Genomic DNA, 47,699 nt, shown 5'->3' with positions numbered 1-47,699 from the left:
CGGGGCCAGATCTCATACCCTTAGAGAACAGAAAGCAGCGCCCGGTTGCCCTGGCCCTTGCTCGCTCGTCTCTGAGGAAGTCCCGGAGGCAAGCCGTTCGTCGCGGCGCCCCGTCGGTGAGCGGTCGTTTAAGGGTAGCCGGCTCGCCTGTCAACCACTGTACCGATCGAAGGGAAGCGCCGACCCGGTCCGCGGCGATCAGCAGGTTTGGGGGCGGGGGATTGTCAGCGGCGTGACCGTGGCGCACGGCGCTACGATGAGGTATCCGACAGCGGGTGCAGATCCCTGACCATCTTCTGTGCCCGGGAGATGTTCACCTTGGTGTAAACCTCCGTGGTGCCGAGATCGGCGTGGCCCAGAAGCTCGCCGATCACCCGCAGATCCGCGCCGTTCTGCAGGAGGTGAGTCGCGAAGGCGTGTCGCAGCTTGTGCGGCGACCAGCGCGAGGCATTCGGAATCCCGGCCGCCGCTGCTGTCTCCTTGATTTCCTTCAGTGCGGCATCGATCGTCAGATGCTGCTCGCCGTTCGAGACCCTGTGGAACAGCCAGACGTCTGACCGCGATCCGTACCGGCCCGCCAGTTCCCGCCACAGCCCGATGGCCTCGACCGCCCGGTCGTGCAACGGCACCAGCCGGTCCTTGCCGCCCTTGCCCCGGACATGAATCATCCGGGTTCCGGGGCGCACCGCATCGGCTGGCCGCGTCACCGCCTCGGACACCCGCATCCCGCTCGCGTAGAGCGTTTCGAGCAGAGCTGCCCGCCGCGCGTAACCGGCCTGTCGGTAAAGCCCGACCGACCCATCCCGCGCCAGGCCGTGGGCGGTCTCGATCAGGCGGTCGACGGCCTCGATGCCCGGCGTGAACGGCAGGCGCTCGGGGCGCTTCATCGGCTGGAGCTCGGCGGCCGGATTGCCGGTCCCGAGGCCTTCCGCGACCATGAAGCGGTGAATGCCGTTGGCGACCGAGCGGCGCCGGCTGATCGTGGAATGCGAGAGGTCGCGCTGGTCGAGGTGGGCGAGATAGGCCACCATGTCCTGTCGCGTCACGTCGGCGAGCCGTCGCTCGCCCAGCCACCCGAGGTAGCACGCAATGTCGCGCCGGTAGGTCTTCAGCGACGATGCGGCGGTGCCGCGCTCGGCGGCCAGGGCCTCGAGCCAGAGTTCGATGATCTCGGCGTTGGTCATCTCCGAAGCATGCCGGGGTCCGGTTAACAGACCATTCTCTGAGAAACACCAGTTATGCGAACGAAGTGCCGGTGGCGCGACTCCGGTCGGTGCCGGTCCCACCGTGTGCCCCATCGGAACGGCCCGTCCATCCCCTCCGCACAATCCCCGCGGGGCCGTGTCGCGCGCGTCGTCGGACGACACGACGACCGACTCGTCGTCCCGGAGCGGCAGGACACGGCGTATGGCTAGTCTCCTGAGCGCGGGCAGACGAGCCGGTCCGTCCATGGCGGTCCGGTGTCCCGCGGCTTGACGCGTCGCGTCCTGGTCCGTATCTGGTATGACCAAGGTATGAAAAACGTGAACGGGATGGACATCGCTCGCCCCAACGAGGGTCAAACCGGCTTCGAGCTGGTCTTCGCGTTCCTGCGCGAGCGGTTGCTGGCCGGATCTCTGCGCCCGGGCGACCGCCTGCTTCCCGAGCGCGAGCTCGCCGCGCTGCTAGGCGTCAGCCGCCCCATCGTCCGCGAAGCCCTGCGCGCGCTGAACGCCCTCGGCATCGTGGAGATCCGCGAGCGGTCCGGGACCGTGGTCCGCACGCCCGACGTCACCGTTCTCAACGACTTCTTCGCATTCGCCCTCGCCCAGCAGGACGGGCTCGGGGATGACGTGATGCAGGCGCGCATCGCCGTCGAATGCCAATCGATCCGGCTCGCCTGCGCGAATGCCTCGGTCGCCGACCTCGAGCGCTTGCAGCGCGCCCTCCAGCGCATCGTCGAGACGATCGACGACCACGAGGCGGGCGGCGCGGCGGATTACGCCTTCCACCGGGCGATCGTCACCGCGGGAGGCTCGCGCACGCTCGGCGTCCTGCACGACGCCATGGCGCATGTCCTGATGCGTTCGCACATCGCGCGCCGCGAACTCGTGCAGGTCGTCGCGCCGATGAGGGCCTACCTCATCGAGGACCACCGCCGGATCTTCGACGCCATCGCGGCCCGCGATCCGGCCCGGGCCGACGCGGTTCTGCGCGAGCACTTCGCGATCGGCGACGACTTTCGCCGGCAGGCGGCTCTGGCCGTCTCCACGCCCGCCCGCGCGACAGGGAGATGACGACGTGACGGATACCCAGCACGCAGCCTGCATCGGCTTCATCGGCCTCGGCACGATGGGGCGCGAGATGGCGCGCAACCTCCTCAGGGCCGGCCACCCCGTGCGGGCTTACGACGTGCGTGCGGAGGCCGTGGCGGAGCTTTCCGCGGAAGGCGCCGTCGCGGCGACGAGCCCGGCCGATGCGGCGCGGGGCGCGGAGATCGCCATCACGATGCTGCCCGACACGCCGCATGTCGAGGCGGTGGTCTACGGCGAGCACGGCCTCCTCGAAAGCCCCCCGGCCGGCCGCGTCGTCGTCGACATGAGCACGATCTCCCCGGTCGCCGTCCGGCGCATGGCGGCGGATCTCGCGAAGGCGGGCATCGCCTTCCTCGACGCCCCGGTCTCGGGCGGTCCCGTCGGGGCGAAGAACGCCGCGCTCTCGATCATGGTCGGCGGCTCCGCCGAGGCCTTCGCCAAGGCCCGCCCGGTCTTTCGCGCGATGGGGACCACGATCACCCATGTCGGCGCCCCCGGGGCGGGACAGGCGGTCAAGCTGTGCAACCAGCTCGTCTGCGGCATCAACATCCAGGCGATCTGCGAGGCGCTGGCGCTGGCCCGCGCCTCCGGCGTCGACCTCGAGCAGTTGCGGCACGTGCTGCTCGGCGGCTCCGCCGCCTCCTGGATGCTCGACCGCCTCGGGCCGCAGATGATCGAGGGCGACGCCTCGGCCGGCTTTCGCATCGATCTGATGCTGAAGGACCTGCGCCTCGTCCTCGAACAGGCCGGCGCGCTCGACGTGCCTCTGCCGGGGACCGCCCTCGTCACGAGCCAGTACATCGAGGCCCGCGCGCACGGCGAGGGGGCGAACGGGAACCAGGCCCTGTTTCGCGTCTACGACCGCATGACCGGCCGGATCGCGGGCTGAGAGACGGAGCCGCCGGCCGTGGCCCTCACCCTCGATTTCAGTGCCGTCCTGGAGCGCTGGCCCAGCTTCCTCGATGGCGCGCTGCTCACTCTCGAGCTCGCCGGCATCGCGACGGTCGTGGGCGGTGCGCTGGGGGGCGTCGCGGCGATCGGGCGGCGCAGCCGCCATGCCGCCCTCCGGCGGCTCTGCGAGGTCTACGTCGAGGCGATCCGCAACACGCCGCTCCTCGTCCAAATCTTCCTCGTCTATTTCGGACTCGCCAGCCTCGGCTTCAAGTTCTCGGCCGTGACGGTGGCGGCGCTCGCCCTCACCATCAACGTCGGCGCCTACACCACCGAGATCGTGCGCGCAGGCCTCGACGCCATTCCCCGCGGCCAGATCGAAGCGGCCGAGGGTCTCGCCCTGTCCCGGGCGCAGATCTACCGCCACGTCGTCCTGCTGCCGGCGATCGAACGGGTCTATCCGGCGCTCACGAGCCAGTTCGTGCTCCTGATGCTCGCCTCGTCCGTCACCTCGCAGATCTCCGCCGAGGAGCTGACCGCGGTCGCCAACTACATCCAGTCCGACACCTACCGGGCCTTCGAGACCTACATCGTGGTCGCGCTGGTCTATGTCGCCCTCTCCTTCCTGATGCGGGCCGGCTTCTGGACCTTGGGCCTCGTCCTGTTCCCGCGCCGGCGGCGCCTCGGCACACCCTTGTGAGGCGCTCGCGATGAACGGCTCGCTCAACGCCAACCACCTGCTCTTCCTCGGCCAGGGCGCGCTCTGGACGGTGGGGCTCTCGCTCATCGCCCTTATCGGTGGCGGCGCCGTCGGCTTCCTCGTCGCGCTGTGCCGCGTCTCGGGTGTCCGCGCAGTACGTGTCGCGAGCAGCGCCTACGTCCAGCTCATCCAGGGCACGCCGCTCCTCGTCATCATGTTCCTGACCTTCTTCGGCCTGCCGCCGCTAGGCTTCAGCGTCTCGCCGCTGGCGGCGGCCGGGGCCTCGCTCACGATCTATGTCGGCGCCTATCTGGGCGAGATCTGGCGTGGGGCGATCCAGTCCGTGCCGCGGCCGCAATGGGAGGCGGCCGAGGGCCTTGCCCTCTCGCGCACCCAGCGCATGGCGAAGGTCATCCTGCCCCAGGCGGTCCGGATCGCGACGCCGCCGACGGTCGGCTTCATGGTGCAGATCGTGAAGAACACCTCGCTCGCCTCCGTCGTCGGCTTCGTCGAGCTGGCGCGCGCCGGGCAGATCATCAACAACTCGCTGTTCGAGCCCTTCCTGATCTACGCGATCGTCGCGGTCGTGTACTTCGCCCTGTGCTTCCCGCTGTCGCGCCTGAGCCAGCGCCTCGAGCGGCGGGGCGCGCGCGGGCGCACCACCCTCATGCCGGCCTGACGGAGACGCTGCGCCATGCTCAACCAAGCGACCGGCACGCCCCCCGATCCCGTCGTCACGCTGCGCGACGTCCACAAGAGCTTCGGCCCGCTCAAGGTGCTCGAAGGCGTCTCCTTCGAGGTGCCGCGCGGGACTGTGACGGCGATCATCGGCCGCTCGGGGTCGGGCAAGTCGACGGCGTTGCGCTGCATCGACCGCTTCGAGACGATCGACCGGGGCGAGATCCGCGTCTGCGGCCACCGCGTCGATGCGCCCGGGCTCGACCTGCGGCGCCTGCGCCAGGACGTCGGCATCGTCTTCCAGAGCTACAACCTGTTTCCGCACCTCACCATCGAGCAGAACATCACCCTCGCGCCGACCGCGGTGAAGGGAATGCCGCGGGCGGAAGCCCGCGCGCTCGCCGCCGAGGTGCTGGCGCAGGTCGGGCTCGGCGACAAGCTCCAGGCCTATCCCGAGCAGTTGTCCGGCGGGCAGCAGCAGCGGGCCGCGATCGCCCGCTCCCTCGCCATGCGGCCGAAGGTGATGCTGTTCGACGAGGTGACCTCTGCCCTCGACCCGGAGCTGACCGGCGAGGTCTTGAAGGTCATCGAGGTGCTCGCCGCGTCGGGCATGACGATGGTCATGGTCACGCACGAGATGGGCTTCGCCCGCGGCATCGCCGACGAGGTGGTGTTCATGCATCGCGGCCGGGTCCACGAGCGGGGCCCGGCCGCGATGCTCGAAGCCCCGACCACGCCGGAGCTCAGGCAGTTCGTGGGCTCCGGACTCTGAGCATCATTTGCCGAACGGTCACCGGCTCGGCGACGAAAATGATGCCAAGCGAGAATCCAGGCAGGGCTGCGCCATGCAGCGCTGCTCGGAATCAAGAACTACAACGCAACAGGGAGACGATCATGGGACGCCCGCTTCTCGCCGCGCTCGTCGCGGCCGCCGCGCTGGCCGGTGCACACGGCACCGCACGCGCCGACCTCCTCGACGACGTCATGAAGGCGAAGAAGATCCGAGTCGCCACCGATCTCGCGATCCCGCCCTCGGGCATGATCGACGGGAACCTGAAGCCCATCGGCTCGGACGTCGAGACGGCCCAGCTCCTCGCCAAGGATCTCGGCCTCGAGCTCGACTTCGTCCAGACGACCGGGGCGACCCGCATCCCGAACGTCCAGACGAACAAGGCCGACCTCATCGTCTCGACGCTTTCCGTCACGCCGGAGCGCGCGAAGGTGATCGACTTCACCAAGCCCTACGCGGCGCTACAGTCGGTCGTCGGCTGCCTGACGTCGATGCAGGCGAAGGACTGGCCCGACCTGAAGGGCAAGACGATCGCGGTGTCGCGCGGCACGACGCAGGACACCACGCTCACGAACATGCGCGACCGCGACCTCAGAATCGCGCGCTACGACGACGACGCGACGATGGTCACCGCGGCGGTGTCGGGACAGGCCGACTGCGTCGCGACCTCGGCCACGATCGTGAGCCAGATCGGCGCGAAGAACCCCGCCCGGGCCTTCGAGCCGAAGGTGCCGATCACGACCTTCGACCTCGCGATGGGCGTGCGCAAGGGCGAGCCCCGGTTCGTCGAGAGGCTCAACGCCTGGATTTCCGACAATCTCCGGAACGGCAAGCTCAACGCGATCTACAAGAAGTACCACGGTTCCGAGCTGCCGCCCGAGATGCGCGGCTCGTGACGCCGCGGGCTGTAACCGCCAACCGGGCCGCGGCTGCTGCGCCGCGGCCCACCATCAAAGGAGTGACGTGACATGCGGCTCGTGATCGGATCGGACCATGCCGGCTGGATGCTCAAGGGAGCCGTGGTCGACCACGTGCGCGCCCTCGGGCACGAGGTCATCGACGTCGGCTCGTTCGACGAGAAGCCCGTCGACTTCCCCGACATCGCCCGCGAGGTCGCCCGGAAGGTGACCTCGGGCGAGGCGGATCGCGGCCTGATGGTCTGCGGCACCGGCGTCGGAGCCTCGATCGCGGCGAACAAGATGAAGGGCATCCGCGCCGCCGTGTGCCACGACATCCATTCGGCGCACCAATGCGTCGAGCACGACGACGTCAACGTCATGTGCATCGGCGCCCAGATCGTCGGGCCCTGGCTCGCGAAGGACCTGATCGCATCCTACCTCCAGGCTGAATTCTCCACCGACGCGGATTTCCGCCGCCGGGTCGAGAAGTTGCACGCCATGGACGCGGAAGGCTGAGGAGGGAGGGTCGATGATCCTCGTCTTCGGCTCGATCAACGTCGACCTCGTCGCCGAGGTCGCGGCGATCCCGCGTCCCGGCGAGACGGTCCTGGCGCCGGGCTACGCCACGCTGTTCGGCGGCAAGGGCGCGAACCAGGCCGTCGCCGCCGCCCGCGTCTCGGCACCGGGATCCGTGGCGTTGGTCGGCCGCGTCGGCGACGACGCCTTCGGCCGCCTCTCCCGGGACAATCTCGCGCAGAACGGCGTCGACGTCGCCGGGGTGGCGGCCGGGCCGGAGCCGACGGGCTGCGCCTTCATCACCGTGGACGCGCAGGGCGAGAACGCCATCACCGTGGCGAGCGGCGCCAACGGGGCGCTGAGCGCGGCGGCCCTCCCGGAGATCCCCGCTTCGGCGACGCTGATCCTCCAGATGGAGGTGCCGCTCGCCGCGTCCCGCGAGGTCGCGCAACGGGCGCGGTTGTCGGGCGGGCGCGTGATCTGGAATCTCGCACCGGTGCCGGCGTCGCTCGCCCCCGACGACCTGCGCGCGATGCTGGCGGTGACGGACGTCCTCGTCGTCAACGAGCACGAGGCCCGCGCCGCGGCCGCATGCCTCGGGCAGGCGGAGGCGAGCAGCGAGGCTGCGGCCGGACTCCTGGCCGAGGCGGGCGGCGTGGTCTGCGTCCTCACGGCCGGTGCCCGCGGAGCCGTCGCGGTCCATCCGGGCGGCGCCAGAACGGTCGCCGCGGCCAAGGCGATCCAGCCCGTCGACACCACCGGGGCAGGCGATACCTTCGTGGGCATTCTCGCCGCCGCCCTCGACGAGGGGCGCCCCTGGACCTCGGCACTGGCCCGGGCCTGCCGGGGAGCCTCCCTCGCCTGCCTCACGCCGGGGGCGCAGACGGGCATGCCGACGGCGGACATGCTGATGTCCGACACCGTCGAGGCCTCCGGGCTGACTTGACCACCGGCCGGGGAGATCGTGGCTTTCCAGACGGGTGAAGCTTGCAGGGATCCTGGGCGGGATCAGGGAATGGACTGATGGCTGTCGAGGACGGCCGGACGCTGGTGGACCAACGAGACCGACGCGTCCCACACCGCCGGGACGGCCGAGGGTGACGCTCGCGCACATCAATGCCGCGCGTCGACGATGATCCGGATGCGCAGGGGCAAGTCGCGTGAGCGTAGCCGGACGACGCGCAGCCAGGCTGGACCCGCGCCGAGGGAGGACACGTCACGTGGTCGATGTGCTCGACGGCCCCTGGCCTCACTTCACGCCTCGGTCGGCGGAGCCGTCCGGCGCGCCGCGTTCCCTGTCGCGCAGTCTCGCGCTCGGAGAGCCGCCCGGGGGTCAGCCCGCGGGATCGCTACAGACCGATACAAGGATGCGGGGTGCCGCACACAGGCGGGACATGCGGGACTGGTGAAAGGGGGAGCCCGGAACAAGGAGCCTCGCCCGTGACCCTCGCCCTCGCCGCCTATCTTGCGGGCGTGCTGACCATCCTCAGCCCGTGCATCGTTCCGGTGCTGCCCTTCGTCCTCGCGCGGGCCGACCGGCCCTTCCTGACCGGTACGCTGCCGCTCCTGGCCGGCCTCGGCGCGGCCTTCGTCGCGGCCGCCGGGCTCGCCGCGGTCGGGGGCGAGGTCGTAGTGCGGCTCGGCGCGGCCGGCCGTATCCTGGCGTTCGGCCTGCTCGCCGTCTTCGCGGTCTCGCTCGTGTCGCCACGCGCCTCGGCGTGGCTGCACCGGCCGCTCGTGCGCCTCGGCGAAGTTCTGTCGCGGCGCGCGGCCGGGCCGGCCGGAGCCGTCCTGCCGCGCGGGGTTCCGGGGTCGTTCTGCCTCGGCGCCGCCACGGGCCTCCTGTGGACGCCGTGCGCCGGACCGGTCCTCGGCCTCGTCCTCACCGCCGCGGCCCTGAACGGGGCGGGCTGGCAGACGACGGCGCTGCTGACAGCCTATGCCATGGGCGCCACGACGGCACTGGCCGGCGCCGCCCGGCTCGGCGGCTCGGTCGTTGCCCTGATCCGCCCGCATCGCGGGCTCGGGGAGCGGCTGCGCCGGGTCGTCGGAGCCGCCATGATCGCGGTGCTCGCCGCGACCGCCCTCGGGGTCGATGCGGACCTGCTCGCGCGCTACCCCGCGGTGGGCACGGTCGCGGCGGAGGACGCGCTCCTGACGGCGCTGCGGATCGATCCCGCCAGGGCCGATCCCGCCAGGACGGATCCCGCCAGGACGGATCCCGCCACGGCCGGGCCGGCCGCCGCCCCCTACCGCAGCGGCCTGCCGGTCGAGGGCCACCTGCCGAGCCTCGCGGGCGCCACGCACTGGCTCAACGGCGAACCGCAGACGGTCGGGGAGTTGCGGGGCCGGGTGGTACTGATCCATGTCTGGACGTCGTCCTGCATCAACTGCATCCGCACCCTCCCCTTCCTGCGGGCCTGGGCCGAACGGTACCGAGCGCAGGGGCTGGCGGTGATCGGCATCCACGCGCCCGAATTCGCCTTCGAGCACGACGTCGGGACCGTGTCCGCGGCGATCCGGCGCTTCGCCCTCCCGTATCCGGTGGCGGTCGACAACGCGTTCCGGCTCTGGCGCGGGTTGCGCAACACCGCTTGGCCTGCCCTGTACGTCGTCGATGCGGAGGGCCGCATCCGGCATCACCAGTTCGGCGAAGGGGGCTACGACCGCTCCGAGGCGGCGATCCAGGACCTCCTGGCCGAGGCCGCGGGGCGGCGTGCCGCCGCCGACGGCACGACGCGGACGTGCGCCGCCGGGGTCGAGGCCGCTCCCGATCTCGCGCATCTGCAATCCGGCGAGACCTATCTCGGCTCCGACAAGGCGGCGAACTTCGCCTCGCCGGAAGGGCTGGCGCCCGGCCCGCGCAGCTACTCCCCCGGCCGGCCCCGGTCGAACGAGTGGTCGCTCACCGGCGCCTGGGCGGTCGAGCCCGACCATGTCAGCCTCGTCGCGCCGGACGGCGGCGTGACGGTCCGCTTCCGGGCGCGCGACCTCCACCTCGTCGTCGGGCCTGGACCGGACGGGCGGCCCGTGCCGTTCGAGATCACCCTCGACGGTGCGCCGCCGGGGGTGGATCATGGAGCGGATGCCGGTCCGGACGGCGGCGGAGTGATCACGGAGACGCGCCTCTACCAGCTCGTCCGCCAGTCCGACCCCGCCCGCGAACGCCTGTTCGCGATCCGCGTCCGGGGACCCGGCGCCCGGGTCTACGCCTTCACCTTCGGCTGAAGGCATCCGGGCGGGCGACGGACGCCCCGCTTGCGTGAGCACCTTGCGTTAGCGCTTGGCACGCGCGCATAAGCCTGGGCGTGGAGGTCCGGGAGGCGATGTCATGGGTGCACATGATGTCATGGGCGCACATGGGCCCGCGCATGGGGGGCCCGCGCATGGCGGGCCCGGGTACGGGGGCGCCCACGGGCTGGTCCGGCTCCTGGCCGCCAACGCCTTCTTCGCCGAGCTGGGCGAGGACGCGATCGCGGCCATCGCGGGCCTTTGCCGGACGCGCAGCCTCGCCCGGCACGAGACGCTGTTCCAGAAGGGCGATCCGGGCGACGCCCTCTACGCCGTGCGCCGCGGCCAGATCCGCATCGGCACCGGCACCGACGACGGGCGGGCGGTGACGCTTAACCTCCTCGGGCCGGGCGACGTCTTCGGCGAGATCGCCCTCCTCGACGGGCACCCGCGCACGGCGGAGGCCGTGGCGCTCGAGGCGACGGAGCTGTTCGTCATCGAGCGGCGGGACTTTCTCGGGCTCCTCGCCCGCGACGCGGCGACGGCGATCCGGATCATCGGGTTCCTGTGCCAGCGGCTGCGCTGGATGAGCGAGCGCATGGAGGAGGCGACGCTGCTCCCGCTCGACACCCGGCTGGCGCGGCGCCTGATCATGCTGTCGGAGGATTACGGGGCAGAGATCCAGGTGACCCAGACCGAACTCGCCGCTTTCGTCGGCGCGGCGCGGGAGAGCGTCAACCGCGTCCTCCAGGACTGGCGACGCGCCGGCATCATCGACCTCGGCCGCTCGCGCGTGACCGTGAAGAATGCCCGTCGGCTGGCAGCGCTCGGCCGGCTTTCGCAGGTCTGACCCCGCGAAAGGACGGAAGTCCCAAGGGCAACGGCTCCAAGGGCAACGATTCCAAGGGCAACGATCCCATGAGGCTCGACATGAGACATCGTCTGCGCGCAGCGGGTGCCCTCGCCGCCATCCTCGCCGCGAGCGTCTCCTCGGCCCAGGCGCGCTGCGCCGAGGAGACGCGGTTCGATCCGCCCCTGCGCGTGCTCCGCTGCGCCGACGGGCTCGTGCTCGAGACCGAGCAGGGGAGCGGGCTCCGGCCGATCGACCGGAACGGCGACGGGCATCTCGAGGGCGCCGAGCTCGGCGGACGCGCCGTCCTTGTCACGCTGCCGCCGGGCCGGCGCGTCCGCCGGGACGGCTTCCAGATCCTCACGCCCCACGCGATCGCCTCGGTCCGCGGCACCGTCTATGCCGTCGACGTGACCGGCGAGCGGACGTCGGTCTTCGTGGAACAGGGGCGCGTCGCCGTCGCGCGGCGGCGCGCACCGGAGACGTCGGTCACGCTCGGACCGGGCGAGGGCGTCGACGTCGACGCGGATCAGGGTGCCCTCGAGGTGCGGCGCTGGCCCCAGGCGCGCGTGAGGGCCCTGCTCGAGCGCTTCGGGCGCTAGATGGCGACCGCCGGGCCGGGACCGCGCCGCCGGACCGAACGGCTCTTCGCGCTCGTCGCGCTCGCCGCCGCGCTCGGTTGGAGCGGCTGGCTCGCCCACCTGCACGTCACGGGGCGCGCGACGCCCCTCGACCGCGTCGAATCGGCCCTCACCGACCTGCGCCTGCGCCTGGCCGGACCACGCCGGCCCCCCGCCGGCATCGCGATCGTCGCCATCGACGACGAGACCGTCCGGCGCGAGGGCGGGTTCCCGGTCTCCCGCGCGGCGATGGCGCGGCTGATCGGGACGATCGCGGCGGCCCGGCCGCGGGCCCTCGCGGTGGACGTCCTCTTCCTGGAGGCCGGCCGGCAGCCGGAGGCCGACCGGGCGCTCGCCGCGTCCCTCGCCAGGCTGCCGACGGTCCTTGCCGCTGCGGCGGTGTTCGACGGCGGCGCGAGCGAGGACGGCATCCCGGTCGCCGCCGCCCTGCACGCACCGACGCCGGAGATCGGCCGGGCCACGGTGTCGGGCCTCGTCAACGTGTCGGAAGATGCCGCCGGCGTCCCGCGCCACCTGCCGCTCGTGGTACGGACGGGCGAGGCCATCGCCGCCTCCTTCGCGCTGCGCGCGGCATCCCTCGCGGCCGGGCGCGATCCAGTGGTGGGTGAGGACGCGGTGCGGATCGGGACCACCACGATCCCGCTCGATCTCGGCCGGCACCTCCCCTTGCGCCCCTACGGGCCGCGGCGCACGATCCCGACGATCAGCGCCGCAGCCCTCGCCGACGGGACGGTCCCGGCCTCCGCGCTGACCGACCGCGTCGTCGTGGTCGGCGTCACGGCGCTCGGCGGCGGCGACACCTTCGCCACCGCCTTCGACCCCGTCATGCCGGGCGTCGAGCTCCTGGCGACCGGCATCGCCCACCTGACGACCGGCGGCGGCCTCGTGCGCGACGCGGGCGTGCGCCGGCTCGATGCCGTCGCGGCCGTCGTCCTCGCCGCTGCCGCCGCGCTCCTGATCGCGCTCGCCCCGCCCGGCCCGGCTTTCCTCCTCGTGCTCCTTCTCCTGGCGGGATGGCTGGCCGCGGGCGCCGTCGCCTTCGCCTGGGGGACGTGGTGGAGCGCTGCCCTGCCGCTCGCGGCGGCCGGGCTTCCGGCCTTGCCGTGCGTGGCGGCGCGGCAAGCCCTCGACCGCCGCAGGGCCGCGGCGCTGGCGCGCTCGGAGGCGGCGTTGCGCCGGCTCCAGCCCGCCGCGCTCGCGGACCGCCTCGCCTGGGACCCCGCGTACCTGGCCGAACCGGTCGCCCGCGACATTCCGGTGCTGTTCATCGACCTCACAGGGTTCACCCGCCAGAGCGAGCGTCTCGGCCCGGGCCGCACCCGTGCGGTCCTCAAGTCGTTCCACGATCTCGTCGACGAGACGGCGGCCCGACACGGCGGACTCGTCGTCAACTTCATGGGCGATGGCGCGATGATCGTGTTCGGCGCGCTCGATCCCGATCCCGCCTCGGGCGTCCACGCAGTCGCGGCGGCGGAGGACCTGATCGCCCGCACCGCGGACTGGATCGCGCGCGAGCCCGAGCTGGCCGGCGCCGGACGCGCGCTCGACGTGCGCATCGGTGCCCATCACGGGCCGGTCATCCTCTCGCGGCTGGGCAGCGACACCAACCAGCACATCACGGCAACGGGCGACACGGTCAACGTCGCGAGCCGCCTGCTCGCGGTCGCCTCGGAGGCCGGCGCGCGCCTCGCCGTCAGCGCCGACCTCCTGGCGGCGGCCGGGATCGCGGCACCGGGCGACCTGTTCGACGCGCACCGCGCGACGGCGATCCGCGGCCGCGCCCGGACCCTGGACGTGTGGCTGGGGCGGCGCCCGAGGGCGCTTTAGGCCGCCTGCGGACCTCGCCCCGGGTCTGTGTGACCTGGATCACGGATCGCGGGCGGGATCGGGCCCAGGGTGGCGTCACCCCAACAGGGAGATGCACCATGACGACGATCGCGACGAAGGTAATGATGGCGGCCGGTATCGCCCTGGCGACGCTGGCCGGCGGGACCGACAGCGCGGAGGCCCGCGGCTTCGGGCACGGAGGGTTCGGGCGCGGCGGCTTCGGCCACCACGGCGGGTTCGGGTATCGCGGTGGGTTCGGATATCGCGGCGGCTTCGGCCATCACGGTCGGTTCTACCACCGCCATGTCCGTCACCGTTTCGGAGGCTTCGGCTACCCCGTGGGCGTCCTGGGCGTCTATGGCGGCGAGTGCCGCTTGGTGCTCAGTCCCGCGACCGGCGGCTACGCCCGCATCTGCGGCTGACCGCAACCCACGCCGCCGGTTCGCGGAGCCGGCGGCGAAGGGCCCGGCCGCGGCGTCCCGCCCGCAGGCGCGGCCGGCCTCCCTGCCCTCTCCGGCTCGCGCCCACCCGCATGCCGGTCGGACGCGGACCGCTCCGGCCTGCGTCAGTGTCCGCCGCCTGGGCGCGTCATGGCCCGACCTGACCGTCACGCCGGCCTTCGCCTCGCGCATCGCCGCGCAACCCCAAGGACACGACGCCTCCGAGAAAATCGGTGTGGTTCAGAGTTCCGCCGGAATGGCGCGCCAGGCGCCGCCGCCGTGATGTCACTGGGGGGATCACCGAAGAGGGCGCGGCGCAGCTCCCGGGACGGCGTCTTGCTCTTCGGTCGGCAGGCCGCGATCGGCGGTTTCAGCCCAGTCCCTCATGCGTCGATCGGCATTGAGATCCGATGCACTATCAAATCGTACGCAATTCATATAAGGGGACGGTGCTTCGCCGTTCCCCCGTTCGGCGGGGCCGGCGGGCCGGGCCTATCCCCGAAGGTTCTGGCCCGCCGCCATGACGTGTCATGCAGGCCCCCGAGGCTCCGACGACGTCAACGTCACGTCGACTGCCGCAGGACCATCCTGGACGAGATGGACGTTCTTCGATCGAATTCAGGAAGTGGATAGGATCCACCCTCGCCGCTGACGCTGACCCTCGAAGGTCGAGACGCCGCGCGTCGGCGTCAGAGACCGCGCGGCGCAGCCTCCTCGACGCCGATCACCGAGCGGGCACCGTCGAGGAACAGCCGCACCTTCATGGTGACGATCTCCGGCACGTCGTCGACCGGCATGTTGTACACGAACTTGCGCACGCCGAGATAGAAGATGCCGGCGTGCAGGCTCCAGATCGCCTCGATCTCCAGCGGGGTGACGGGCAGGTCCGCGATCGGGGGCCGGCCGAGTTCGTCCCGAAGCTGCGCGATGATCAGGGTGAAGACCCGCTCCTTGAGCAGGTCGAGGTAGCGGGTGTTGAAGTCGAGGCCTTTCAGGCCGGCGAACATGAACAGGCGGATCCACTCGTAGGTGAGGATCACGCTCGCGTAGTCGGTGTAAAAGGCGGCCAGTCGCTCGCGCAGGGGCCGGGAGGCGTCGCGGATCGTCTCCTCCCAGAACGGGTTCCAGCGGCGCAGGAACACCTCCTGGTAGACGCGCTCGACGAGCGCCTCCTTGGTCGGGAAGTAGCGGTAGAGCAGCGGCTGGGTGACGTTCAGGCGTCTGGCGAGTTCCCGCGTCTGGCCCTCGAATCCGAACTCGGCGAAGAAGCCGACCGCTTCGCGCACGATCTCCTCCTCGCGCTGGGCGGGAGTCAGCCGTCGCCGCGCCGCCTCGGATGGTCCCGCGGAAGCCGGGGGCGCGCGGCGGGGGCCGGTCACGAATTTCGTCGTTGCATCCACGCTCACGGCTTATCACGCGGCATCGCCGATTGGCCACCGCGCGGCGCGATCGCGCAGTGACCATGCGAGAGGAAGCGGGTTCGGAGTGATCGCATGATCACTCCGTGGACACCTTTATGCGGCGCGCGCGAGCCGCAGGGGCGGGTTGGCGCTGTCAAGGAACTCGACGGTGGTGAAGACGAGTTCGGTCTCGCCGATATTCTCCAGGTCGTGGATCATGAAGGCGCCCGCCTCGTAGCGGTGGTGCTGCGTATCGCCGGGGGCGTAGGTCACCTCGGCCACGCGGCCGTCGGCGTAGTGCGACCGCGCCCGGCCGCCTGTCACGGCGGTCCAGAAGTAGTCGAGCACGTGGGTGTGAAAGCCGATCCGCTCGCCCGGCTTCAGGCTGAGCAGCCAGACCCGGACCCGGTCCGTCTCGGAGACGAGCCGGCTGCCGACCTGCCCATTGCCGGCACGAGCGGCGAATTCCCGGCGCAGGGATGCGGGCCAGGCCTCGGGCGGGGTCGGCCAATCGTAGGACGCGGTCATGGGATCCTCCTTCGTCAGTGGGCGGCGACGGGGCGGGGCCGGTCGCCGCCGGTCTGGGCGGCGACGTGCTGGGCGCGGAAGGCGGCGCGGGCGGCGGCGGCCTCCGGAGTACGGTCGAGGCGCGAGACCGCGATCGCGGCCAGGAAGGCGATCGGCACCGAGAACAGGGCCGGGTTGTCGTAGGGGAACGGCGCCGTGCCGAGGCCGAGCACCGCGGTCCAGATGCCGGGCCCGAGGATCATCAGGCCGAGCGCGCCGAGCAGCCCGGCGAGCGCGCCCGCGACGGCGCCCCGGGTCGTCAGCCCCGGCCAGGACACCGACAGCACCAGCACCGGGAAGTTGGCGCTCGCCGCGATGGCGAAGACCAGCCCGACCAGGAAGGCGATGTTCTGGTTCTCGAAGGCGAGGCCGAGGGCCATGGCGCACAGCCCGATCGCCACCGTGGCGGCTTTCGAGACCCGCACCTCCTCCGCCTCGCCCGCCCGGCCGCGGCGCAAAGCCCGGGCGTAGAGGTCGTGGCTCGCCGCCGAGGCCCCGGCGATGGCGAGCCCCGAGACCACCGCCAGGATGGTCGCGAAGGCGACCGCCGAGATGAAGCCGAGGAGCGGCGCGCCGCCGAGCCGGTCGGCGAGGTGCAGCGCCACCATGTTGGGTCCGCCGATGAGCGTTCCGGCGGCGTCGGTGAAGGCCGGCTCGCCGAGCACCAGGGCGATCGCCCCGAAGCCGAGGACGAAGAGCAGGGTGTAGAACACCGTGATGAAGCCGGTGGCGACCAGCACCGAGAGCCGGGCCTGGCGCGCATCCGCCACGGTGAAGAAGCGCATCAGGATGTGCGGCAGGCCGGCGGTGCCGAAGATCAGCGCGACGCCGAGCGACAGGGCCGAGACCGGATCGCGCACCAGGCCGCCCGGCGCCATGATGGCGTGGCTCTTCGGGTGCAGGGCGACCGCCCGGGCGAACAGGGCCTCCGGACTGAAGCCGAAGCGGGCGAGGATCAGCCCCGCCATCAGCGCCGTGCCGGCGAGCAGCAGGACCGCCTTGATGATCTGCACCCAGGTCGTCGCCCGCATGCCGCCGAAGGCGACGTAGAGCATCATCAGGACGCCGACGAGCGCGACCGCGGTGGCGTAAGGCAGGCCGAACAGCAGCTCGATCAGCTTGCCGGCCCCGACCATCTGGGCGATCAGGTAGAGGAGCACGATGACGAGGGTGTTGAGGCCGGCGACCAGTCGCACCGGCACCTCGGACAGGCGATAGGCGACCACGTCCGCGAAGGTGTACCGGCCGAGGTTGCGCAGGGGCTCGGCGACGAGGAACAGGATCATCGGGAAGCCGACCAGGAAGCCGACCGCGTAGATCATCCCGTCATAGCCCGAGCCGTAGACGAGCGCCGTCACCCCCAGGAAGGTGGCGGCGGAGGTGTAGTCGCCCGCGATGGCGAGCCCGTTCTGGATGCCGCCGAGCGAGCCGCCGGCGGCGTAGAAGTCGCTCGCCGTGCGGGTGCCGCGCCGGGCGGCCTTCGCGGTGATGGCGAGCGTGAGGGCCACGAAAGCGAGGAAGAGCCCGATGGCGATCGGGTTCACGCCCTGGCGGCTCGTCGGGCCCGACAGGGCGTCGGCCGCGGCCGGCCCCGCCACGGCGAGCGCCGCCAGCGCGGTCAGGAGTATCCGGGCGATCATCGCAGCTCCTCCCGCAGGCGGCGGCTCAGGGCGTCGAGCCGGGTATTGGCGACCGCGACATAGATCGCCGTCAGGACGAAGCCGAGGGCGAGGAGGCCCACCCCGGCGACGATGCCCCAGGTCGTGGCCGCCCCCTCCGACACCGGCCGGCCGAGTGTCCCCGGGCGGAACGCGATGGTGAGGATGTAGGCGAAATAGGCTCCTGCCATCGCCATCGCGAGCCCGCGCCCAAGGCAGCTGCGCTCGAAGGCGAGGCGGCGGAAGACCGGATGGCCCTCGATCCGCTCGATCTCCATGGTCGTCGTCCTCCTGCGTCGATAGTGAGCCGGCTTCTTGGGGTTCAGGCGGCGAGCCCGGTCGCCACGGCCGTCTCGGCCATGACTGCCTCGGGCGTCCGGTGGCGCTCGGCGAGCGCCCGCTCGCGGGCGTCGAGGATCTGCGCCTGCATGGAGGCGCCGAGCTCCCGCGCCCGGCGGACGACGGCACGGCCGACGGGAAGGCGCGCGGCCTCGAACTGCCCGAGCGCGGCGGGAAGGTCGTGCGGATGGGCCACGAGCGCCCGCGCCAGGGCATCGGCGTCGCCCGCCGCCTTGGTCACGCCCATGCCGACATGGGGCCGGGCCACGAAGGCGGCATCGCCCAGGATCACGGTGCGGCGGCCGAGCGCCATCCGGGGCGCCTCCAGGTCCTGGATCGCCTGCAGGAACGGCTGGGCGGTGCGCTCCACCACCTCGGCGAAAGCCGGCGCCAGGAGCCGGCGCGCGTCGGCCCGCATCCCGGCGATCACCTCCGGGCGGATCCGGTTCGGCGCGATCGAGAGCGGCTGCGCAACGCCGTCGATGTCGGTGAGCAGCGCCTTGAGGTCGGTCCCGGCGGCGGCCGGTCGGTACCAGACGAAGTTGAAGCGACGCCCGCCCCTCCCCTCCCCGGCGACCGGATAGCCCAGCATCTGCTCGCCGGGCGGCAGGCAGAAGCTGAAATGGTCGCAGAGGGCCGCGCGGGTCCCGTCCGTCAGGTCGACCTCGTCGACGAGCCCGCGCCAGGCGACGTAGCCGGCATAGAGCGGGACCGCCTCGGGCAGGAACTGCCCTCGCACGGTCGAGCCGATGCCGTCCGCCCCGATCAGGAGGTCGGCGCGGGCGGTGCTGCCATCCGCGAAATGCGCCGTGACGGCGTCCTCCGCCTCCTCGACACGGACGAGGCCGCGACCGGAATGGGAGGCGCCCGCCGGAAGCGCCTGGTGCAGGAGGCCGTGCAGGTGGCCCCAGGCGGTGAGCACCTGCGGCAGGGCGCGCTCGCCGAGGAGCGCCCCGTCGGCGCCGAAGACCCGGCGCCCGCTCACCGCGGCGCCGACCTCCGCCCTGCTCCGCGCGATGCCGGCGCGAGCCAGTATCTCGAACAGCTCCGGATGGGTCACGATGCCTGCGCCGCGCCCGGACAGGTCGCCGGCCACCCGCTCGTGGACCTCGACCTGCCAGCCGGAGCGGCGCAGCAGCAGGGCCGCGAACAGCCCCCCGAGCGAACCTCCGACGATGATCGCCCGTCTGCCCGCGGGCTCCGCCTCGACTGCCATCAGCGTCCTCCCCGGCGGCCGGGCGCGTCTTGCGGCCGGCTGCTCCGTCTGCAAATTATCGATCGATAATTTGCACTGCGAGCGGACGTACGTCAAGCACTGTTTATCAATCGAACATTAGCGTGGCATCACTCCGCCGGTTGGTGGGTGAGGAACCGGATGACCCGCCGCGTCGTCCGTCCGGCCGAGGAGCACGGTGAAGAGCCGGTGCCCGACGAGGGACTGGAGCGCGGCCTCGACGGCCGCGAAGGCCGCCTCCGGGCGCGCGTCCCGTACCAGCGTCTCGGCGACGCCCGTGAGGGGATCAAGCCAGTCGTTCATCGGGCGGGCGCCTTCCTTCGTCTCGTGCCGCTCGAAGAGGCAGCCCATGTCGAGGTTCTCGGCGACGGTGAGCGAGGCGAAGACGTTGCGCTCGAAGACGTTGCGCTCCTGCGGCACGAAAGCGGGCCCGGGCGAGCGCCCGGCGAGGTCCGCCCGGCGAGCCGGACGGTGCCCGCCCCGAGGGCTTGAGCAGGCCGGAGACGAGCTTGAGGGCGTCGACTCGCCGGCCCCATTCGGACCGATGATCGTCACGATCTCGCCGACATCGGCGCGGAGCGTGACGCCCTTGACGATCGGCCCGGCCGAGGCATAGCCGCCGACGAGATCCGAGGCATCCAGCAGCATCAGCGCCGCCCTCCGAGATAGGCGTCCTGGACCTCGCGATTCTCGCGGACCTCGTCGAATGGTTCGCGCCATCTCGTGAAGCCGGGCCGTGCTGGCCTGCAATTGGTGCCGAATCGCCGAGATGACGATATCGTCCTTCGACGTGACATGATGGTTGAGCGCCCCGCGCGATACGTCAGCGCGGTCCGCAATCTCCGCCGCGGACATGCGGTAGAAGCCGCGTTCGTAGAGAAGGTCGATGGTGGCGCGCAGGAGCCTCTCGCTCGTGTCGGCCGATCTCTCCCGCTGCGTTCGACGTCTGCGGGCTTCGCACACATCAACGAACCGGCCTCCGAAGCCGATACTTCATCCGCCGCAAAGAAACATGCGAGCATGTTTGTACATGACTGCATGTTTACTTATTTCGGCATCGTGTCCGGGGGAGGTGCCGCGGCGCCTTGCGCGGCCGCAGGGTCGGCGACACCCGAACGGGGCGCGACGGCGGCGACCTGTAGGGCAATGCGGCCGCAGCCGTGGCTCACGTCCGGATGTGTTCGTGGGGGTGCGGATCCGGCCCGTGGCGATGGTCACCGACCTCGATCCGCGCCGGAATGATCGAGAGGCTGTCATGGCGGACGCCGCGCTGGGTCGCGACCTCGTCGGCGAAGGCGAGGATGTCCCGCACCCGACCGCGGACGAGGAGCGTATGCAGGCTGGCATCGTGGTCGAGGGGAACCTGAACCTGGGCGATGACGAGGTCGTGCCGCCGCTGCTGCACCTCGGCCAGGCGCTGCCCCAGCTCCCGTATGCCGGCCTCGGCCACGAAGGTGAAGGTCGCGATGCAGGACAGGTCGGGGTCGAGCTGGCGGCGCGTCTCGGCGAGCCCGCGCCGCAGCAGGTCGCGCATCGCCTCCGAGCGGCCGGCATAGCCGCGCTGCTCGACGGTCCGGTCGACCTCCGCCACGAGGTCGGGATCGAGGGTGACGGTGATCCGCTGCATCAGCGCGCATCCCCGGGAGAGGCAGGCAGGACGGCGTCCAGCAGCTCGCGCGAGGCCGGGTGCGACAGCGCGAGGCCGGGCTGGCACGGCGCGGCATCCACGATCCGCCCCTCGCTCAGCACCACGACACGGTCTGCGAAGCGGCGCGCCAGGCGCACGTCGTGGGTGATGAGGAGAAAAGCGGTCCCCTGCTCGCGGCGCAGGCCCGCGAGCCGATCCAGGATCTCGACCTGGCGCGGCGCATCGAGGTTCGAGACCGCCTCGTCGAGGACCACGAGGCTGGGCGATGTGGCGAGCGCCCGGGCGAGGCCGATCCGCTGCACCTGTCCGCCGGAGAGCTGGCCGGGCAGCCGTTCGGCCGAGGCGGGAGCGAGGCCGACGAGGTCGAGGAGTTCGCCCACGCGGGCGCGCCGCTTCGCACCCGGGAGGTCCGTCAGGTGGCGCAGCGGCTCCGCGAGGATCCGCCCGACTGCGTGACGGGGGTTCACCGCCGAGAGCGGATCCTGGAGCACCATCTGCACGGCGGCCCGGAAGGCCCGGCGCCCGTCGCGGTCGAGTTCGGTCAGGGCGGTACCGCGGAACAGCACCGCCCCGGCATCGGCTGGTTCGAGGCCGAGCAGCAGGCGGGCGAGCGTGCTCTTGCCCGAGCCGCTGCGGCCGATCAGGGCGACGCACTCGCCCTCGGCGACGGCGAGGTCGATCCCGGTCAGGACGGCACGACGCCCCCCGGGCCGCCAGCCGGCGCCGCCATATCCCTTGCCGAGGCCGCGTGCGGCGAGCAGGTCCGTCATGGCAGGAGATCCGTCACGGCGGGAGGTCCGTCCGGCGCCACCTCGTGCAAAGCTTGGTGGGCGGCGAGGAGGGCTTGCGTCGCCGGTTCGGACGGGCGGGCGAAGATGGATTTCGCGGCGCCGGTCTCGACGATCCGCCCCTCGGCCATGACCGCGACCCGGTCGGCGAGGCGGGCGACGACGCCGAGGTCGTGCGTCACGATCAGGAGTCCGAGGCTGCGCTCCCGCACGAGGTCGGCGAGGAGATCGAGGATGCGCGCCTGGGCGACGAGGTCGAGGTCGGTGGTGGGCTCGTCGGCGACGAGGAAGGGCGCCCGAGAGAGGAGCGCCAGCGCGATCATCGCCCGCTGCAGCATCCCGCCCGACATCTGGAACGGGTAGAGGCCCGGCACCCGCGGATCGTCGCCGAGCCCGACCGCGGCGAGGGCCTCGCGCATCGCGGCCCGCCCCGCGCCGCCGCGGAGTCCCGCCACCGCGAGGGTCTCGCCGGCATGGTCGTCGATCGTGCGCAGCGGGTTGAAGGCGGTCCGCGGCGCCTGGAGCACGCTCGCGACCGCCCGGCCGCGCAACGCCGCGGGTTCGGTCTCCGCCCCGTCGAGGAGGATCCGCCCGCCCGTGCGCCGCGTGCCCGGCGGGAGCGTGTCGAGAAGGGCCGCGCAGGCGAGGGACTTGCCGGACCCGCTCGCCCCCACGAGGGCCAGGACCTCGCCGGTGCGCAGGTCCAGGCTCGCGTCGCGCACCAGGGGCACCGGCTCGCGGCCCCGCCGCGTCGCGCGCCAGGTCTCGACCGCGAGGCCTCCGGCCCGGAGCGTCCGGACGGTCACAGGCCGCGCCCCGCGACGAGCGTCGGGTCGAGGCGGTCGCGCAGGGCGTCGCCGAGGCGGTTGAAGGCGAGGACCGCGAGCGCGATCGCCAGCCCCGGCCAGATGACGAGGAGCGGTCGGGTCCAGAAGAAGGCGCGGGCGTCGTTGATCATCACGCCCCATTCCGGGGTCGGCGGCTGCACCCCGAGCCCGAGGAAGGACAGCCCGGCGACGTGCAGGGCCATGTGGCCGATGTCGAGGGTGGCAAGCGCGGCGAGCGGCGGCACCACGCCCGGCAGCACGTGCTCGACGAAGATGGCGAGACGCGGCGCGCCAGCGATCCGTGCCGCCAGCACGTAGTCGCGGGTCTTCAGCTCCAGGACCAGGCCGCGTACGATCCGCGCGTACCAGGCCCAGTGCGACAGCACGATGGCCGCGACGACGTTGACGAGGCCGGTGCCCAGCGCACCGATCATGAACAGCGCCAGCACGAAGGTCGGCACGGTGAGGAAGACGTCGCACAGTCGCATCAGCACGGCGTCGATCCGGCCGCCGAGCATGCCGGAGAGCCCCCCGACCGAGAGGCCGAGCGCCAGCACGAGGGCGAGCACCACCAGGACCGAGCCGAGGGTGGTGCGGGCCCCGGCGATCAGGCGAGAGAGGATGTCCCGGCCGAGGTGATCGGTGCCGAGGAGATGCGCGAGGGTCGGCGCCTCGAAGCGGTGCGCGAGGTCGACCGCGAGCGGGTCGTGGGGGACGACAAGCGATCCGAGGAGCGCCAGGAGGACGAAGCCCGCGGCGAGCAGGCCCGCGATCGCCACGGAGCGGGAGCGCGCGGGGGCGCCGGCGGGTGTCATGCCGCCTCCCGCCCGAGGCGGATGCGGGGATCGAGCCACGCATAGGCGATGTCGACCGCGAGGTTGCACAGCACGAACACCACCGTCATCACCAGCGTGAAGCACTGGATCACGGGGTAGTCCCGGTCGTAGATCGCGGAGACCGCGTAGCGGCCCACGCCCGGCCAGGCGAAGATCGTCTCGACCACCAGCGCGCCGCCCAGCAACTCGCCGACATGCATGCCCGTCGCCGTGACGACGGGCACGAGGGCGTTGCGGACGACGTGCCGGCGCATCACCGCCCCCTCGGGCAGGCCGCGCAGGCGGGCGTAGAGCACGTGGCGCGAGCCCGCCGCCTCCAGCATGCTCGCCCGCAGGAGCCGCGCGTTGACCGAGAGGGACATCAGGCAGATGGCGAGCGCCGGCATGACGAGGTGCAGGACCGTGCCGCGACCGAGCGGCGGCAGCCATCCGAGCCCGACCGAGAAGACGACGACGAGCAGGAAGGCGACCCAGAAATTCGGCAGCGAGACGCCGAGCACCGCGATCCCGCGCACCAGCCGATCCTGCCACCCGCCCCGATGCCCGGCGGCCCAGGCGCCGAGCGGCAGGCTCAGCGCGAGGCTGACGGCGAGCGCCGTCCCAGCGAGTTCGAGCGTCGCGGGCAGGTAGCCGAGGAGCTCGGGCAGAACCGGCCGGCGGGTGGCGTAGGACAGGCCGAAATCCCCCCGCAGCGCCCGCCACAGCCAGTCGAGGTACTGGACGGCGAGCGGCCGGTCGAGGCCGAGCATCGCCCGCGCATCGGCGAGCGCGGCGTCGGTCGGCGGGACCTGCGACAGGCGCAGGTAGTCGAGCGCGGGATCGCCCGCGCCCAGCCTCAGCACCAGGAAGACGAGGAGCGAGACGCCGAGCAGCATCGGCGGGATCAGCGCGAGGCGCGCGGCGACGAAGCGGAGCATCAGCGTCCCGCCCCGATGCCGGCCGGGCGCATCGCGGCGAACGGGATCTCGTTGAGCGTCGCGCCGAAGCCCACCCCGGCGATGGTCGAGCGGTGCACCTCGATCGCCACGGCGTGGGAGATCGGCAGGTAGACCGCGGCCTCGTGCAGGGTGCTCAGAAGGTGGGCGTAGAGGCGGCGGCGCTCACCGGGGTCGGGAGCGGCGAGCGCCGCCGCGATGGTGGCGTCGATGGCGGGCTTGTCGGGCAGGCCGCTCTGGGCCTGGTAGTCGGCGTGCGAGGGCGTCCGCATCGCGCTGACGAAGGAGGCGGGGTCGTAGGGCGGTCCCCAGGTCTCGCCGAAGATCAGGCCGAAGCGCCCATCCTTCTGGCGCGCGAGGATCGCGCTCTCCTCCTCGCCGACCAGCCGCACCGCGATGCCGACCCGGGCGAGATCGGCCTGGATCACCTCGGCGATCGCTTTCTGCTGGGCGTTCGTGCCGACGAAGGCGAGCTCGACGGAGAGCGGGCGGCCCGCCTTCGCCCGCACGCCGTCGCTCCCCCGCACCCAGCCGGCCTCGGCGAGGAGGCGCTCCGCTGCGGCCCGGTCGAAGCCGTGGGGCGTCAGGCCGATATCGGCGTACGGCACGGTCGGCGCGAACAGGAAGTCGGCGCGGGGCTCGATGCCGTCGAGCACGGTGCGCACCAGGGTGTCCTTGTCGACCGCCCGGTTGATCGCCAGGCGCACCGCCCGGTCGTCGGTCGGGAAGCGGGCGGAGTTGAGCGCGAGGACGCGGGTCGCGAGCGGCGCCGAGACCGCGGCGGAGAAGGCCGGCGCCTGGTCGCGCAGGCGCAGGAAGGCCTCCGACGGGATCTGGCCGGCGGCCCCGTAGACGAGATCGACCTCGCCGGTCTGCAGGGCGATCGCGCGGGTGTTGGGGTCCGGGATGACCTTGACCACCAGCCGCTCGAAGGCGGGTGTCCCGCCCCAGTAGGTCGGGTTCACCGCGAAGGTGTCGGAGACGCCGAGGCGCGTCTCGACGAGGCGCCAGGGACCGGTGCCTACCGGCGCCCGGATTCCGCCGGCGGTGGTGCCGCCCTCCCCCATCGCAGCGGGTGAGACGAAGCGGAACGGCCGCGGCAGCGAGAGCTCCTTCAGCGTAGGCTCGTGCGGCTCCTTGAGGACGAGGCGGAAGGTCAGGGGGCCGACGACCTCGGTGCGCGCAATCTGCCGGGCGAGGTCGAGCCAGGCGTGGCGGGGCCGGTTGGCGAGGATCGCATCGAAGTTGGCCTTCACCGCAGCCGCGTCGAACGGCGCCCCGTCGCTGAACGTGACGCCGGGGCGCAAGCTGAACTCGTAGATCCGCCCGTCATCCGAGACCGTCCAGGCGGTTGCGAGCCAGGGACCGACGCTGCCGTCGGGGCGGTACGTCACCAGCGGCTCGTAGACGCTCGCCTGCGCGAACATCTGGTTGGGCGCGTAGAGATGGGGGTTCAACGGCCCGACATTGGTCGGCCAGGAATAGGTGAGCGGCCGGCCGGATGCCGGGAGGGCAAGCGCCGTCAGCGCAGCAGCGGCGAGGCTCGCCAGCTTGGACATCGGGGTGCTCGAGTATGATGAACGCTTCGAAAGCTCCTACGCGTTGATAGGGGAGCGGCCCGGGCGACGCCAGCGACGATCGACCGGGGCTGTCACGTTTCGCCGGGCACGGCGTCGCGCCCGGACGGCCGCGGGCGGCCGGTCCCACGCCGGCGCGGCGATGGTCTCCCGGGTTGGGAGATGAGACGTTCCGGAAAGCCAGGCTCTCTGTCCGACGCAGGTCGGGCGGCCGTCTAAAACGATGATGACAGCCCAACCGATCGCGTCGGCAGCCGAGATCAATCAGATATCAATGCCCGACCAGTCGACGCCGGATCCACTCCTGTGCCTCGTCCAGGTCGGCAAACTTGGGTTTGACGGGATCATCGGCGCCGTCGAAACCCGCTTCGAGAAACCACTTGCCGGCATCCTCCTCGTGATCGTCGGAGAGGCGGACCAGCACGGCGACAAGGAGATCCGCGGCGAAGACCAGATGCCCTTCCGTATCGTCGCTGCCCGTCCTCACACGGACGGGCTCGAGGTGGACGCTCATGCGGTTCGCCGTTCCAGATGCAGATACGCAGGATCAAAGTCGCATGAGTCGGCAAGTTCCTGCCATTTGTAAATTTCCAGCGTGCCGCCATGCAGCGTGATCAAGTCCTTGCCGCGCAATTCCCTCAGCGTGCGATTGACGTGGACGTTCGACAGCCCGAGCGCGTCACCGAGGTCCAATTGCGTGAGCGGCAGCCGGTAGGCGTAATCCCGCGCGAGGCCCATCGCCTGGAGCTTGAGGTACAGCTCACAGAACAGGTGCGCGACGGCCTCGCAGGCCGTGCGTCGCCCGAGCCCGGTCATCCAGGCCCGAAAGACAGCCCCGTCCACCAGCGTGTCGCGCCAGAGGATCGCCGCGATCGCAGGGAAAGCCGCCGTCAGATCGAGCAGAGCCTCATGAGGGATGAATGCTACGACGGCGGAGCTCAGCGTGCACACGTTGTGGTCCATGACACGGATGTGCAGGCTCTGCAGATCGGGGATGTCGCCCGGGATATGGAACGAGAAGATCTGGCGTTTGCCTTCGCTGAGGAGCTGGTAGCGGCAGGCCCAGCCCTCCAGCAGCAGGCAGCACTGGGACGGTCGATCCTTCTCGCGGACGATGTCCTGATGCGGGCCCAGTGGCCTGACCGTGACGGGCAAGTGCGCGATGGCCTCCCTCTCCTCGTCGGAGAGCCGCGCGGCCCCGCCCAGCTTGCGAATGAACATGTCCGTGGAGTGGTTCGGTGTGGGGGCCACAGCGACTCCCCCTTGCTTTGCAGGTGGAAGCGCCCGCCTCTCCCAGCCATCGGCACCTGGCTCGACGCAACCGATGATGACTCGAGATATGTCGTGGGCTATGATTGACAACCATCATGCGTAAAGAAGTTGTGTTTGGTGCGCTGTCGAACAAAGGCCATGCCAGAAAAAAGCGTTGGACCGCAACGGGGTGCACGGCTACTTCCCAAGATATCGGCCCAAGATATCGGCTGTTGAGCATCGAAACCCGGCATCCCGCATCAGTCAGACCCGTCACATAGGCGAATGACGCGCGGGTCGTGCGGTGCAAGGCACATCGTCCAACCGCCCACGGTCAGGCTCCGGCCCGATGCGGCAATCGGGATAGTCATGACCCACCGGTTCCAGAACCGCCTTCTCCGGACGCTGCCGGACGCCGATCTCGCGCTGCTGACGCCCCACCTCGTGCCCGTTCCCCTCGAGATCGGAGCGGTCGTCATCGGGATGAACGAGCCGTTCACCCACGCCTACTTCCCGGAGAGCGGCCTCGCCTCGGTCATCTCGCGGACGCACGACCAGCGTAACCTGGAGGTCGGCCTCTTCGGGCGGGACGGCATGGTGAGCACGGCCCTCGTTCTCGGCGCCGACCGCACGCCGCACGAAACCTTGGTTCAGGTGGCCGGGACATGGCTGCGCATCGAGGCCGACCGCCTGCGCGAGGCGATGCGGCAGAGCCCCGCCCTGACCGGCGTGCTGATGCGCTACGTGCAGGCCTTCCTGCTCGTTCTGTCGCAGACCGCGCTCTCGAACGGCAGCTACACGGTGGAGGAGCGCCTCGCGCGCTGGCTTCTGCTGGCGCACGACCGGCTCGACGGGGACGAGCTTCCGCTCACGCACGAGTTCCTGTCGCTGATGCTGGGTGTGCAGCGCGCCACGGTGACCCTGGCCACGCACATGCTGGAGGGAAAGGGCATGATCCGGGCGAAGCGAGCCCGGATCATCATTCTGGACCGCGCCAAGCTCGAGACGGCAGCGGGCGACACCTACGGTGTGGCCGAACGGGAATACGAACGATTGATCGGCCCATTCAGGAAGATCGAGACGAAAGACAATTCACAGCCATCGAGCGAATTCTGATTTCATCAATCCGCATGATACCCAAGACCCAGGGCGTGTGCGTCTGTCTCTGGCAGTACCGACATCCGCACGCTCACTCCGGGATCGCGCGACGGAGCCCGGAATGAGCGTGCGGGTATAAAGTTCTCGGTAGGCAATCAGGCAGGCGCTCAGTTGTGGCGCGGACCTGATCAGGACCGGTCCGCTCTCCGGCGCAGGGGCGCGATCAGGCGCTCGTACTCAGCCTCGGCCGGTCCATACGCGTCCCCGGCGGTGCCCTCCAGGCCGGCACGGTCGAGCACGCGGATACGGCCGCGCCGGGCCTGGATGAGGCGCGCGCCCTCGAGGATCTGCAGCGCCAGCGTGACGGTGCTCCGGCGCGTGCCCAGCATCATCGACAGGAACTCGTGGGTGATCGTCAGCTCGTCGCCGTCCTGACGGTCGTGGTACATCAGGAGCCAGCGTGCGAGCCGTTCCTGGACCGGGGCGCTGGCATTGGCGTGAGCGGTCTGGGCCGTCTGAACCAGGAACGTGTGCGTGTAGCGCAGCAGAAGGGCGCGGAACGACGGACTGGCATCCATGATCGCGCGGAATGCCTCGGCGCCGATGCGGTAGCCGTGGCCTCCCGCCTGCATGAAGGTCTGCTGCGGGATCCGATCCGAACCGAGCACCAGGGCCGGACACGCGAAGCCGTCGCGGCCGAACAGACCGACTTCGATGCGACCGCCTTCCTCGGCGCTCACGATGACCGATCCCAGCCCCGCCTCGATGAAGGTTGCGTACGCGATCGGCTGGCCGGCCTCGATGAGGACTGCGTTGAGCGGCAGGCCGACCGGCTCCAGGTGCAACCGGATCCGGGCGAGATCGGTCTCGGACAGGCTGGCGAGCAACCGGTTCTGGTAGGAGGACGCAGGCACAGGCAGTCGATCTGAACGTGGTCGGCGAGAGATCCTGCCGCATACCGGATCGATCGACGGAAACGAGAGAATTGTCGACGGAAGGCGAGAACGGTTTGGAACCGCACAGTTTCACATTGAAGTGTGTTTGATCCAAGTTAAAGTTCGCGGGATTTGACCGACCGATCTTATTCGCTGCGTACGGCATCCGACGCAACCAGGGCGCCCGGATCGTCGCAACCCACGCAGCGCGATGCGACAGGCCGAGAATACGGCCCTGCGCAGTCCGGCCGTTGCCTTGCGCGCAGCCATCGAGGGGAGCCTGGCCCCGTCGGCCAGGAGCAGGCTGGCCGTGGCGCCGATCCGCGGAGCATCGCCTCATACCTGCGCATCATACCTGCGTATGAGCACGCTTGCGGAAGGTGTGATCGCGCTCAGACCACCCGTCGATATCGCGGCCGGGCCGGATCGCTAGAATGATCCTCGTCGCCGGTCAGGGGAGCGATCCACGGGCCAGGCGCTCCTCGAACCAGCAGCACGACCCATCCGCCCCGTCCGGCGCTCGCCCGCCGGAGATCGCGGGGTCGTGGGCGACGGAAAGCCCATCCCTGCCCGACCGGCCCGGATCCGGTCGTCCGGCACTCTCGCATGGAGACGAAACGATGCAACTCACCGGCAACACGATCTTCATCACCGGTGGCACCTCGGGCATCGGCCGCGGCTTCGCCGAGGCCTTTCACCGGCTCGGCAACCAGGTGATCGTCGCGGGCCGCCGCCGCGCGCTCCTCGACGAGGTCACGGCGGCCAATCCCGGGATGCGGTCGATCGAGCTCGACATCGCCGATCCGGCGGCGATCACGGCCGTTGCCGCGACGCTGGTCTCCGAGTTCCCGAGGCTCAACGTGCTGTTCAACAACGCCGGCATCATGCCCTTCGACGACGCGTCCGGGGTGATCGACGATGCGGTGGCCCAGGCGATCCTGACCACCAACCTGCTCGGGCCGATCCGGATGACCTCCGCCCTGATCGAGCACCTGAAGGCGCAGCCGCGGGCCACGATCATCAACAACACCTCGGTCCTCGCCTTCCTGCCGCTGGCGAGCACGGCGGTCTATTCGGCGAGCAAGGCGGCCCTGCACGCCTACACGCTTTCCCAGCGCTTCATGCTGCGCAACACCCGCGTCACGGTCCAGGAGATCGCGCCGCCCTGGGTCGATACCGACCTGATCAAGAAGAGCGGCGATCCGCGCGCCATGCCCCTCGACGCCTTCATCGCCGAGACGATGGCCGGGCTCGGCACCGAGGCCGAGGAGGTCGTGGTCGAGGCGGTGCGCTCCGTGCGCGACAATCCGGGCGCCAAGGAGCACGCGATGGTCAACGCCTTCAACGCCGCGCTCGTCGCCAACCCGATCCCGGTCTGAGCCCCGCGCCCCCGGGCGGGCCGTCGAGGCCCGCCCGTTACCGAACCGCTTCGAGGAGGACGTGCGATGAGCGAGCAGTACGACGCCGTGGTGATCGGCAGCGGCGAGGGCGGCAAGTTCCTGGCCTGGGACCTGGCGAAGGCCGGGCAACGAGTCGCGGTGGTCGAGCGCCGCTGGATCGGCGGCTCCTGCCCCAACACCAACTGCCTGCCGAGCAAGAACGAGATCTGGAGCGCCGAAATCGCCCACCTCGCCCGGAATGCGGGCCGCTACGGCGTCGAGACCGGCCCGGTCCGGGTCGACATGCGCCGGGTGGTCGAGCGCAAGCGGGCGATGGTGGCCGGCCTCGTCGACATGCATCTCGACAAGTACCGCGACAGCGGCGCCGAGCTGGTCATGGGGAGCGCGCGGTTCACCGGACCGAAGACGGTCGCGGTCGCGCTGAACGCGGGCGGGGAGCGGGTGCTCACCGCCGACACGATCGTCCTGAACCTCGGCACGCGCCCGGCCGTCCCCGGGGTGCCGGGCTTGCGAGAGGCGGAGCCGCTGACCAACATCGAGGCGCTCGAGCTCGACGCGTTGCCTGACCACCTGATCGTGCTGGGCGGCGGCTATGTCGGCCTCGAACTGGCGCAGGCCTATCGCCGGTTCGGCAGCGCCGTCACGGTGATCGAGCGCGGCGACCGGATCGCGGGCCGCGAGGATCCGGACGTGGCGGACGAGCTGGCGCGGCTCCTCGCGGCCGAGGGAATCACGCTCCTGACGGGCACCGAGGTGGTACGCGTGCGCGGCCGCTCGGGCGACGCCGTCGAGGTCGCGGTGCGCTCCGGCGAGGGCGAGGGCGTGGTGGCGGGAAGCCACATCCTGGTCGCGGCGGGGCGCACGCCCAACACCGACGGGATCGGGCTCGACCGTGCCGGCGTCGCGGTGACGGAGCGCGGCACGATCCAGGTCGACGACCGGCTCGCCACGACGGCGCCGGGCGTCTGGGCGATCGGCGAATGCGCCGGCAGCCCGGCCTTCACCCATGCCTCGGCGGACGATTACCGGGTGGTGCGCGACGCCCTCCGCGGCGGTCCGCGCTCGACCGCCGGCCGGCTGATGCCCTATTGCCTGTTCACCGACCCGCCGCTCGCCCGCGTGGGTGCGAGCGAGACGGAGGCGCGGGCGGGCGGCGCGGAGATCCGGGTCGCCAGGCTGCCGATGCGGGCGGTGCTGCGCACCCGGACCACGGGCCTGACCGACGGCTTCATGAAGGCGGTGATCGGCCCGGACGACCGCATCCTCGGCTTCGCGATGCTCGGGACTGACGCCGGCGAGGTCATGGCGGCGGTCCAGGTCGCGATGCTGGCCGGCCTGCCCTACACCGCGTTGCGGGACGCGATCCTGGCGCATCCGACGACGGCGGAGGGGCTGAACGCCCTGTTCGCGGCCGTGCCGCCGCGCTGAAGCGCTCAGGCCTCCGCGGCGGCCGGCTCGGCCGCCGCGGCGCCGGCCCCGTCGCAGAGCGGCAGCTCGACCTCGAAGGTCGCGCCTGTATCCTCGTTGTTGCGGCCGCGGAGCGTGCCGCCATGGGCCTCGACGATGGCCTTGCAGATCGACAGCCCGATTCCCATCCCGTCGCGCTTGGTGGTGAAGAACGGGCTGAACAGCTTCGGGAGCTGGTCGGGCGCGATGCCGGTGCCGCGGTCGCTCACCGACAGCCGGACCCGGTCCGGCGACGGAGCGGAGAGCGCGATCCGAAGCTCCCGCCGGGCCTCCGGCACTGCCCGCATCGCGTGCAGGCCGTTCGTCACCAGGTTGACGACGACCTGCTGCAGCTCGACCCGGTCGGCGAGGACGCGGACCTCCGGCACCGAGACGTGCATGCGCACCATCGCCGCGGCGGCGGAGATCTCGCGGTCGAGGAGGCTCGCGGCCTCGGCGAGAACGAGGCGCAGGTCGACGATCTCGGGCTCGCGCCGGTCGCGCCGGAGCTGCTCCCGGGTCCGCTGGACGATCTGGCTCGCCCGCATGCCGTCGCGCACCGCCCGCTCGGCCGCTCGCGCGGCCGCCTCGAGGTCCGGCGTCTCGCGCCGGAGCCAGCGCAGGCAGGCCTCGGCGCTCATCACCATCGCGCCGATCGGCTGGTTGACCTCGTGGGCGATCGAGGCCGAGATCGCCCCCACCGTCGCGACCCGTCCGGCCCGCGCGAGCTCGCTCTGCGCGGCGAGGAGCGCCTCCTTGGCGCGCTCGCGCTCGGTCACGTCGATCATCGCGCATGGAACCCGGTCGTAGCCCGAGGGCTCGTCGGGCAGCGCCATGACCAGGATCACGATGACCTCCCGGCCGTCGGCTCGGACGAGCCGCGTTTGCGTCTCGAACCGGCCGCTGCCGTGGACGAGCCGTGCGAGGAGCGGTTCCAGGAGGTCGTGGCCCGGCGGCAGGAAGCGGTCGATCGGACCGAGCACCGCCTCCCGCGAGGCGCCGCCGAGGAGCTGCACCGTCGCCTCGTTCGCGTCGATCAGGGTGACGAGCCGCGCGCAGGCCGCGAGATGCGCACGATCGGCCACGATGACGTTCCCGCCCTGCGGGGCCGCCTGCTCGTGCGCCGCGGCGAGGTCGATCTCGCACAGCGCGACGTGGGTCTGCTCGAATAGCGAGCGGTAGCGCCGCTCGCTGCGGGCGAGCGCCCCGAGGGCGCGCTGGCGGGCGCTCACGTCGAAGGCGATCAGGCTGATCCCGCCGGTCAGGGCGAGGTAGAAACCCACGGCGGTCAGGCCGCTCTGCTCGGCGAGTCCTTGCGCGATCATCGGCGAGAACGCGCCGCCGACGATGCCGCCGACGTTGAAGGCGACCGAGGTGCCGGAGTAGCGCACCCGCGGCGGGAACAGGCTCGGCAGCCAGGCCCCGAGCGGCCCGTTGACGAAGCCCATCACCCAGAGCGCGAAGGCGAGGAACACGAAGGTGGTGACGAGGGACCCGCTGCCGAGCATCGGCGCCAGCAGGATGCCGGAGACGATGGTCCCGGCGCAGCCGACGATCAGGACGCGGGTCGGGTCGATGCGGTCGGACAGCCAGCTCGCGGTGACGATCGCCGCGGCCATGAACAGGATCGCGCCGAGCTCGACCACCAGGAACGAGGCCCGGGAATGGCCGAGCATCGTCGTGCCGTAGCCGAGCGCGAAGGCGGTCGCGGTCCAGAACAGCGAGAAGCAGGCCACCACCCCGAAGATCCCGGCGACGACCTGGCCGGAATGCAGGCGCAGCAACTCGACGAGCGGCGCCCGCGGGGGCTTGGCCTCCTTGAGCGAGGCGGTGAATTCCTCGGTCTCGCCGAGATGGGTGCGCACCCACAGCCCGAGCCACACCAGGGGGGCGCTGAGCAGGAACGGCACCCGCCAGCCCCAGTCCGCGAATTGCTCCGGGGTCAGCGTCAGGGTGAGGATCAGGAAAAGCCCGTTGGCGACGAAGAAGCCGAGAGGCGCACCGAGCGGCGCGAACATGGCGTAGCGCGCCCGCCAGCCCGGCGGCGCGTTCTCGAGTGCCAGGAGGGCGGCACCGCTCCACTCGCCGCCGAGCGCCAGGCCCTGCCCGAAGCGCAGGAGGCAGAGCAGCACGGGCGCGAGCCAGCCGGCCAGCGCGAAGGTCGGCAGGAGGCCGATGGCCGAGGTCGAGAGCCCCATCAGCAGGAGCGAGGCGACGAGCGTGGCCTTGCGCCCGACGCGGTCGCCGAAATGCCCGAACACCGCGCCCCCGATCGGCCGGGCCACGAAGGCGAGGCCGAAGCTCGCATAGGCGCTGATCAGCTCGGCCGATTGCAGCGCGGCCGGGAAGAACAGCGGCCCGAAGATCAGGCTCGCGGCGGTCGCGTAGATGTAGAAGTCGTAGAACTCGACGGTGGTGCCGATCAGGCTGGCGAGGAGCACCCGGGCCGTGGTCTGTCCGGAAACCGGCTTCACCGACACCGTCATGCGCTCGCCTCGTCCCTTCGGTCCCTGGCCAGGGCCGTCCGGCAGCGCGATCCTCGCCCGGGATCGCTGCGCCAAGCGACGGCGTCCTGACGGCATGCGTCGTTGTTAGCTCATAGCTCGACCATACGTCGAGGCCCTCGCTGCAGTGCACATCCCCCTTGGCGACGCTTGATCGGCCGGCGACGCAGCCTGTAAGCACGACCATTGGGGTCGCCGACCGGAGAGGCACGCGAGGGCTCGTCGATGACGGTGGCAGGCAACATTCGAGGTGCGTCGGCAAAGCCGGCCGCCGACGCGACAACTCCGCTGGTGGTCATCGTCGAGGATGACGAGGGGATCCGTGAGGGGCTGCAGGACCTGCTGCGGTCGGTCGGTCTCGACGCGATCGCGTTCGGGTCGACCAGCGACCTTCTCGCGGCGAGCCTGCCGGACCGGCCGGGCTGCCTCGTGCTCGATGTCCGGTTACCCGGCGCGAGCGGGCTGGACCTGCAGTCGAGGCTCGCTGCGACCGGCAGCCGCCTGCCGGTCATCTTCATGACCGGCCACGGCGACATCCCGATGAGCGTCCGGGCGATGAAGGCCGGCGCGCTCGATTTCCTGACCAAGCCGTTCCGCGACCAGGACATGCTCGATGCGATCGCCGTTGCGATCGAGCGGGACAAGGCCCGGCGGGCCGAGAGCGCCGGCACGGCCGAGCTCGCCGGGCTCGCCGCGACCCTGACCGCCCGGGAGGCCGAGGTGATGCAGCACGTCGTCGAGGGGCTGCTCAACAAGCAGATCGCCCACGCGCTCGGCATCAGCGAGATCACGGTGAAGATCCACCGCGGCAACGTCATGCGGAAGATGCAGGCAGGCTCCGTCGCCGACCTCGTGCGCAAGGCCGAGGCGCTGAAGGCCCTGGCGGGCGGCTGACCGCGCCGAGGCCGGCGGCGTTCGGTGCGGCCCGCCGGAGGGCCGGACGATCGGGTCGTACCACACCATCGTATGATTCCGCCGACGCGGCAGCCGGCTCATCTGAGGGGCGAGAGAGCGTGCCCGCGCGGGGCACCGGAAAGGGCGCCCCTTGTCCGTCGGGAAGACAACGGTTGCAGTCGTCGACGACGACGAGGCGGTGCTGGACGCGACGTCCGGCTTCCTCGAGTCGCTGGGCTACGATACCGTCGCGTTCAACTCGGGCACGGCGTTCCTGGCGTCCGAGGTGTTCCTGGCCTCGGGGGCGACCGGCCGCGTGGCCTGTCTCCTGACCGATGTCGACATGCCGGGCCTCAACGGCCTGGAGCTGCAGGAGCGCGTGCGGCGGGTCCGCCCCACCCTGCCGATCATCATGATGACGGCTTTGTCCGACGACTCGCTCCGTCGGCGCGCCCTCGCGGGCGGCGCGCGGGACCTCCTGCGCAAGCCCCTCGCGGCCGACGACCTGATCCGCTGCCTCGAGGGCACGGTCGGGTCCTGACCCGGCGATCCAATCTCGGTGACGCACGCCCGAGGCGGTCCGCGGGCGCCGAGCCGGTCGGGCGCAGCACGACCGGGGCCGGCCCATCTCCCGGCTCGCCGCCCCGAGGACCGGTAGGCGGACGGGATGTCCTGTGCCGCCGGCGGCCGCCACCGGGAGACGCGCGCAGAGCAGGTGCCGTCCCGTTCCGTACCTCGTCCCGATCGGGGTGAGCCTTCGTCGTCGTCGGGGGCGAGACAGAACGATCGAACGGCGGACGGCCGGCAGTCAGACGCCCACCTGTCGTCACGATGACGGCGAACAATTCCATCATACCGCAGGACAGGCTGGCGGACGCCCGCGCCCGACGACACCCGACGCTTCGGGTCGTCGCGGCTTGCGACGTCTCCGACCGCCCCGGGGCAAACCTCCGTATGATTTCGCTCCTTACGGCCACGATGCATGGTCCGGCCCATGGATGCGGCGCCCCGGATCGGGGCCGGTCGAGACGGCGGGGATGGGAGCGATGGTGGCGATTCCGGCAGGTGGCGATGCCCTCACCCGTGCCGAGGCCGGCCGCAGCGCCATGGCCCGGCTCCTGGCCGTGGCCGGGCACGATCTCAAGCAGCCGCTCCAGGTCGCCCTCATGGCCATCGAGCGCGCCATGTCCGACGGCGTCGCGCCCCGGGCGGCCGCCCGGCTCGGCTTGGCCAGCGACGCCCTGGTGCGGCTTGGCCGCGAGCTCGACGACCTCGCCCGCACGTCCCAGGTCGGCGACGCGCCACCGCGCCTCGGTCCGGTGCCCCTCGGTCCCCTTCTCGCCGCGGTCGCCGCGGAGTGGCAGCCCTATGCCGAGGCGGTCGGCGTCCGCTTGCGGGTGCGCCCCTCGGGGCTGCGAGTGGAGAGCGAGGCCGCGATGCTCGCGACGATCCTGCGCAACCTCGTCGGCAACGCCGTCAAGTATGCGGGCCGGGGCGGCCGGGTGGTCGTCGGGTGCCGCCGGCGGCGGGGCCGGATCGCGATCGAGATCCACGACGACGGGCCGGGCATCGCGCCGGAGCGCCTCGCCGGCATCTTCGAGGCCTTCGACCGAGCCGGTCGCCGCGACGGGGCCGGGCTCGGCCTCGGGCTCCACATCGTGCGCCAGACCGCCCAGGCGCTCGGCCACCCGATCGGCGTGCAATCCCGCTGCGGCCGGGGATCGGTCTTCGGCGTGACCGTGGACCGCTCGGTCCACACGACGCCGGAGGGGATCGTCCTGCACGGCTGAGCGGTCCGTACAGTGCGGGACCGTCCGCTGCGGGGGGCGCAAGACGCAGCAGACACGGTTTCGCAAGCCGACGCCGTGCCCGTCTATATTCTTGTTTTTTCGCACCTTATCGTGGCAAAATCGGCATTCATGTAAATCTTGTTATTGGCTGAGGTCCGGTTGACCGACTCGGCCAGTATCGACGCCCTGTTCATCATGCCGGGGTCGCGCAGCGGATCCCGGGATCCATCACCGCCGACAGGTCAGGATAAGGCAGACCCCGGTCGTCGTGTCTCGGAACGTCCGCGGTCATGGATCCCGGGTTCCCGCCGAGGCCCATGCCGGTGATGGGGAGAGTTCTTGGCACGCAGAGGCATGCCGGCTTTGTTGCTGCATCAAACACATACCCATACCCTGGCGCCCTCGCATCGACGTGTCGATGCGAAGGCGACCGGCGCATCAGCGCCGGCGCCCGTTCGGGCTTGCCTGGCACCTTCGAACGCGTCCGTTCGAAGGCGCGGCGGTATCAGGTGGACGATGACTAGGCGGAGCGCTGCCCGCTTTGTCATTTGCTTCCTGCGGTTCCGGATTACGTCTCGCGCCCGTAGGGCATCAGCTCTGTCGGGGCTGATCAAACAGGCGGCAGCATGTCGGACGAAAAAGGCGCGGATCGTCTTTCCACCGGTCATGCGATTTCCGATTGACTGCTTGGCAATGTAGAAATCGGCTTCAGCCAGGCGCCGCGCGGGCTGCTGAGACGAATTCTGGAAGGAATCGTCCGGAACTCGTCTCAGCCCTGAATGGCACGCCACGACATCTCCGCCGATCCCATACCTTCGTATGGTCTGAACAGATGAAAGTAGGCGCCAACATATATTCGTTGGCGATACGCTAATCGCGGCAATTATTTATATTCGACATAGGCGCCGCACCTGGCAGGCGGCGCAATATCGGAGATAGTCAGATGATGTACCGGTTGATCGTCGCGGCCGCCCTCCTCGCCGCGAACGGCAGCGCTCTCGCGCAGCAGACGCACACGATCGACGTGTGGGGCGCGCGGATCGAGGTGCCCGACCAGGGCCCCGGTGGCCTGCTCGGCGACGGCGCGATGCGCGGGCGCGAGACGGACATCGTGACCGGCGCGACGATTCTCGGGGGCTCGGCAGCCCGGCCCCTGGCGCACACCGCTCCGGCCCGTCTGGGCACGGGCGGGCAGCGGCGTTGAGCCTGGGCCGAAAGCGTACCCCGAGCCGGCGGGACGCCGGATCGGTTCTCGACCGGCGCTGCACCGATGGACGACCGGTTTAGAAGAAAATCCGATCATAGCGATTTGAACTATGCGCTTACCGGATTGATCCCGGGCCGGCATTCTCGCCTCGTCCCGATCGTCGCGGACGACACACCGCCGCCCCTCGAGGTCGGCGGGCTCGCCGAACATCGACGACCGCCATCCCCGACGAGGGCCGTCATGTCCGCCTCAGCCATCGACCCGTGCCCCACCTCCCCCGTCCTCCCGGCCGCGTCGCGCGACGGCGCCTCCGGTGCCGCCGCCGGGGGGCCGGTACCGGGCGGGCTGCGGGCCCGGTACGGTCCCGCTCTCCTCCTCGGCGGCGCGATCCTGCTCTGGGGCGCCAACTGGCCGGTGATGAAGGTGGGCCTCGGCCACGTCTCGCCGCTCTGGTTCTCCGCCTCGCGATTCACCTTGGGCGCGGCCTGCCTGTTCGCCTGGCAGGCCTGGCGTGGGGAAGTGCGGCTGCCCGAGCGGGCCGACCTGCCCGTCGTCGCCTCGATCGGCCTCCTGCAGATGATGCTGTTCACGGCTCTCGGCGCCGTGGCGATGACCCATCTGCCGGCCGGCCGCTCGGCGATCCTGAGCTACACCACGCCGATCTGGGTTCTGCCCGCCGCGCTCCTCCTGTTCGGCGAGCGGATCGGGCGGCGGCGCTGGATCGGGATCGGCCTAGCTGGCCTCGGCGTCCTCGCGCTGCTCAACCCGCACGCGATCGACTGGCGGGACGGGCCGATCGTCGGCGCCAACGCGATGCTGCTCGCCGCGTCCGCCGCCTGGGCCCTGTGCATCCTGCACCTGCGCTACGGCCGCGCGGCCTCCCCGGCGATCCGGCTCGCGCCCTGGCAGATGCTGCTCGCCGCGGCGGTGCTGACGCCGCTCGCCCGCGTGGTCGAGGGGCCGTTCACCGGCGACGGCACGGGCACGCTCTGGGCCTGCCTCGCCTTCGTCGGCCCCGTCGCCACCGCCTTCTGCTTCTGCGCCGTCAACGCGGCGAGCGCCCGGCTGCCGGCGAGCGCGATGTCGACCCTGATGCTGGCGGTGCCGGTCGCCGGACTCGCCTTCTCCATGGCGGCCCTGCGCGAGAGCCCGGGCCCGGACCTGATCCTCGGCGCCGCCGCGATCGTGCTCGGCGTCGGGCTCAGCGCCCGCTCCTGATTCCCCCGACCGAAGAGAGGACCAGACCCATGAAGGCCGTCGGTTTCCACGCCTCCCTGCCGATCGACCACGACCAGGCGCTCGTCGATCTCGACCTCCCGGTCCCGGTGCCGGGGCCGCGCGACCTGCTCGTCCGGGTCCAGGCCGTGTCGGTCAATCCCGTCGACACGAAGGTCCGCGCCCGCGCGACGCCGGCGGAGGGCCGGCCGCAGGTCCTCGGCTACGACGCGGCCGGCGTGGTCGAGGCCGCGGGCCCGGACGTGCGCCGGTTCCGGCCGGGCGACGCGGTGTTCTATGCCGGCGACCTCGGCCGGCCGGGTACCAATGCCGAATTGCACTGCGTCGACGAGCGGATCGTCGGGCACAAGCCGGCCTCGCTCACCATCGCGGAGGCCGCCGCGATGCCGCTCACGGCGATCACCGCCTGGGAGGCCCTGTTCGACCGTCTCGACGTGCGAAAGGCCGTGCCGGGGGCCGCGCACGCGATCCTGATCATCGGCGGAGCCGGCGGCGTCGGCTCGATCGCGACCCAACTCGCGCGCCGGCTCACCGACCTCACGGTGATCACCACTGCCTCGCGCCCGGAGACGCTGGCCTGGAGCCGGGGGCTCGGCGCCCACCACGTGGTCGACCACCGCAAGCCTCTCGCGGCCGAGGTGGCGGCCCTCGGGCTCGGCGCGCCGGGCTTCGTCTTCTCGACCACCAGCACCGACCGGCACCTCGCCGAGATCGCCGCGCTGATCGCGCCCCAGGGCCGGTTCGCGCTGATCGACGACCCGGCGAGCCTCGATGTCCTGCCGTTCAAGCGCAAGAGCGTCTCGACGCATTGGGAGTTCATGTTCACCCGCTCGATGTTCGCCACCGCCGACATCGCCGAGCAGGGCCGGCTCCTCGACGAGATCGCGCGGCTGGTGGATTCCGGCACGCTGCAGACCACTTTCGCGGAGAGCTTCGGCCCGATCTCGGCCGCCAATCTCCGCCGCGCCCACGCCCTGATCGAGAGCGGGCGCGCCAAGGGCAAGATCGTTCTGGAGGGATGGGCATGAGCGGCGAGGCGATGATGGATCGGCGCGCGTGGCTGGCGGGCGCCGCGGCCCTGGTGACGGCGGGCCCCGCCCACGCGGCCGAGCCCGCTCACCCGGCCAAGCCCGACCTGACGCTCGCCTTCGCGCTGCCGGACGCCGTCACCAACGGCGTCGCGGTGACGCCGGAGGGCCGGATCTTCGCCGCGCTCGCGCGCATCGACGGCAGCGCCGGTCCCCGCGTCGTCGAGATCCGCGACGGCCGGCCGGTGCCGTTCCCGGACGAGGGCTGGAACGCCTGGGCGGAAGAGGCCGACCCCGCCCGCACCCTGGTCTGGGTCAACTCCCTCCGGATCGGTCCCGACGGCGACCTCTGGCTCGTCGATACCGGCTCGCCCGGCTTCGGCAAACCGATGCGCCCGGGCGGCTGCAAGCTCGTCCAGGTCGACATCGCCGGCGCCCGGGTGCGGCGGACGATCCCGCTCGACGGCGTGGTGACGAGCAAGAGCTTCATCGACGACGTCCGCTTCAACGGCCCCCTCGCCTATCTCACGGATGCCGGCGCCCCGGCCCTGGTGGTGCTCGATCCCGCGACGGGCCGGGGCCGCCGGGTCCTCGAGGGCCATTCCTCGGTCACCGCCTCGCGGCCGATCTCGGCCGAGGGGCGCATCGTGCGCGGACCGGACGGCAAGCCGGTCTATGTCCATGCCGACCAGCTCGAAGTATCACCGGACGGCGCGTCTCTCGTCTACCAGTCCTGCACCGGGCCTCTGTTCCGCGTGCCGACGCGCCTGATCGACGATCCCGGGACGTCCCCTGCGGCGCTCGCCGCCTCCGTCGAGATCGTCGCCGACACGCCGCCGACCGGCGGCACGGCGATCGCCGCGGACGGCACCCTGTTCGTCAGCGACACCGATGCGCAGCGCATCCTGCGCATCGCCCCCGACGGCACCGCCTCGACCCTGATCCAGGACCCGCGCCTGCTGTGGGTCGACGCGATGTGGATCGATGCCGGCGGGAGGCTGTGGCTGCCGGCCGCCCAGCTCAACCGCCTCGCCCTGTTCCAGGGCGGCCGGAGCCAAGTGCGCTTTCCGGTCGAGGTCTACACGCTCCAGCTCGGTGCCGGGCCGGCGCCCAACGATCACCGCTGAGGAGAGAGGCCATGGCCGAGACACGGAAGACCGGGCGCTTCGACCTCGCGGCGATCGCTGCGGCGCTGCCGGACCAGGCGGAGACCCTGCTCGTCGACACCTACCTGACCGATCGCGAGGCGGCGAGCGCCCGGGTCTTCCGGGTCTACCGGGCGACGCCGCCGCACTATCACGCGACCTGCGACGAATACCTCCACGTGCTCTCCGGCCGCGGCACGTTCTGGATGGGGGATGCCGGCACGGAGGCCGAGTTCGGGCCGGGCGACCTGCTGTTCTTCGAGCGCGGCACGGTGCACGCCCTGCCAAGGATCATCGCGGAGCCGGTCGTCTTCCTGTCGGTCGACACGCCCCGGCGCGTCCCCACCGACATCGTGTTCGTGAACCCGCAGGACGGCAGCCCCGAGACCTTCATGGCCCGCAACGCGCCGACGCGCTGAGCGCCGCCAGGCGGCTCGCCGGGACCGGTGCGGCGACCCTTCCGCCGGCCTCCGCAACCGCCGATCAGGTGATCCTGCGGAGGGTTTCGATGGCGAGCGGCTCGGCGAGAAGCTCGTCGAAGCGGGCGGCGAGCGCACGGAAATTCACGCCGTCGGCATGGGCGTCGAGGGTGGCTTGGCTTTCCCAGCTCTCGACCATCACAATCGTACCGGCCCGCTCGCGGCTCTCGTGGGCGGTGTAGGCGAGACAGCCGGGCTCACCGAGCACCGCGGGCACGATGGCCGCCACCGCCTGCGCCAGCGCCGTCTCCTGCCCCTGGCGGGGCACCAGGCGGGCGATCAGGTGGACGTGATCGGACATGGTCTGCTTTCCTTCGCTTGCGCGATCCGGCAACGCCGGACCTTCGTCTCGGCGCGCCACGCGCCGGATTGCCGGGTGGGCTCAGGCCGCGATGGTCAGCGCATCGTGGCCGGCGAGGCTCTGGCTCAGGAACGTGATCAGCGGCTCCACGAGATCGGGCGCCCTGTCCTCGCCTAGAACCGTCACCTCGGTCATGGGAAGAGCCGGCCAGAGCTCCGGCGCCCGCAGGATCTGCATGCCCTCCTGCACGAAGGAGCGGCCGAGCAGCGTCACGCCGAGTCCGCCCGCGACCGCCGCCTGCACGCCCATCAGGCTGCTCGCCGTGCAGGCGGCGATCCAGTCGCGTCGCACGGAATCCAGCGCGGCGATCATCGACTCGCGGTAGCTGCAGGGTGGCGCCAGCATGACGAGGCGCGCCGGCCGGGTGAAGTCGAGCTGGTAATCCGCCGCGGCGAGCCACACGAGCGGCTCGCGCCAGATCACCCGCCCCCTCGCCTGCCCGCCGCTGCGCTTGGCGATCACCGCGTCGAGCCGGGCGGCATCGTAGGCCTCGAGCAGGGTGCAGCTCAGGCCGGTCATCAGCTCGATATGGACGTCGGGGTGGAGCCGACCGAACCGGGCGAGCAGCTTCGGCAGCTGGCCGGGGATGAAGTCCTCCGACACGCCGAGCCGCAGCGTGCCGCTGGCGGGAGGCTCGCGCCAGGCGCGCAGGACCCGGTCGTTGAACTCCAGCATCTGGCGCGCGGCGACGAGCAGCCGCTCGCCGTCCGGCGTCAGGGCGAGCGCGCGGCTGGTGCGGTCGAAGACGCGCCGCCCCAGGATCTCCTCGAGCCGCAGCACCTTCTGACTCACCGCCGATTGCGAGCGGTGGACCACGTCCGCCGCGGCGGTGAAGCTGCCGGTCTCCGCCACCGCCACGAAGGCCCGCAGAAGGTCGATCTCCAGGTCCGGGTAGCGCATCGTCCCGCCCGCTCCACTGCCACGACGCGGGTTCGTTCCCGCAAAAACCGCACCGCCCGTCAAGATCCGGACCGGCCAGCCTCCCGGGACGCCGTCCGCGCGACGGGCGTCTCGGCGGGCTCGACATGCTCGTCGGCCGGCAGGACGACGACCCTGGTCTCGACCGGGACCCGGCCGTAGAGGTCGATGATGTCCTGGTTGAACATCCGGATGCAGCCCGAGGACACGTCGGTGCCGATCGTGTGCGGCTCGGTGGTGCCGTGGATCCGGTAGAGCGTGTCGCGCGGGCCGTCGAAGAGGTAGAGGGCGCGCGGCCCGAGCGGGTTGCCCGGGCCGCCGGCCATGCCGTGGCGCCAGGGTCCGTTGCGCTCCGGCTCGCGGGCGATCATGTCCGGCGTCGGGGTCCAGCGCGGCCACTCGGCCTTGCGCCCGACCCGCGCCGTCCCGCTCCAGGCGAGCCCGGCCCGGCCGACGCCGACGCCGTAGCGCAGGGCCCGTCCGTTCTCGCGCACGAGGTAGAGGAACTTGTTGCCGGGATCGACCACCAGAGTGCCCGCCGGCTCGGCCCGCGGATAGGCGACCTCCCGACGGAAGTAACGGGGATCGACGTCGCCGATCTCGGTCGCCGGCAGGGCGAAGCGCTCCCCGGGCCGGGCCGCGTACATGGCGGCGTAGCCGGCCGTGAACGCCGCGGACGGCGCCGGTGCGACGGCCTCCGGCGGTGCTCCGACCGCCATGCAGCCGCCCGCGAGAAGGGCGAGAGGGACGAGCCGGACCAGGGCCCGAAGGCGCGAGCGGGCCTCTGCGGAGGTGAGCTGGGGCGATCCCGGTGCGAACATGACGACTCCCGGCCGTCGCGAGGCGCTGCCGCGGCGATGCGCAGGCTCCGTCGCGAATGCGATGCCGGACACGCTGCACCCGCGCGGACAATGAGGGAAACGCATAGTTCCGCTAGATCCTAGCAGCGACTCGAATACGCCCCGGTCCCGTCGGCGTCCCGGACCGGTCGGTGTCCTCGAGGACGAATCGTCGGCTCCCCGGAATCCGGATCGCTCGACTGTCGCCGTTTCCCTCCCGGAACGGTCATCAGGCGGCGGATTGCGGACCATCGGCAACAGGTCCGGGCTGCGTGAGGAATGACGTGGGACGCACCGAGGATCACGAGCAATCGTAAGGCCGCGGTGCACGGCCGAACGGCACTGTCGTGGGCCGTGGGCTGCAATCGAGCGATACTCCATACCTTCGATCACCCGGCATTTCCCGCAGCGAATCAGCATCTGCCCTGTCGGAGAGCAGCCGGACTTCAAAGAATGCTCGCAGCCGTCGTCATCGCACAGGTTTTCACTTTTCCTGACACCTCATCGACGATCTTCTTTGCCTCGTCCAGACTCTTGTGAAAGGTATCTCGCAGGACTGCCTCCACGTCCTTGACACCTGAGATGATACCGTCGGCGACAAGCTTGGCCCACCGCTCAGCGTCTTTGAGAAAATCCAGCAACGCGGTCTTGACGAGGTCAAATACGTTTGCGGCGAGTTTGGGGAGAGACTCCGTCCGCGTGTCGAGGTCGAATCGCGGCAGGGTGAGGGTCTGTCCGGCGAAGGCGAACGAACCGGCGAACCAGGCCCCGATCGCCTCCCCGACGACTCCGACCCGGAACTCTCCGCCCGCCCCCGTCGTGATGGTGATCTTGCCAAGCGGGCCAAGGTCGAAGGTGTCCAGCCCGACGTTGAGATGCCCCCCGATGTTGAGCGCCTTCAGGCCTGTGAACGTGCCGTCGAGGTCGGCGTCGAGCAGCGAGGCGATGGAGCCCTTCAATGTGAACAGGAACCCCTGCTTCGTGACCGAGACGGAGACGGCCCGCTTGATCCCGAGCAAGTCGAGGCTGCCGTCGACGATCAGGTGCGGAGAGCGCCGGGGCTCCGGCAATTGCGGCTGCGCGAAGGTCGCACCCGAGACGACCGGCCCCGTCTTTCCATCCAGCGACGAGACGCAGAACAGGGTCTCGGTGCCGATGACGATCTTGTCCATGGCGCCGTCGATCAGGAGGCCCTGGCTCGGCCGGACCATCACCTTTGCCTGCGCCTTGAGAAACAACAGTCTCAGGCCGGTATTGAAGAACAAGCCCTGCGGAAAGGTGATCGCGCCGAGCATCGTCTGTTGAGGCGCAAGGTAGATCTGAGGATCCAGCTTCACGACGATCTCGCTCCCCTGGAGCGACAGGTCGTAGTGCAGCATGTTGACGAGGTCCGTCACCGCCCATCGCCCTCCGCCGGGCAGCGCCACGACGAGCGTGTTCTGCGAGGCAGTGGCGAGCGTCACTCCGCCCGTCTTTAGGGCTGCCGCGACGGCGGTCAGGTCCAGATTGTCGAGGGACTGCGCGAGCGAGGACGGGACGCGGAACGGGTCGGTCCCCTCGAGGGCGATCTGGTCGAGGACGTCGTCGACGGTCGACGGAAGGACTGCGCCGGCGAACTTGTCGATCACGCCCTTGAGCGTGATGTCGCTGACCGATCCGGCGAGCAGGCTGCGGCTCGGATCGGTGGAGTCGAAGAAGACCGCGACGGAGGAGTCGAGCCCTTCGATGTCGAGGGTCGCGGCCAAGCCGAGGCTCGGGAGGCCCTCCCAGTCGGTCCCGATCACCAGGGCGAGGTTGGACAGCTTGAGATCGCCGAAATCGAGGGTGCCCTGCATCGAGCCCGACAGGAAAGCGCCGTTGGCCACGAACATGAGCGTCAGGTCGAAGCGCGTCGGCCTGCCCTGGATCGGCACCTGAAGAATCCCGGTGAGGAACAGCTCGATCTGCCCGCCCGCGATGGCCCCCCCGAACCGGCAGGCGAAGTCGAGATTACGGATCTTCGTCGTCATGGAGACGAAGAGCCTGGAATTCGCCGCCGGATCCGCGCCGACCTGCAGCGTGATGTCCAGAGAGGCGTGCAGCCCGAGCAGGTTCTTGAGCAGGGTCTGCTGCTTCGACGCGTCGAGGGTCCAACGGGCCGAGACATTGAACCCCCGGATCACCCCGCCGCCGAGGGCCTGCGCGGGCAGGTTGACATTGCCGGTGCGCAGCGTCGGCCCCTGGAAAGCCGCCAGTGCCGGGAACGTGAAGGCCGGGTCCGCGAAGGACGCGACCACGACGATCAACTCGGACAGCTGGAACACGTCCTCGAACGGTTTGAGACCGTCGAGGCCGGGCAGGCGCGACAGCCGCAGGCCCGTGAGGTCGATCCCTGTCGCGATCCCCCAGGTGCCACCCCTAGCCGTGGTGCGCCGCACTTCGAGCACCACGGTGCCGAGGCTCGCCATGGTCGTGGCGACCTGGAAGCTGTAATCCGCGCCGGCCTTCTCGATTCTGGCATAGGTGCCTTCGAGATCGATGTCGAAGCCGCTGGGCAGGGCCAGCCCGTCGTCGGTCAGGGTCGCAACGATGGCGCTCAGCCTGACGCTCGGGATCTCGCCCCGGAACACGAAGTTGCCCGGCGATTGGTAGCGCCCAGCGAGCGAGAAGGCGGTTCCGAACGCGATCGTGCCGTTGATCGCGACGGAACTCGTGCCCGAACCGCGACTCGCCACCACGGTGACGTCCTTGACTGTCAGGGGGACAGGCCCGAGGTCGATGCTCCATCCGGGCGCCGGGGCCAGCGCGGTGGCGAACCCGAAAGCGCCAGCCTTGTCGGCGGAGACCTCCAGTTCCGCCACACGCAGCTGACCGACCCCGATATCCGAGGGCATGCCGATGCCGGCCTCGTCGAACAGGGACGAGAGCGATATGGCGGCCGGCCGGGTGAGCCGAGCGACCGCGGCGACCTCGGGCAGCGTCACCATGACATCGAAGGGTGCACCGAGCAGGGTCAGGTCGCCGCCGAGCGTCGCATTCAGGGATCGCGCGGAGCGGCGGTTCAGCGGGTCGGCGACGTCGAAGGTCGCGTTCAGGGCGTCGATCGTGAAGCCCGGGACGACGGTCATGTCGATCTGAGGCATCCCGACCGTGATGCTGACGTCGTCGAGCGACACCGCCCCACCCGGAGCGCTCAGGCCGAGGCTCATCGCGTCGAGGGACAGGCTCCCGAGCTTGACGCGCAGGTCGTCCGGGAGAAGCCTGGCGAGATCCTCGCCGCCGGACAGGTCGGTCAGCTTCGCGAAGTTGGCGACGCTGAGGCCGTCGAACAGGCCGAACAACCACAGCCTGTCCCGGATGCCGATCCCCAGGGCCGTCAGGTCGAGCGTGAGCCCGGCGCTCCGGATCTCGAGCTTGGCGGCCGCCGCCGCGATCGGGGAGAAGCTGGGATTGGCCTGCGCCCATCCCCTGGTCGGCGGGCTGTAGATCCGCAGGCCGACATCGGACAGACGCAGCCCGCCGACCGTCTCGTCGACCCCGAGATCCGCCGCCAGCGACAGACCCGGGGGTGGTCAGCCCCCATCGGAGTGGTCCGCCCTGAAGTATGGCTTTGAGCCGACGGA

At 71.1% G+C, this 47,699-nt stretch carries 45 protein-coding genes; 24 read left to right on the top strand and 21 right to left on the bottom strand.

Translation table 11 applies throughout. The features are described from left to right. Positions 1-251: 251 nt before the first annotated feature. The gene (locus MFF64_RS30550) at positions 252-1,298 is read right to left on the bottom strand and encodes a tyrosine-type recombinase/integrase (protein WP_238193217.1); all 1,047 of its coding nucleotides are present in this window, start codon (positions 1,296-1,298) and stop codon (positions 252-254) included. Positions 1,299-1,532: 234 nt separating this feature from the next. On the opposite strand from MFF64_RS30550, the gene MFF64_RS30545 reads away from it, so the two are divergent. The 13 genes from MFF64_RS30545 to MFF64_RS30485 all read left to right on the top strand — a co-directional run bounded on the left by MFF64_RS30545 (position 1,533) and on the right by MFF64_RS30485 (position 13,739). Beyond that, entirely contained in the window at positions 1,533-2,276 is a 744-nt protein-coding gene (locus MFF64_RS30545) for a FadR/GntR family transcriptional regulator (RefSeq protein ID WP_238193216.1), read from the top strand. A gap of 4 nt (positions 2,277-2,280) precedes the next feature. Beyond that, positions 2,281-3,183 (top strand): NAD(P)-dependent oxidoreductase, encoded by a 903-nt coding sequence (locus MFF64_RS30540; protein WP_273557182.1) that lies wholly within the window; start codon positions 2,281-2,283, stop codon positions 3,181-3,183. Positions 3,184-3,201: 18 nt separating this feature from the next. After that, positions 3,202-3,885 (top strand): amino acid ABC transporter permease, encoded by a 684-nt coding sequence (locus MFF64_RS30535; protein ID WP_238193215.1) that lies wholly within the window; start codon positions 3,202-3,204, stop codon positions 3,883-3,885. Between the two features lie 10 nt (positions 3,886-3,895). Next, positions 3,896-4,564: an amino acid ABC transporter permease gene (locus MFF64_RS30530; RefSeq protein WP_238193214.1), complete on the top strand. Its 669-nt coding sequence runs from the start codon at positions 3,896-3,898 to the stop codon at positions 4,562-4,564. 15 nt (positions 4,565-4,579) lie between these two features. After that, on the top strand, positions 4,580-5,335 hold the full coding sequence (locus MFF64_RS30525) for an amino acid ABC transporter ATP-binding protein (protein ID WP_099901337.1): 756 nt from the start codon (positions 4,580-4,582) through the stop codon (positions 5,333-5,335). A gap of 122 nt (positions 5,336-5,457) precedes the next feature. After that, on the top strand, positions 5,458-6,249 hold the full coding sequence (locus MFF64_RS30520) for a transporter substrate-binding domain-containing protein (protein WP_238193213.1): 792 nt from the start codon (positions 5,458-5,460) through the stop codon (positions 6,247-6,249). Between the two features lie 72 nt (positions 6,250-6,321). Then, complete coding sequence (gene rpiB / locus MFF64_RS30515) at positions 6,322-6,768, top strand: ribose 5-phosphate isomerase B (RefSeq protein WP_099901247.1); 447 nt, start codon at positions 6,322-6,324, stop codon at positions 6,766-6,768. A gap of 13 nt (positions 6,769-6,781) precedes the next feature. Then, the gene (locus MFF64_RS30510; RefSeq protein WP_099901245.1) at positions 6,782-7,714 is read left to right on the top strand and encodes a ribokinase; all 933 of its coding nucleotides are present in this window, start codon (positions 6,782-6,784) and stop codon (positions 7,712-7,714) included. Between the two features lie 494 nt (positions 7,715-8,208). Next, complete coding sequence (locus MFF64_RS30505; RefSeq protein WP_238193212.1) at positions 8,209-9,996, top strand: redoxin family protein; 1,788 nt, start codon at positions 8,209-8,211, stop codon at positions 9,994-9,996. A gap of 103 nt (positions 9,997-10,099) precedes the next feature. Further along, the gene (locus MFF64_RS30500; RefSeq protein ID WP_238193211.1) at positions 10,100-10,849 is read left to right on the top strand and encodes a Crp/Fnr family transcriptional regulator; all 750 of its coding nucleotides are present in this window, start codon (positions 10,100-10,102) and stop codon (positions 10,847-10,849) included. Positions 10,850-10,929: 80 nt separating this feature from the next. Continuing rightward, positions 10,930-11,451 (top strand): FecR domain-containing protein, encoded by a 522-nt coding sequence (locus tag MFF64_RS30495; RefSeq protein WP_238193210.1) that lies wholly within the window; start codon positions 10,930-10,932, stop codon positions 11,449-11,451. Then, complete coding sequence (locus MFF64_RS30490) at positions 11,452-13,317, top strand: CHASE2 domain-containing protein (protein ID WP_238193209.1); 1,866 nt, start codon at positions 11,452-11,454, stop codon at positions 13,315-13,317. 98 nt (positions 13,318-13,415) lie between these two features. Beyond that, positions 13,416-13,739 carry a hypothetical protein gene (locus tag MFF64_RS30485; protein ID WP_238193208.1) on the top strand — a complete coding sequence of 108 codons (324 nt, stop codon included), beginning with the start codon at positions 13,416-13,418 and terminating at the stop codon, positions 13,737-13,739. A 707-nt stretch (positions 13,740-14,446) separates the two neighbouring features. Here MFF64_RS30485 and MFF64_RS30480 read toward each other — a convergent pair. The 14 genes from MFF64_RS30480 to MFF64_RS30410 form a co-directional block, all read right to left on the bottom strand. Continuing rightward, positions 14,447-15,136, bottom strand: coding sequence for a TetR/AcrR family transcriptional regulator (locus tag MFF64_RS30480; RefSeq protein ID WP_238193207.1), 690 nt, complete (start codon positions 15,134-15,136; stop codon positions 14,447-14,449). 135 nt (positions 15,137-15,271) lie between these two features. Then, positions 15,272-15,685, bottom strand: a complete 414-nt coding sequence (locus tag MFF64_RS30475) for a cupin domain-containing protein (RefSeq protein WP_099902240.1) — start codon at positions 15,683-15,685, stop codon at positions 15,272-15,274. Positions 15,686-15,699: 14 nt separating this feature from the next. Beyond that, positions 15,700-17,364, bottom strand: a complete 1,665-nt coding sequence (actP, locus tag MFF64_RS30470; protein ID WP_207768058.1) for a cation/acetate symporter ActP — start codon at positions 17,362-17,364, stop codon at positions 15,700-15,702. Beyond that, complete coding sequence (locus MFF64_RS30465) at positions 17,361-17,660, bottom strand: DUF485 domain-containing protein (protein WP_238193206.1); 300 nt, start codon at positions 17,658-17,660, stop codon at positions 17,361-17,363. Before MFF64_RS30465 ends, actP begins: the two co-directional genes overlap by 4 nt. Before the next feature lie 44 nt (positions 17,661-17,704). Next, positions 17,705-18,937, bottom strand: coding sequence for an FAD binding domain-containing protein (locus tag MFF64_RS30460; protein WP_238193205.1), 1,233 nt, complete (start codon positions 18,935-18,937; stop codon positions 17,705-17,707). Between the two features lie 117 nt (positions 18,938-19,054). Next, positions 19,055-19,603: an ATP-binding cassette domain-containing protein gene (locus MFF64_RS30455; RefSeq protein WP_238193220.1), complete on the bottom strand. Its 549-nt coding sequence runs from the start codon at positions 19,601-19,603 to the stop codon at positions 19,055-19,057. 517 nt (positions 19,604-20,120) lie between these two features. Next, complete coding sequence (gene nikR, locus MFF64_RS30445; protein ID WP_238193204.1) at positions 20,121-20,582, bottom strand: nickel-responsive transcriptional regulator NikR; 462 nt, start codon at positions 20,580-20,582, stop codon at positions 20,121-20,123. After that, the gene (locus MFF64_RS30440) at positions 20,582-21,373 is read right to left on the bottom strand and encodes an ATP-binding cassette domain-containing protein (RefSeq protein WP_238193203.1); all 792 of its coding nucleotides are present in this window, start codon (positions 21,371-21,373) and stop codon (positions 20,582-20,584) included. The genes nikR and MFF64_RS30440 overlap by 1 nt, the downstream gene beginning before the upstream one ends. Beyond that, positions 21,370-22,197 carry an ATP-binding cassette domain-containing protein gene (locus tag MFF64_RS30435; RefSeq protein ID WP_099901801.1) on the bottom strand — a complete coding sequence of 276 codons (828 nt, stop codon included), beginning with the start codon at positions 22,195-22,197 and terminating at the stop codon, positions 21,370-21,372. The genes MFF64_RS30440 and MFF64_RS30435 overlap by 4 nt, the downstream gene beginning before the upstream one ends. Continuing rightward, on the bottom strand, positions 22,194-23,033 hold the full coding sequence (gene nikC, locus MFF64_RS30430; RefSeq protein ID WP_238193202.1) for a nickel ABC transporter permease subunit NikC: 840 nt from the start codon (positions 23,031-23,033) through the stop codon (positions 22,194-22,196). The genes MFF64_RS30435 and nikC overlap by 4 nt, the downstream gene beginning before the upstream one ends. Beyond that, positions 23,030-23,971 carry a nickel ABC transporter permease subunit NikB gene (gene nikB / locus MFF64_RS30425; RefSeq protein WP_238193201.1) on the bottom strand — a complete coding sequence of 314 codons (942 nt, stop codon included), beginning with the start codon at positions 23,969-23,971 and terminating at the stop codon, positions 23,030-23,032. The genes nikC and nikB overlap by 4 nt, the downstream gene beginning before the upstream one ends. After that, complete coding sequence (gene nikA / locus MFF64_RS30420) at positions 23,971-25,548, bottom strand: nickel ABC transporter substrate-binding protein (protein WP_238193200.1); 1,578 nt, start codon at positions 25,546-25,548, stop codon at positions 23,971-23,973. The genes nikB and nikA overlap by 1 nt, the downstream gene beginning before the upstream one ends. Positions 25,549-25,837: 289 nt before the next feature. Next, positions 25,838-26,080 carry a hypothetical protein gene (locus tag MFF64_RS30415; protein ID WP_099902980.1) on the bottom strand — a complete coding sequence of 81 codons (243 nt, stop codon included), beginning with the start codon at positions 26,078-26,080 and terminating at the stop codon, positions 25,838-25,840. Beyond that, positions 26,077-26,787: a Crp/Fnr family transcriptional regulator gene (locus MFF64_RS30410; RefSeq protein ID WP_099902978.1), complete on the bottom strand. Its 711-nt coding sequence runs from the start codon at positions 26,785-26,787 to the stop codon at positions 26,077-26,079. Before MFF64_RS30410 ends, MFF64_RS30415 begins: the two co-directional genes overlap by 4 nt. Positions 26,788-27,186: 399 nt before the next feature. Between MFF64_RS30410 and MFF64_RS30405 the strand changes: the two genes are divergently transcribed. Continuing rightward, a complete protein-coding gene (locus tag MFF64_RS30405; protein WP_238193199.1) occupies positions 27,187-27,933 on the top strand; it encodes a Crp/Fnr family transcriptional regulator in 747 nt (248 codons plus the stop codon). 170 nt (positions 27,934-28,103) lie between these two features. Here the strand turns inward: MFF64_RS30405 and MFF64_RS30400 are convergent, their stop codons facing one another. Next, the gene (locus MFF64_RS30400) at positions 28,104-28,829 is read right to left on the bottom strand and encodes a Crp/Fnr family transcriptional regulator (RefSeq protein WP_238193198.1); all 726 of its coding nucleotides are present in this window, start codon (positions 28,827-28,829) and stop codon (positions 28,104-28,106) included. Between the two features lie 641 nt (positions 28,830-29,470). Between MFF64_RS30400 and MFF64_RS30395 the strand changes: the two genes are divergently transcribed. Both MFF64_RS30395 and MFF64_RS30390 read left to right on the top strand, forming a co-directional pair. Further along, positions 29,471-30,229, top strand: coding sequence for an SDR family oxidoreductase (locus tag MFF64_RS30395; protein ID WP_238193197.1), 759 nt, complete (start codon positions 29,471-29,473; stop codon positions 30,227-30,229). 66 nt (positions 30,230-30,295) lie between these two features. Further along, positions 30,296-31,678 carry a mercuric reductase gene (locus tag MFF64_RS30390; RefSeq protein ID WP_238193196.1) on the top strand — a complete coding sequence of 461 codons (1,383 nt, stop codon included), beginning with the start codon at positions 30,296-30,298 and terminating at the stop codon, positions 31,676-31,678. 5 nt (positions 31,679-31,683) lie between these two features. Here MFF64_RS30390 and MFF64_RS30385 read toward each other — a convergent pair whose 3' ends face one another. After that, the gene (locus MFF64_RS30385) at positions 31,684-34,182 is read right to left on the bottom strand and encodes an MFS transporter (protein ID WP_238193195.1); all 2,499 of its coding nucleotides are present in this window, start codon (positions 34,180-34,182) and stop codon (positions 31,684-31,686) included. Positions 34,183-34,425: 243 nt separating this feature from the next. On the opposite strand from MFF64_RS30385, the gene MFF64_RS30380 reads away from it, so the two are divergent. From MFF64_RS30380 to MFF64_RS30345, 8 genes are all read left to right on the top strand, one after another. Further along, positions 34,426-35,094 carry a response regulator transcription factor gene (locus MFF64_RS30380; protein ID WP_238193194.1) on the top strand — a complete coding sequence of 223 codons (669 nt, stop codon included), beginning with the start codon at positions 34,426-34,428 and terminating at the stop codon, positions 35,092-35,094. Between the two features lie 151 nt (positions 35,095-35,245). Further along, on the top strand, positions 35,246-35,635 hold the full coding sequence (locus MFF64_RS30375) for a response regulator transcription factor (protein ID WP_238193193.1): 390 nt from the start codon (positions 35,246-35,248) through the stop codon (positions 35,633-35,635). Positions 35,636-36,140: 505 nt separating this feature from the next. Continuing rightward, on the top strand, positions 36,141-36,884 hold the full coding sequence (locus MFF64_RS30370; protein WP_238193192.1) for a sensor histidine kinase: 744 nt from the start codon (positions 36,141-36,143) through the stop codon (positions 36,882-36,884). Positions 36,885-37,827: 943 nt separating this feature from the next. Continuing rightward, positions 37,828-38,088, top strand: coding sequence for a hypothetical protein (locus MFF64_RS30365; RefSeq protein WP_238193191.1), 261 nt, complete (start codon positions 37,828-37,830; stop codon positions 38,086-38,088). A 243-nt stretch (positions 38,089-38,331) separates the two neighbouring features. Beyond that, the gene (locus tag MFF64_RS30360) at positions 38,332-39,309 is read left to right on the top strand and encodes a DMT family transporter (protein WP_238193190.1); all 978 of its coding nucleotides are present in this window, start codon (positions 38,332-38,334) and stop codon (positions 39,307-39,309) included. A gap of 29 nt (positions 39,310-39,338) precedes the next feature. Further along, entirely contained in the window at positions 39,339-40,355 is a 1,017-nt protein-coding gene (locus MFF64_RS30355) for a zinc-binding alcohol dehydrogenase family protein (RefSeq protein WP_238193189.1), read from the top strand. Beyond that, complete coding sequence (locus MFF64_RS30350; protein ID WP_238193188.1) at positions 40,352-41,482, top strand: SMP-30/gluconolactonase/LRE family protein; 1,131 nt, start codon at positions 40,352-40,354, stop codon at positions 41,480-41,482. The genes MFF64_RS30355 and MFF64_RS30350 overlap by 4 nt, the downstream gene beginning before the upstream one ends. A gap of 11 nt (positions 41,483-41,493) precedes the next feature. Then, complete coding sequence (locus MFF64_RS30345) at positions 41,494-41,919, top strand: cupin domain-containing protein (RefSeq protein WP_099900151.1); 426 nt, start codon at positions 41,494-41,496, stop codon at positions 41,917-41,919. A 64-nt stretch (positions 41,920-41,983) separates the two neighbouring features. On the opposite strand, the gene MFF64_RS30340 is transcribed toward MFF64_RS30345, so the two are convergent. From MFF64_RS30340 to MFF64_RS30325, 4 genes are all read right to left on the bottom strand, one after another. Beyond that, positions 41,984-42,280 (bottom strand): putative quinol monooxygenase, encoded by a 297-nt coding sequence (locus tag MFF64_RS30340; protein WP_099900153.1) that lies wholly within the window; start codon positions 42,278-42,280, stop codon positions 41,984-41,986. Positions 42,281-42,361: 81 nt separating this feature from the next. Beyond that, positions 42,362-43,240: a LysR substrate-binding domain-containing protein gene (locus tag MFF64_RS30335; RefSeq protein WP_099900155.1), complete on the bottom strand. Its 879-nt coding sequence runs from the start codon at positions 43,238-43,240 to the stop codon at positions 42,362-42,364. A gap of 59 nt (positions 43,241-43,299) precedes the next feature. After that, the gene (locus tag MFF64_RS30330; protein WP_099900157.1) at positions 43,300-44,079 is read right to left on the bottom strand and encodes a L,D-transpeptidase; all 780 of its coding nucleotides are present in this window, start codon (positions 44,077-44,079) and stop codon (positions 43,300-43,302) included. Positions 44,080-44,543: 464 nt separating this feature from the next. After that, entirely contained in the window at positions 44,544-47,417 is a 2,874-nt protein-coding gene (locus tag MFF64_RS30325; protein ID WP_238193187.1) for a hypothetical protein, read from the bottom strand. Between the last annotated feature and the right edge of the window lie 282 nt (positions 47,418-47,699).

Origin of the sequence: Methylobacterium frigidaeris (assembly GCF_022179185.1) — a bacterium.
Taxonomy (GTDB): Bacteria; Pseudomonadota; Alphaproteobacteria; order Rhizobiales; family Beijerinckiaceae; genus Methylobacterium; species Methylobacterium frigidaeris.
Note: the sequence above shows the minus strand (reverse complement) of the source record. Positions and strands in the feature narration are given on the sequence as shown.

Excerpts from the sequence above, each read along its gene's own strand:
- MFF64_RS30550 (WP_238193217.1), bottom strand. The coding sequence starts at position 1,298 with ATGGGGCACACGGTGGGACCGGCACCGACCGGAGTCGCGCCACCGGCA.
- MFF64_RS30545 (WP_238193216.1), top strand. The coding sequence starts at position 1,533 with ATGGACATCGCTCGCCCCAACGAGGGTCAAACCGGCTTCGAGCTGGTC.
- MFF64_RS30530 (WP_238193214.1), top strand. The coding sequence starts at position 3,896 with ATGAACGGCTCGCTCAACGCCAACCACCTGCTCTTCCTCGGCCAGGGC.
- MFF64_RS30525 (WP_099901337.1), top strand. The coding sequence starts at position 4,580 with ATGCTCAACCAAGCGACCGGCACGCCCCCCGATCCCGTCGTCACGCTG.
- MFF64_RS30520 (WP_238193213.1), top strand. The coding sequence starts at position 5,458 with ATGGGACGCCCGCTTCTCGCCGCGCTCGTCGCGGCCGCCGCGCTGGCC.
- rpiB (WP_099901247.1), top strand. The coding sequence starts at position 6,322 with ATGCGGCTCGTGATCGGATCGGACCATGCCGGCTGGATGCTCAAGGGA.
- MFF64_RS30510 (WP_099901245.1), top strand. The coding sequence starts at position 6,782 with ATGATCCTCGTCTTCGGCTCGATCAACGTCGACCTCGTCGCCGAGGTC.
- MFF64_RS30500 (WP_238193211.1), top strand. The coding sequence starts at position 10,100 with ATGGGTGCACATGATGTCATGGGCGCACATGGGCCCGCGCATGGGGGG.
- MFF64_RS30495 (WP_238193210.1), top strand. The coding sequence starts at position 10,930 with ATGAGACATCGTCTGCGCGCAGCGGGTGCCCTCGCCGCCATCCTCGCC.
- MFF64_RS30490 (WP_238193209.1), top strand. The coding sequence starts at position 11,452 with ATGGCGACCGCCGGGCCGGGACCGCGCCGCCGGACCGAACGGCTCTTC.
- MFF64_RS30485 (WP_238193208.1), top strand. The coding sequence starts at position 13,416 with ATGACGACGATCGCGACGAAGGTAATGATGGCGGCCGGTATCGCCCTG.
- MFF64_RS30475 (WP_099902240.1), bottom strand. The coding sequence starts at position 15,685 with ATGACCGCGTCCTACGATTGGCCGACCCCGCCCGAGGCCTGGCCCGCA.
- actP (WP_207768058.1), bottom strand. The coding sequence starts at position 17,364 with ATGATCGCCCGGATACTCCTGACCGCGCTGGCGGCGCTCGCCGTGGCG.
- MFF64_RS30465 (WP_238193206.1), bottom strand. The coding sequence starts at position 17,660 with ATGGAGATCGAGCGGATCGAGGGCCATCCGGTCTTCCGCCGCCTCGCC.
- MFF64_RS30460 (WP_238193205.1), bottom strand. The coding sequence starts at position 18,937 with ATGGCAGTCGAGGCGGAGCCCGCGGGCAGACGGGCGATCATCGTCGGA.
- MFF64_RS30455 (WP_238193220.1), bottom strand. The coding sequence starts at position 19,603 with ATGCTGCTGGATGCCTCGGATCTCGTCGGCGGCTATGCCTCGGCCGGG.
- nikR (WP_238193204.1), bottom strand. The coding sequence starts at position 20,582 with ATGCAGCGGATCACCGTCACCCTCGATCCCGACCTCGTGGCGGAGGTC.
- MFF64_RS30440 (WP_238193203.1), bottom strand. The coding sequence starts at position 21,373 with ATGACGGACCTGCTCGCCGCACGCGGCCTCGGCAAGGGATATGGCGGC.
- nikC (WP_238193202.1), bottom strand. The coding sequence starts at position 23,033 with ATGACACCCGCCGGCGCCCCCGCGCGCTCCCGCTCCGTGGCGATCGCG.
- nikB (WP_238193201.1), bottom strand. The coding sequence starts at position 23,971 with ATGCTCCGCTTCGTCGCCGCGCGCCTCGCGCTGATCCCGCCGATGCTG.
- nikA (WP_238193200.1), bottom strand. The coding sequence starts at position 25,548 with ATGTCCAAGCTGGCGAGCCTCGCCGCTGCTGCGCTGACGGCGCTTGCC.
- MFF64_RS30415 (WP_099902980.1), bottom strand. The coding sequence starts at position 26,080 with ATGAGCGTCCACCTCGAGCCCGTCCGTGTGAGGACGGGCAGCGACGAT.
- MFF64_RS30410 (WP_099902978.1), bottom strand. The coding sequence starts at position 26,787 with ATGTTCATTCGCAAGCTGGGCGGGGCCGCGCGGCTCTCCGACGAGGAG.
- MFF64_RS30405 (WP_238193199.1), top strand. The coding sequence starts at position 27,187 with ATGACCCACCGGTTCCAGAACCGCCTTCTCCGGACGCTGCCGGACGCC.
- MFF64_RS30395 (WP_238193197.1), top strand. The coding sequence starts at position 29,471 with ATGCAACTCACCGGCAACACGATCTTCATCACCGGTGGCACCTCGGGC.
- MFF64_RS30390 (WP_238193196.1), top strand. The coding sequence starts at position 30,296 with ATGAGCGAGCAGTACGACGCCGTGGTGATCGGCAGCGGCGAGGGCGGC.
- MFF64_RS30385 (WP_238193195.1), bottom strand. The coding sequence starts at position 34,182 with ATGACGGTGTCGGTGAAGCCGGTTTCCGGACAGACCACGGCCCGGGTG.
- MFF64_RS30380 (WP_238193194.1), top strand. The coding sequence starts at position 34,426 with ATGACGGTGGCAGGCAACATTCGAGGTGCGTCGGCAAAGCCGGCCGCC.
- MFF64_RS30370 (WP_238193192.1), top strand. The coding sequence starts at position 36,141 with ATGGTGGCGATTCCGGCAGGTGGCGATGCCCTCACCCGTGCCGAGGCC.
- MFF64_RS30365 (WP_238193191.1), top strand. The coding sequence starts at position 37,828 with ATGATGTACCGGTTGATCGTCGCGGCCGCCCTCCTCGCCGCGAACGGC.
- MFF64_RS30360 (WP_238193190.1), top strand. The coding sequence starts at position 38,332 with ATGTCCGCCTCAGCCATCGACCCGTGCCCCACCTCCCCCGTCCTCCCG.
- MFF64_RS30355 (WP_238193189.1), top strand. The coding sequence starts at position 39,339 with ATGAAGGCCGTCGGTTTCCACGCCTCCCTGCCGATCGACCACGACCAG.
- MFF64_RS30350 (WP_238193188.1), top strand. The coding sequence starts at position 40,352 with ATGAGCGGCGAGGCGATGATGGATCGGCGCGCGTGGCTGGCGGGCGCC.
- MFF64_RS30345 (WP_099900151.1), top strand. The coding sequence starts at position 41,494 with ATGGCCGAGACACGGAAGACCGGGCGCTTCGACCTCGCGGCGATCGCT.
- MFF64_RS30340 (WP_099900153.1), bottom strand. The coding sequence starts at position 42,280 with ATGTCCGATCACGTCCACCTGATCGCCCGCCTGGTGCCCCGCCAGGGG.
- MFF64_RS30335 (WP_099900155.1), bottom strand. The coding sequence starts at position 43,240 with ATGCGCTACCCGGACCTGGAGATCGACCTTCTGCGGGCCTTCGTGGCG.
- MFF64_RS30330 (WP_099900157.1), bottom strand. The coding sequence starts at position 44,079 with ATGTTCGCACCGGGATCGCCCCAGCTCACCTCCGCAGAGGCCCGCTCG.